Here is a 57,671-nt window from a genome sequence, read left to right on the forward strand (position 1 = left end):
GCCGGTCTGTCCCTAGGCCTTCTCCCCGCTTTCTCCCGGCCTTTCCCCGGTAAATCAATGGCCTACGGCGCCGGTCGTGGCCGCGTGCCGCGCCGCGCCGAAAATTTCCGTCGCCGGGTGTTGACAACGTTGTCGCGCGCTCGTAGGGTAGTCTGCGACAACGTTGTCATAGGTTTGTCACACCAATGCGCTAGGGCGTGCCCGGATGGCCGGGACACCGTCGATTGAATAAGCAGAACATAGCGAGGGGGGAAATCCCGTGAACACGATCCAAACAGCAATTCGTCGCCTTGCCGGGGGCAATGCCCGGTATCTGCACAGCTCGCTGTCGGTATTGGCCCTGTGCGGCGCAGTCGGTTCCGCCCAGGCCCAGGAGGCCGACGGCGCCGCGCCGGCACTTGAGGAAGTGGTGGTCACCGGTATCCGCGGCAGTCTCCAGGAGTCGCTCGACACCCGCCGCTACGCCAATGCCATTGTCGACGCCATCAATGCCGAGGACCTCGGCAAGTTTCCCGACAAGAACGTGGCGGACTCCCTGTCCCGGATCACCGGCGTGTCGGTGACCCGCGGCTTCGGCGAGGGCGAAAAGATTGCCGTGCGCGGCACCTCGCCCGACCAGAACCGCACCCTGCTCAACGGCGCCGCGGTATCCTCCGCCGACTGGTTCGTGCTGGACAATCCCTCCCGCGCCTTTAACTACACCCTGCTGCCGTCCAACATTGTGTCCTCGCTGGAAGTGTACAAAACGCCGCAGGCGGATATGCAGGAAGGCTCCCTGGGCGGCACCGTGGTGCTGCGCACCCGCCGGCCCCTGGACATGGAGGCCAACGAGGGGGCGCTGCAGCTGCAGGGCATGTATTCCGAGACCTCCGAGGAAGTCGACCCCCTGTTGTCGGGCCTGTACTCGTGGAAGAACGACGCCGAGACCCTGGGTTTCAACGTCTCCCTGACCAAGCAGGATCGCACCCTGCTGCGCGAGGGCACGGAGATCCTCGGTTTCGAATATCAGGATTTCGGTCGCGGCAGCACCTGGACACCACGAGCGCTGGGCGACGCCTACTTTACCCAGGATCGCGAGCGCGAGACGGCGCTGGTCACCGGGCAGTGGCGCCCCACCAAGCAGGGCCAGTTCACCCTGACCTACCTGAACTCCGACCTGGAGGCCGCCAACACCAACCACAACAACTACCAGTGGCTGAACGGCCAGGCCGGGGGCGGCACCATCGACCCGCAGACCGCGCAGTTGCAGGGCGGTGGCGTGGTGGCGGGCCAGGTCAGCGACAACTACGCCGAGTATTACGTGATTGAGCGCGACTCCTACAGCGAGACCGAGTCCATCGATCTCGAGTACCTGCACGACTTCGACGGCGCGCGCATTACCGCGCGAATTGGTCATACCGAGGCGGAAGGGGGGACCTCCTCCGACAAGCAATACGGTTTTGACGCTGTCCCGCGACAGCCCGGCTCGTTGTCCGGCACCTCCTTTAACGGCCTCGATTCCACAGCCTTCGTCGACGGCAGCTCCCAAACCGAGGAGCAGCTGCTCTCCCGCGGCCTGGGCTGGATGATGGAAAACCAGCGCATCATGAGCGACGAGGAAGACTACGCCACCGTCGACTTCGAGTTCGACACCGATCTGGGCGTATTCCACAGCTTCAAGACCGGCCTGATGTACCGGGATCACGACAAGGGGCAGTTCCAGAACGGTGTGCGTTTCCACTGGCTGACCGACGCCATGCACTCCGACGACGCCGAGTCCTACGGCGGTGGGGACGACAGGTCCGGCTGGGATCGCTGGCTGTACGGCAACCTGGATGCCGGCACCCTGGGTGACTACGCCTACAACGAGTCCGGGGCCCCCTATCCCCTGCTGAATGTGGGGCGTGCGGAATCGGTCATCTTCTCCCGGGATGCCTACGCCAACGCGGCCACCATCCTGTTCCTGCCCGAGACCTGGGACGTGAACGAAAAGATCTACGCCGGCTACTTCAAGGGCGATTTCGAGGGCGAGGGTTTCCGCGGCAACATCGGCCTGCGGGTGGTGCAAACCGAGGTCGCGTCCCGGGGCTACAACTGGGACGGCGACTGGCTGGCCGCCAGTATCGACATGATCGGCGGCTACCAGCTGCTGGTTGACTCGATCGACTCCCGCGGCGATTTCAATGTGCGCCAGGAGACCGTTGACCACGAGTACACCGAGGTGCTGCCCAACCTGAACGTGGCCTTCGACCTGAGCGAGGACCAGATCCTGCGCCTGTCGGCGGCCAAGGTGATGGCGCGCCCCGATTATCTGCGCATCGCCAACCAGGAATCGGCCAACACCGAGACCCGCACCGGTACCCGGGGCAACCCGGAGCTGGACCCGGAAACCGCCAACCAGTTCGACGTGGCCTGGGAGTGGTACTTCGCCGACCAGTCGCTGCTGGCGCTGACCTACTTCACCAAGGACATCGCCGACACGGTGATCTCCAGCACCTCGACCGGCGTGCGTTTTGACGAAAAGACCGGCCAGGACGTGGAGGTACAGTTCATCCAGCCGGTCAACGGCAAGGGCGTCGACGTTCAGGGCCTGGAAGTCAGCTACCAGCAAACCTTCGGCAACTTCGGCGTGGTGGCCAACTACACCTACACCGACGCCGAGAGCCGCGACGATCGCGACCCGGTGAACCGCCCGGGGTCGGGCCTGGTGGAGGGCAACTCCGAGCACATGGCCAACCTCACCGGCTACTTCGAGAACGACTGGGTCAGTGCCCGGCTGTCCTACAACTACCGCACCGAGTGGTACGACGGCATCTCCGACTTCGGCTCGGAAATGTACATCGACGACTATGGCCAGCTGGACGCCAACCTCACCTTCACGGTCTGGCAGAACCTGGACCTGGTGCTCGAGGGTATCAATATCACCGGCGAGGAGCTGGAGCACTTCCACATCGACACCGGGCGCAAGGCGCGGCTGTACGACAACGGCGCCCGCTATGTGGTGGGGCTGAACTACCGATTCTAGCGTTGTGTGTCGGGCGTCGCGGTGGCGCCCTGCTTGATAGCCGGGCCAGTAGACCCTGCTTGACCTTGGCTGGTGTGCCAAACCGGGACGCCAGCTTTTTTTTACCTGGACACTTTGCAAGCGCGGCGCGCCGCGGTGGCGGGGAGTCCCCTGGACGAGTGACCATGAGCATGAACTGTGCACAGGCGGGCGCCGGCGCGCTGTTCCTCGGGATCGACGGCGGCGGCAGCAAGTGCCGGGCGCTGCTGGCGAACGAAGTCGGGCGTGAACTCGGCTCGGGAACCGCCGGGCCGGCGAACCCCTTCCAGAACTTCGAACAGGCCTGCGCCTCGATCCGGCAAGCCGCCGACCAGGCGCTCACCGACGCCGGCCTGGCGTCGGCGGATCTGGCGCGGGTGATCGCCGGGGTCGGCCTGGCGGGGGTCAACATCCCCAGGATTCACCAGCGGATGAGCCAGTGGCGCCACCCATTCGCGGCCATGTACCTGACCACCGACATTCATGTCGCCTGCCTTGGCGCGCACGGCGGCGAGGATGGCGCGGTAATCGTTGCCGGCACCGGGTCGGTGGGTTACGTGTGCCGGCATGGACGCAGCCACAGCTATGGCGCCCACGGTTTTCCCTTCGGCGACAAGGGCAGCGGCGCCTGGATCGGATTGGAGGCGCTGAAGGCGGCGCTGTTGGCGCTGGACGGGCTCGGCCCCGGGACCGCGCTGTTGCCGGCGATTGAGGGCCGGCTCGAAGTCGACGGCTTGGATATCGTGGCACACATGGCCGGCGCGCGCTCCCGGGATTACGCGGCGCTGGCGCCCCTGGTGCTGGAGTGCGCGGAGCGCGGCGATGCGGTGGCGCTGGACATCGTGCGTGCGGCGGCGGCCTATTTCGACCACCTGGCCGCTAAACTGCTGGGACACGGGGCCGACCGCTTTGCCCTGCTCGGCGGGCTGGCGCGGCGCATCGCACCCTGGTTGTCGCCCACCTCGCGCGCCGCGCTGGTGCCCGCTCGCGGGCAGCCGGACCGGGGCGCGCTGGCCTTCGCCATGGCGCGGGCGGCGACAGCCGTGGCGGAGCCGGGCTAAACTCGCCCTATGTCCTGTCCCGTCATTCCGCTCCCCGCCCGTGCGACGCCGGCTTCCGGCGGGTTTGTCCTGACCGCGGCGACCCCGGTGCGGGTCGCCAGCGGAGACCTGGAGCCGGTGGCGGCCTACCTGCGAGGCCAGCTGCGTTGCGCATCCCACGCGGCGCGCGCCGACGCGGCGTCGGCTGCCAGTCCGCCCGGCATTGACCTGCGTCTCGACCCGGCCCTGTCTGGGGCGGAAGCCTACGCGCTGCACATCGACGAGGCGGGGATTACCCTGGCGGGCGGCGCCGCCGCCGGTTGCTTTTACGCGGCGCAGACCCTGCTGCAGTTATTGCCGGTGGAGGTCGCGGCCGGAGGGCTCGTGGCCGGGCGCGACTACCACCTGTCCTGTGGCGAGTACCGGGATGCCCCGGCCCTGGGCTGGCGGGGCATGCATCTGGACTGCTCGCGGCATTTTTTCCCGCCGGACTTCATCCGCCGGTACATCGACCTGCTGGCCATGCACAAGATGAACCGCTTCCACTGGCACCTCACCGACGACCAGGGCTGGCGCCTGGAGATTGCGCGCTACCCGGCGCTGACCCGGATCGGGGCCTGGCGCGATCGCACGGTGGCGGGCCACACCTCCGATCATCCGCGGCGCTACCGCGAGGAGCGTCACGGCGGCTTCTACAGCCGGCGCGAGGTGCGGGACATTGTCGCCTATGCCCGCGAGCGGCATGTCGAGGTGGTGCCGGAAATCGATATTCCGGGCCACGCGGCCGCGCTGCTGGCCGCGCACCCGGAACTCGCCTGCCGGCGCCGGGAATTCCAGGTGGAATCCCATTTCGGCATTTTTCCCGATGTCCTGTGCCCGAGGGAGGAGACCTTTGCCTTTCTCGAGCAGGTGTTTACCGAGGTGGCGGAATTGTTCCCCGGCGACTACGTACACATCGGCGGCGACGAGGTGGTAAAAACCGCCTGGAGGGAATGCGCGCACTGCCAGCAGCTGATCCGCGACCGGGGTCTCGGCGACGAGGACGGCCTGCACGGCTACTTTGTCGCCCGCGTGGCGGAGATACTGCGGGGCCTGGGCAAGCGAGTGGTGGCCTGGGACGAGGTGCTCGCTGGCGCCGTGTCCCGCGACACCACCGTCATGTGCTGGAATAGCGACGCCGGCCGGCGCGCCCTGGAGGCGGGTTATCCGGCGGTGATGACCCCGGTGGACACCGTGTATTTCGACTTCTACCAGTCCACCTCCCGCGACGAGCCGCGCGCCATCCACGGCCTGTCCACCCTGGGCAGGGTCTATCACTACCGGCCGCAACCGGCGGGCCTCGGCGGCGGGGAGGGCGGCCGTGTGCTCGGCGCCCAGGGCAACGTGTGGACCGAGTACCTGCCCACCGGGGACGCGGTGTGTTACGCCGCGCTGCCGCGGATGTCCGCCCTGGCGGAAGCCCTGTGGTGTGGTGAGCGCCGCGACTGGGCCGACTTCTGCGGTCGCCTGCCGGGCCTGCTGGCGCGCTTCGACGGCCTGGGCGTCCCCGCCGCGCGCAGTGTCTACAAACCCATGGCCGGGGTGGCGGAATTCTCCATCGACAGGCTGCGCGCGACCCTGGATTGCGAGATGCCCGGGGTCGCGCTGCACTACACCACCGACGGCAGCGCGCCCCACGCGGGCAGCTCGCGCTATACGGAGCCCGTCGAGGTGAGCGGCTATACCATACTGCGCGCCGTGGGGATCGACGCGAACGGCGAGCTTCACGGCGACGAACGCCTGCACCTGGTGGCGCACCGGGCGCTGCGCAAGCCGGTGTACCGTTTTCGCGACGAGGGCCTGCAGCGGGCGCCGGAACTCGCCCTGCTCACCAACGGTTGCCGTGGCAACGAGCGCATTTTCCATTATCACGAGTGGGCGGCCTTCGACGGCGCTGAGGTGGACATCGTGCTCGACCTCGAACAGGCCCTGCCGGTGACCTCCCTGGCCTTCAATACCCAGGCCGGCGCCCACCGGCATTTGCCGCGCCCCGCGGGTGTGCGCCTGTGCGGCTCCGAGGACGGCGTGCACTGGCGCGCGCTGGCGCGCCTGGAGGGCGACGCGATACCCGCCGACGGCGGCGTCACCCTGTGTTGTGACGGCGAGCCCCAGCGCTACCTGCGCCTGCGGCTGGACAACAGCCAGGGGCACTACAGCCCGGAAACCCGCCGCGAGCAGCGCGCGACGCTCTACCTCGACGAGCTCGTGGTCTACTGAGCAAGTCATAACAAAGGGACATCATGAAGCTCGCCACCATCGACATCCTGATCATCGCCCTGTTCCTGGTCGGCACCATCGGCCTGGGGCTGTGGCTGTCGCGCCTGGCCAGCCGCAACCTGCAGACCTATTTCCTGGCCGGCAACGACATCCCCTGGTACATGCTGGGGTTGTCGAACGCCTCGGGAATGTTCGATGTCTCCGGCACCATGATCGCGGTGGCCTGGATGTTCGTCTACGGCGTGAAAAGCGCGTGGATTCCCTGGTTGTGGCCGGTGTGGAACCAGATCATCATGATGATCTTCCTCGCCCTGTGGATGCGCCGCTCGAAGGTGCTGACCGGCGCCGAGTGGATCAGTTTCCGTTTCGGCGACCGCGGCGGCGCGCGCCTGGCCCACCTCGTCACCGTGTTGTTCGCGGTGATCATCGTGATCGCCTTCATGGCCTACTTCGTGGAGGGGATCGGCAAGTTCTCGGCCCAGTTCCTGCCCTGGGACCTGGCTTTCAGCCTCGGCGGCGTGCGGTTCAGCAGCGAGGACAGCTACGCCCTGGTCATCATTGGTCTCACCACGCTCTACACCCTCAAGGGCGGCTTCTACAGCGTGGTTGGCACCGAGGTCATGCAGTTCCTGGTGATGACCGTGGCCTGCCTGATCGTGGGGGTGATCGCCTTCAACGCCACCACCGCGGAGCAGATACGGGCGGCGGTGCCGGAGGGCTGGGACAGCCTGTGGTTCGGCTGGGAACTGGGACTGGACTGGTCCTCGCTGCTGCCCGCGGCCGATGGCCGTATCGCCGAGGACGGCTACGGGGCCTTTGGTTTCCTGTTCATGCTGATGGTGTTCAAGGGCATCTTCGCCAGTTTGGCGGGTCCGGTGCCCAGCTATGACATGCAGCGGGTACTGGGCACGCGCTCGCCCTCGGAAGCGGCCAAGATGTTCGGCCTGACGCCGCTGGTGTTGTCCTTCCCGCGCTATTTCATGATCGCCGGCATTACCGTACTGGCCCTGGTGTACATGGACAGCAGCGCCCTGGTCGACGCCAGAGGCCGCCTGGACTTTGAACAGGTGCTGCCCTACGCCATCTCGGAATACGTGGACGCCGGTTTTCGCGGCCTGCTGCTGGCGGGCCTGCTGGCGGCCTTCATGTCCACCTTCGCCGCCTTTATCAACGCCGGTTCGGCCTACGTGGTCAACGATATCTACCGCAAGTACATCGACGAGAACGCCAGCGACCGGACCTATGTGCGTTTGGGCTACCTGGTTACCGCCGCGCTGGTGGTGACGGGCCTGTACTTCGGCTTTGCCGGTGGCAATATCCAGGCTCGCACCGACTGGATCGTGGGCCTGCTCTACGGCAGCTACGTGGCCTCCAACGTACTCAAGTGGCTGTGGTGGCGCTTCAACGGCTTTGGCTATTTCAGCGGCATGCTGGCGGGCATGCTGGGGGTGGCGCTGATTCCCCCGGCGCTGGAGGCGGCGGGCTACCAGCTACTGGCCATCCAGCAGTTTCCGCTGCTGCTGGCGGTGGCCCTGCTCGGCAGCGTGGCCGGCTGCCTGCTGACGGCGCCGGTGGAGTGGGAGCAGCTCAAGCTGTTTTACCGCCAGACCCGGCCCTGGGGTTGGTGGGGGCCGGTGGCGGCGGCGGTGGTGGCCGAGGCCCCGGCTTTTCGACCCAACCGGGACTTCGCCCGTGACATGGGCAACGTGCTGGTGGGTATCGTGTGGCAGATGACCCTGGTGGTGATCCCCATGTTCGCCATGATCCGCGCCACCGACAGCCTGCTGTGGAGCGTCGGGGTGTTCGCCCTGACCACCTGGCTGTTGAAGAAATACTGGTGGGATCGCCTGGAGGATTAAAAAGCGGCGCAATGAATTGCGCCCTACAGGAAGCGCACGCCACCCCTGTAGGGTCGAATTCATTCGACCAACAATCGGCGGAATGAATGGCCCGAAAAGAGGGGCCGGCCCTCCGCCCTACGCGTTCATCCCCGCCCCAAACGTGCCAGCAGCGCCTGGTTCTCGCGTTCGATATGCTTGAAAAAATCCGGCTGGCTCAGGTGGCTGGCGGCGTCCTCGTCCACCAGCACCACGGTTGCCGGGTGCATCTGCAGGATGGAGGCGGGGCACCAGGCGGACACGGGGCCCTCCACCATTGCCTTGACCGCCGCCGCCTTGCTCTCCCCGGTGGCCAGCAACACCACCAGGCGCGACTCCATGATGGTGCCAATGCCCATGGTGATGGCCATGTGCGGCTGGGGTTCGCCGGCGCGGAAAAAGCGCGCGTTGTCGTCGATGGTCTCCCGGGTCAGGGTTTTTACCCGGGTGCGGGAGGCGAGGCAGGAGGTGGGCTCGTTGAAGCCGATATGGCCGTTGCGGCCAATGCCGAGCAGCTGGATGTCGATGCCGCCAGCGTCGACGATGGCGCGCTCGTAGTCCTCGCAGGCGGCGATCGGGTCCGCCGCGTCGCCGGCGGGCACGCGGGTATTGCCCGGCGCGATATCGATGTGGTCGAAGAACTCCCGCTGCATGAACTGGCGATAGCTCTGGGGGTGCGTGGCGGGCAGGTCCAGGTACTCGTCCAGGTTGAAGCTGCGCACCTCGCCAAAGCCCAGCAGCCCGGCGCGGTGGCGGGCGATCAGCTCGCGGTACAGGCTCACCGGCGTGGAGCCGGTGGCGAGCCCAAGCACCGAGGCCGGCTTGCGCGCCAGTTGCTGCTGGAAGAGGTCGGCGCCGTAGTGGGCGACTGCCGCGGGATTGTCGAGAATCACGACTTTCATGCTTGTTGGTCCTGTTGTCCCCCTGCCTGGAGGTGTGACTGGTGTTGTCCCGCCGCCCAGGTGTCCAGCACCCGCAGGTCGTTGTCGAGATGCAGCAGGTCGGCGCGATATCCCGGGGCAATGCGCCCCAGGCGATGTTCTTCTCCCAGGAAGGTGGCCGGATAGCGGGACGCCATGCGCAGGCACTCGACCAGCGGCAGGCCGACCTCCCGGTGGCAGTAGCGCACCGCGTCGATCATGCCGATGGCGCTGCCCGCCAGGGCGCCCTCGGCATTGACCAGGCGGCCGCCGCGGACCTCGATGCGCTCGCCGTAGAGCTCGAACCAGTCGCGGCTGTCGCCCACGGTGGCCATGGCGTCGGTCACCAGGCACAGTTTGCCGGCGGGCAGCGCGCGCTGGGCGACGCGAATACTCGCCGGATGGACGTGGTGGCCGTCGGCGATGATTCCCGCCCAGCAGTCGCCACCGTCGAGGGCCGCGCCCACCGCGCCGGGTTCCCGGCTCGCCAGGGGGCTCATGGCGTTGAACAGGTGGGTGAAACCGCGCAGGCCCTCCGCGCGCGCCGCCGCGATCTGTTGGTAGCTGGCGTCGGTGTGGCCGGCGCAGACCCGCACGCCGGCGGCGGTGAGTGTGGCGATGGCGCCAGCTGGCAGGTGCTCCGGGGCCAGGGTCACCACGGTGGGCACCTCGCTCGCCAGCGCCGCCAGCCAGCGCAGGTCCTCGCTGGAGGGCTCGCGAATCATGTCCGCGCGGTGGGTGCCGCGGCGCGCGGCGGCGAAGAACGGGCCCTCGATGTGAATGCCCAGTACACCGGAGTTGCCCGCGGCCATCGCCGCCCGTACCGCCATCGCGGCGGCGCGCTGCACCGCGGGGGTGTCGCTGATGACCGTGGGCAGCATGGCGGTGGTTCCGGTGGCGCGGTGGGCGGCCACCATGCGCTCGATCCCCGCCCGGTCGGGGCTGTTGTTCAGCAGTACGCCGCCGCCGCCGTTGACCTGGATGTCGATAAAGCCCGGGGCCAGAAAGCCCCCGGCCAGCTCAAGGCATGGTGTGCCGGGGGGGATATCGTCCCGGCCGACGATAGCCCGCACCATGTGCCCGTCCAGCAGAACCGCGCAGCACCCGCGCCACCTGTCGCCGTCGAACAATCGCGGGGTGAGCAGCGCCCGGATCATTGCGCGGGGGGGCAGGTCGAGTCCCGCACCACGAGTGTGGGCAGGAAGCCGTTGTCGGGCAGTGCGTCCGTCGCTGTGTCGGTGCCCTGGCGCGCGGCGCGAATGCTCGCGATCAGGTGGCTGGCGGCGCTGCCGGCGATCGCGGTATTGGGCTGGTGCGCGGTGGTGAGTTTGGGCCAGGTCTGGCGCGAAAAGGGGCTGTCCTCGAAACCGACGATGGACAGCTCCTGCGGCACCGCCACCTCGCTGATGCGGGCCGAGAACAGCGCCCCCGCGGCGATCTCGTCGTTGGCCGCGAAAATCGCGGTGGGACGCGGGTCCCCGGTCAGCAGCTGCCGGGTGCGCTCGGCGCCGGAGTCAAAGTTGAACTCGCCCGGGACGATCAGGGTGTCGTCGCGCTCGATGCCCCTATCCGCCAGGGCAGCCAGGTAGCCGCGCCGGCGCTCCATGTTGGAGCGGTGGATGTCCTCGCCGCCGAGAAAGGCGATGCGCCGGTGGCCGAGGCCCGCCAGATAATCGGTGATGGCGAAGGCCGCCTGGTAGTCGTTGACGAAGATGCAGGGCTCGTTCTCGGCGGGGTCCGCGGTGCCGGATACAATACGCACAAAACTGAGCTTGCGACGGCGCAGCGCCGCCACCAGCTCCGGAGTCTCTGAAAATGGGGGTGTCAACACCAGGCCGGCGATGTGTCCGTGACTGAGCATCTGTTCCAGTTCTTCCTGCACCCCGTCGGATCGGGAGTTTAGCGGGTGGATCAGCAGCTCGTAGCCCTGGGCCCGGCACTCCGCCAGCAGGCCGTGCTGCATTTCGATGACGTAGTGGCTGTTGGGGTTGTCGTAGATAAAGGCGATGAAGCCCGGCGCCCCCCGCAGCTGGCGGGCGGACAGGTTGGGCTGGTAGTTGAGTTCCTCGATGGCCGCCCACACCCGGCGCTGCAAGTCCTCGCCCACCGAGGGCTCCCGATTGATGACCCGGGACACGGTTTTGAAGGAGACGCCGGCGAGCTTGGCGACGTCCTTGATGGTGGCTTTCATTCCGCGCGGTGTCCTCGTGCCTGCGTGGGCGGGCTGGTGAAATGCAGCCTATCGATGCCCGTGGTCCCAAAGGGGCAGTGTAACGGAAAGGTTCCGGTGGTGACAACGTTGTCATGGCTTTGTCACAATCGCGGGGCGAGTGTCGCCCCTGCGCGGTTTGGAGGCCGGATTCCCGTATGGCGCGTGCAGGGCGCCGGGGCTATAATCGCGCCGCCCCGAGCGTCCCGCGATCGCGAACCGGACCCGGTCACACTGGAGTCTCCCATGCAAACGCCCGCACCGCAGTCGCCCGTGTCCGCGACACCGCAGGACGACGGCGCGCTGTTCGACCGTATCGCCGATGCCTTGCGCGAGCGGGGTTACGCGGTGTGCCCCAACGCGCTGCCGCCTGCCCTCTGCGCGGCGCTGCTGGCGCAACTGCAGGCGATGAACAGCGCCGACTTCTCCCGCGCCGGCGTGGGTCGCGAGGAGGACTGGACGTTGAACAACTTCGTGCGTTCGGACGCCATCTGCTGGATCACCGGGGCATCGCCGGCGGGGGGCGACTGGCTGGATTGGGCGAGCCGCTTGCGACAGCACCTCAATCGCCAGTTGTTGCTGGGCCTGTTTTCCTTCGAGTCCCATTTCGCCCACTATCGCCCCGGTGACTTCTACCGCAAGCACCTCGATGCCTTTCGCGGCGACACCAATCGGGTGTTGTCCGTGGTGGCCTATCTCAATCCCGACTGGCAGGCGCCGGACGGTGGCGAGCTGCTGATGTACCTCGACGCCGAAGGCGGAAACACCCTCAAGGTCCTGCCGGGACTGGGCACGGTGGTGGTGTTTCTCAGCGAGGAGTTTCCCCACGAGGTGTTGCCCGCGCGGCGCGACCGCTACTCCATCGCCGGTTGGTACCGGGTCAACACCTCCCGCGGCGACCGCATCGATCCGCCGCAGTAGGCCTCGCCCGCGGGTCAGGCGACGGCGCTGGGCGCCAGGTAGGTGTGTACGAGGTAGGCCGAGTAGGCGCAGAAGCAGACCAGCAGGGCTGCCCCCTCGACGCGGTTGATGCGCCGCGTGCCGCGGCGGAAACTGAAGCCGATCACAAACAGCGACACCGTCAACAGGGCCATGATCGACATATCGCGGTTGACGATCGACTTCTCCACCACGAAGGGCTCAATGCTCCCGGCGATACCGACCACCGCCAGGGTGTTGAACAGGTTGGAGCCGATCACGTTGCCCAGGGCCATGTCGTGCTCGCCCTTGCGCGCCGCCATGATCGACGACACCAGCTCGGGTAGCGAGGTGCCCACCGCGACGATGGTGAGGCCGATGATCAAATCGCTCACCCCAAAGCCCGTGGCCAGTTCGACCGCGCCCCATACCAGCAGGCGCGAGCTGGCCACCAGCACCAACAGGCCCGCCACCAGCCACAGCCAGGCGTTTTTGAGGGGCATGACGCGGTCGGGCATTTCCTGTTCCAGCTCGGCCACCAGCGAATCGCCGTTGCCGCGCATGCCCAGGAAAATGGTCCAGGTCATCAGCGCGGCAAACACCGCCAGCAGCACCAGGGCGTCGGTGCGCGACAGGTGGCCGTCCAGTAACTGCAGGATGGCCAGTGCGGTGATACCGGTGAGGATGGGCAGTTCCTTGCGCAAAACCTGCGATTGCACCGCGATCGGGCTGATGAGCGCGGTCAGGCCCAGCACCAGGGCGATGTTGGTGATGTTGGAACCGTAGGCGTTGCCCAGCGCCAGGCCGGGGTTGCCCTGCAGGGCCGCCAGGGCCGATACCAGCATCTCTGGCGCCGAGGTGCCGAAGCCGAGAATCACCATGCCGATAAGCAGCGCCGGCATGCCGAAGTGGCTGGCGATGGACGCGGCGCTGTCTACGAATTTGTCGGCGCTCCACAGCAGCAGAATGAGGCCGGTAAGTACGGCGATGATGGCGGGTAACATGCGCGGCATTATACGTGGGCCGCCGGTTATGCGGTCAACCAATTTCGATTATCAGCGGAACGGACTTTTTCGAACCGCCTTTGACCGGTATGCTTTCGCCGCCAAATAAACGACGTAGAACAGGAATGCGTGTATGAATGCACAGCAGGTGGAAGACCTGACAAGCTTTATGGAGGCGGTAGTGCGCCGCAACCCCGGTGAACCCGAGTTCCACCAGGCGGTGCACGAGGTGGCGATGGATATTATTCCCTATCTCGCCGACAAGCCGCTGTACAGGGACATGATGGTGCTGGAGCGGATGACCGAGCCCGATCGCATCATCAGTTTCCGGGTAGTTTGGCAGGACGATCACGGGGGTGTCCAGGTCAATCGCGGCTATCGCGTTCAGCAGAACAACGCCATCGGCCCCTACAAGGGCGGGCTGCGTTTTCACCCCACCGTGACCCAGTCGGTATTGAAGTTCCTGGCTTTCGAGCAAGTGTTCAAGAACAGCTTGACCGGCCTGCCGCTGGGCGGGGGCAAGGGCGGCTCCGATTTCGATCCCAAGGGCAAGTCCGACCTCGAGGTGATGCGTTTTTGCCAGGCTTTCATGACCGAGTTGAGCAAACATGTCGGGCCCGACACGGACGTGCCCGCCGGGGATACCGGCGTGGGCGCGCGGGAAGTGGGTTACCTGTTTGGGCAGTACAAACGTTTGGTGAATCGCTTCGAGGGCGTGCTGACTGGCAAGGCCCTGGAGTTCGGCGGTAGCCGCATTCGTGCCGAGGCCACCGGGTATGGGGTGGTGTACATGATGCAGGACATGCTGGCCCACCACCACGAGAGTATTGACGGCCGTACCTGCGTGGTTTCGGGCTCGGGCAACGTGGCCACCTACTGTGCCGAAAAACTTATTCAACTTGGCGGCAAAGTGGTTACCCTGTCGGATTCCTCCGGATATATCCACGACCCCGAGGGCCTGACCCTGGAAAAACTGCAGTGGGTCATGGAGCTCAAGAACAAGCGCCGCGGTCGCATCGAGGAGTACGCCCGTGAGTATGGCGTGGAGTATCACGCGGGGGAGCACCCCTGGGGCGTACCCTGCGATCTCGCCTTCCCCTGCGCCACACAGAACGAGATCGATGGCGCCGAGGCCCGGACCCTGATCGAGAACGGCTGCCGCGCAGTCGCCGAGGGCGCCAATATGCCCACCACGCCGGACGCTATCAAAGTGCTGCGCGCCAGTCCCGGCCTGCTACACGCGCCGTCCAAGGCCGCCAATGCGGGCGGCGTGGCGGTCTCCGGTTTGGAGATGAGCCAGAACAGCCTGCGCATGCAGTGGAGTCGCGAGGAAGTGGACAAACACCTGCGGGAAATCATCGCCAGCATCCACGCGCAATGCGTGGAGTTTGGCACCGCCAGCGATGGTCATGTGGACTATTTCAAGGGCGCCAACATTGCCGGTTTCAACAAGGTGGCCTCGGCCATGCTGGCCTACGGGGTGATGTAGGCCCGCCCGCGGGGCGATAAAAAAACGGCGCCACCGCAATGGGTGGCGCCGCTCGCCCGACGGACAGCCGGCTTACTTCAGTTTACGACTCCACGTCGAAGCGATCCGCGGTCATGACCTTGGTCCAGGCCGCAACGAAGTCCTCGACGAACTTGCCCCCGCTGTCGCGCTCGGCGTAGAACTCGGCCACGGCGCGCAGCTCGGAGTTGGAGCCGAAGATCAGGTCCACCGGGGTGGCGGTCCATTTCTGCTTGCCGCTGGCGCGGTCCCTGCCGACGTAGACGCCCTGGCTGTCGCCGGATTTGCTCCAGTCCGTCGACATGTCGATCAGATTGACGAAGAAGTCATTGCTCAGGGTGCCGGGGCGGTCGGTGAAGACGCCGTGCTGGCTGCCGTCGGCATTGGCGCCGAGTACCCGCATGCCCCCGACCAGGGCGGTCATCTCTGGCACGCTCAGGTCCAGCAGCGCGGCGCGTTCGACCAGTGCCTCCGCCGGCGGGCGCGGGAAGTCGGGCGCCACGAAATTGCGGAAGCCGTCGGCCCTGGGCTCGAGTACCGCGAAGGCCTCGACATCGGTCATCTCCTGGGAAGCGTCGGTGCGGCCCGGCACGAAGGGCACCTCGATCTTGTGGCCACCCTTGCGGGCCGCCTCCTCAATCGCCGCGGCGCCGCCCAGCACGATGACATCCGCCAGTGACACCTGGGTCCTGCCGGCTTTCTTGTTGAAGTCGCGCTGGACCCCTTCCAGTTTGCCCAGAACACGCGCCAGCTCCGCGGGCTGGTTCACGGCCCAGTCCTTTTGCGGCGCCAGGCGAATGCGCGCGCCGTTGGCGCCACCGCGCATGTCGGTGTCGCGGTAGGACGCGGCCGAGGCCCAGGCGGTTTTCACCAGGTCCGAGGTGCTGAGGCCGGTGTCCAGGATCGCCGCTTTCAGTTTCTTGATATCGCGGTCGCTGACCTGTTTGTAGTCGGCGGCGGGCACGGGGTCCTGCCAAATGAAGGTCTCCTTCGGCGCCCAGTCACCCAGGTAGCGAGAGGTCGGCCCCATGTCGCGGTGGATCAATTTGAACCACGCCCGGGCGTAGGCCTTTTCGAACTCCTCGGGGTTGTTCAGCCAGCGCTGGGTGATCTTGCGGTAGCTGGGGTCTTCCTTCAGCGCCAGGTCGGTGGTGAACATCATCGGCGCGTGGCGTTTGTCGGGGTCGTGGGCGTCCGGGACCATGTTGGCGCCGGCGCCGCCCTTGGGTTTCCACTGCTGGGCGCCGCCCGGGCTGGTGGTCAGTTCCCACTCGAAGCTGTACAGGTTCTGCAGGTAGTTGTGGGTCCACTCGGCCGGGCTCACGGTCCAGGCGCCCTCCAGGCCGCTGGTGACGGTGTCGGCGCCCTTGCCGGTGCCGCACTTGTTTTTCCAGCCCAGGCCCTGTTCCTCCAGCGGCGCCGCCTCGGGTTCGGGGCCCACGCAGTCGGCGGCCTTGTGCGCGCCGTGGGCCTTGCCGAAGGTGTGGCCGCCGGCGATCAGCGCCGCGGTTTCCTCGTCGTTCATCGCCATGCGGCCAAAGGTGTCGCGAATGGCCCGCGCGGCCTCCAGCGGGTCGGGGTTCTTGTGCGGGCCTTCCGGGTTGACGTAGATCAGGCCCATCTCGGTGGCGCCGAAGGGGCCCTCGATCCTGCCCTGTTCATTGCGTCGCTGGTCGGTCAGCCATTCGCCCTCGGCGCCCCAGTTCACATCCTCGGGCTCCCACTCGTCGGCGCGACCGAAGGCGAAACCGAGGGTTTTGAAGCCCATGTCGTCCATCGCCAGGTTGCCGGCGAGCACGATCAGATCGGCCCAGGACACGGCGTTGCCGTATTTTTCCTTGATCGGCCACAGCAGGCGGCGGGCCTTGTCCAGGCTGGCATTGTCGGGCCAGCTGTTGAGCGGCGCAAAACGCTGCATGCCGCCGTCGGCGCCGCCGCGACCGTCAATGGTGCGATAGGTGCCGGCGGCGTGCCAGGACATGCGGATGAAAAACGGGCCGTAGTGGCCGAAGTCGGCGGGCCACCAGTCTTGCGAAGTCGTCATCAGTTTGCGCAAGTCCTTTTCGAGCTCGTCCAGGTCGAGTTCCTCAAAGGCCTGCGCATAGTCAAAGCCGGGACCCATGGGGTTGGCGGAGGCGGAGGAGTCACGCAGTGGCTCCAGGCTCAGCCGGTTGGGCCACCAGTAGTCGTTGTCGGGCATGTCCGCGGCGGCGGCGAGATAGGGGGTCGATCCAATCGCGCACAGCGTGGCGACCGTCAGTACCTTTCTTAACGTTCTGGGTTTGCTCATTGTGGACCTCTCATCAAAGTGCCTGCGTGGGTATCGCAACCTCGATGAGCAGGATTCAGCAGTGCCTCGATGCCGGCGTGGCCGTGAACCGATTGCCGCTTCCCTGCTATCGACCCGTTAAGTGTAGGCGGGCATTGGCGATCGATCTAATTCCCAAATTTGAATTTATAGTTCTATTTTTTGGAACGACTGTGCGTGGCTCGCCCGCGAGGGAGCGGCGGCGGAGGGGGTTGGTCGGCGGCCGCGAGGCGGGCGGCTGCCGACCGGGCAGGGGTCAGTGATTGTTGCCGATCCGGCGGTTGATGCGCAGCGCCAGCAGGGTGCAGGCGACGCCGGAGAGCAGGTAGCCGCTCACCGCCCACAGGCCGAATTCGATGGACAGGCCCAGCGCCACCAGCGGCGCGAAGGCCGCGCCGATCAGCCAGGCGAAGTCGGAGGTGAGGGCGGCGCCGGTGTAGCGGAAGCGGCGCTCGAAGTTGGCGGTCACGGTGCCCGAGGCCTGGCCGTAGGACAGGCCCAGCAGGAGGAAGCCGGCGACAATGCACAGGTCCTGCTGCAGGGCCGAGCCGCCCATCAGCAGGGGGGCGAACAGGCTGAGTACGCCGATTACCACCGCCATCAGGCCCAGGGTGGTGCGCTTGCCGATGCGGTCGGCGACCAGGCCCGAGGCGATTGTGCCCAGAATGCCCGCCACCGCGCCGAACATCTGTACCGTCAGCACCTGGTCGATGCCCTGTGAACCCTGGGCAACGATCCAGGACAGGGGGTAGATGGTCACAATGTGGAACAGGGCGTAGCTGGCCAGCGCCGCGAAGCCGCCGAGCAGGATATTGCGCCCCTGCTTGCGGATCATCTCCCGGGTACTGATCGGCTCCAGATCGCTCTCTTCCAGGGCCAGGGTGTACTCGTGGGTGAGCACCAGGCGCAGGCGGGCGAACAGGGCGACCACGTTGATGGCGAAGGCCACGAAGAAGGGGTAGCGCCAGGCCCAGCTGAGGAAGTCCTCGCTGTCCACGCTGAGTGTCAGGTACAGGAACAGGGCGTTGGCCAGCAGGAAGCCGATCGGGGCCCCGAGCTGGCCCAGCATGGCGAACCAGTTGCGCCGGCGGGGCGGCGCGTTGAGCGACAGCAGTGAGGGCAGGCCGTCCCAGGAGCCGCCCAGCGCCAGGCCCTGCAGCACGCGGAAGAAGGCCAGCAGCGCGATCGACCAGCCCCCAAGGGAGGCGTAACTGGGCAGGAAGGCGATGCCGGCGGTGGCGGTGCCGAGCAGGAACAGGGCGGCGGTCAGCTTGGTGCTGCGGCCCCAGTGGCGCTGAATGGTCATGAACAGCGCGGTGCCGAAGGGGCGGGCGATAAAGGCCAGCGGGAAAATGCCGAAGGCGTAGAGCATGCCCTGCAGCTGGTCGACGAAGGGGAAGAACACCGACGGGAACACCAGCACGCAGGCGATCCCGAAGACGAAGAAGTCGAAGTATTCCGAGGCGCGGCCGATGACCACGCCCACGGCGATCTCGCCGGGGGCGAGGGGGGAGTGCCCGGCGGGCGTGTCCATGCCGCCGTGTGGTGCGCCGGCGAATGCGGGGGAGTTGTGTCCGGTAGCGTTGGCCATGGGAATAAGGTCTTCCGGGAAAATTTGGTTCAGTAACCGCCAAGGCTACTCGCTTTGCGATGGGTCCACCATAGGACAAATTGTCCAATTCAATCCTCCGGTTGAATGTCGTAGAGTCCGCGCCACATTCCAAAGCCAGACCTGCGAGTGGCGATGTCTACTTCGAGAAACCTTTGCAAATTGTTACCGACCTCGGCCCTGGCGGCGACGCTCGCCGGTTGCGATATGGTGGTCATGTCGCCCTCCGGGGATATCGCCCGCCAGCAGGCCGATCTCATCATCTGGTCCACCCTGCTGATGCTGATCATCATCGTGCCGGTCATCCTGTTGATTTTCCTGTTCGCCTGGCGCTACCGGGCGTCGAACAGGGAGGCGACCTACAAGCCCGACTGGGATCATTCCACGACCCTGGAACTGGTGATTTGGGCGGCGCCGCTGGCGATCATTATCGCCCTGGGCGCCCTTACCTGGGTGAGCACCCACAAGCTGGACCCCTACCGGCCGCTGGATCGTATCGACGAGGAGCGACTGGTGCCCGAGCATGTGGAGCACATGGTGGTGGAAGTGGTGGCCATGGACTGGAAGTGGCTGTTCTTCTACCCCGAGCTGGGCATCGCCACGGTCAACGAGATGGCGGCCCCGGTGGACCGGCCCCTGCAGTTCAAGATTACCGCCACCACCATGATGAACGCCTTCTACATCCCGGAACTGGCGGGGATGATCTACGCCATGGGCGGCATGGAAACCCAGCTGCACGCGGTGATCAATGAAGAGGGCACTTTCGAGGGCTTCTCCGCCAACTATTCCGGCGAGGGCTTCAGCCAGATGCGCTTCGATTTCCTCGGGCTCTCCGAGGGCGATTTCGCGCAGTGGGTCGAGCGGGTCAAGTCCCAGGGCAGCCCCCTGAGCCACTCCGTGTACAAGGCCCTGGAAAAACCCAGTATCGACGACCCCGTGCGGTATTACAGCGAGGTCATGCCCGGACTCTACGACGCCATTCTCAATCGCTGCGTCGACCCGGGGGAGGTGTGCATGAAGGATCTCATGAAGAGCCATCACCACCACCACGGCGAGGGGGCTGGCGAATAGCCGGTCAGCGGAACTGAATTCGGCCGCAATCCAGCGGCCTCAGCGTTAAACACAAGGGCGCCAGCATGTCGTCAAGCTTTTCATCAACAACGTCTTCGGATCCCACCTCGGCCGTGTTCGGCCGCCTGAGCTGGGACTCCATTCCCTACCACGACCCGATCATTGTCGGCACCTTCGCGGTGGTGGCCATCGGCGGCGTCGCGCTGCTGGCCGCGCTCACCAAGTACAAGGTGTGGGGTTATCTGTGGAAGGAGTGGTTCACCAGTATTGACCACAAGAAAATTGGTGTGATGTACATGGTGCTGGGCATCATCATGCTGCTGCGCGGCTTTGCCGACGCCATCATGATGCGCCTGCACCAGGCCATGGCCTTCGGCGAGAACATGGGTTACCTGCCCCCGGATCACTACGACCAGATCTTCACCGCCCACGGCGTGATCATGATCTTCTTCGTGGCCATGCCCTTCGTGGTGGGCCTGATGAACTACATCGTGCCCCTGCAAATCGGCGCACGCGATGTGGCCTTTCCCTTCCTCAACAACTTCAGCTTCTGGATGACCGCCTCCGGCGCGGTCCTCATCATGCTGTCGCTGTTCGTGGGGGAGTTCGCCAAGTCCGGCTGGCTGGCCTATCCACCATTGACGGGGATACTACAGAGTCCGGGGGTCGGGGTGGACTACTACATCTGGGCGCTGCAGATCGCCGGGGTGGGCACGCTGCTGTCGGGGGTTAACTTCGTGGTGACCATCGTCAAGATGCGCGCTCCCGGCATGACCATGATGAAAATGCCGGTGTTCACCTGGACCGCCCTGTGCACCAACATCCTGATCGTGGCCTCATTCCCCATCCTGACCGCGGTGCTGGCGATGCTGTCCCTGGATCGCTACCTGGACATGCACTTCTTCACCAATGACATGGGCGGCAACGCCATGATGTACATCAACCTGATCTGGATCTGGGGTCACCCGGAAGTGTACATCCTGATTCTGCCGATTTTCGGGGTGTTCTCTGAAATCGTGTCGACCTACAGCGGCAAGCGCCTGTTTGGTTACTCCTCCATGGTCTACGCCACGGTGGTGATTACCATCCTGTCCTACCTGGTGTGGCTGCATCACTTCTTCACCATGGGCTCGGGCCCCACGGTCAACAGCTTCTTCGGCATCACCACGATGATTATCTCGATCCCCACCGGGGCCAAGATATTCAACTGGCTGTTCACCATGTACCGCGGGCGCATCCAGTTCGACGTGCCCATGCTGTGGACCATCGGCTTTATGGTCACCTTCGTGATCGGCGGCATGACCGGGGTCATGCTGGCGGTGCCCCCGGCGGACTTCGTGCTGCACAACAGCCTGTTCCTGATCGCCCACTTCCACAACGTGATTATCGGCGGCGTGGTCTTCGGGGTGTTCGCGGCCATCGCCTACTGGTACCCGAAAGTCACCGGCTACAAGCTCGACCCCTTCTGGGGCAAGGCCTCCTTCTGGTGTTGGCTGATTGGCTTCTACCTGGCCTTCATGCCGCTGTACGTGCTCGGCCTGATGGGCGTGACCCGCCGCGTGAGCCATTTCGAGGACGCCTCCCTGCAGATCTGGTTCCAGATCGCGGCGGTGGGCGCGGTGCTGATCGGCATCGGTATTGCCTGCTTCCTGATCCAGCTCTACGTGAGCTACAAGAAGCGCGATCAGCTGCGCGATGAAACCGGCGACCCCTGGAACGGCCGCACCCTGGAGTGGTCAACCAGCTCGCCGCCGCCCCAGTACAACTTCGCCTTCACACCGCGCGTGCACGACAACGACGCCTGGTGGCAGATGAAGCAGCACGGCTACAAGGCGCCCCGTGAAGGATTCACCCCCATTCACATGCCCAAGAACACTGCCGCCGGTCTCGTATTGTCCGGGCTCAGCACGGTCTTTGGCTTCGCCATGATCTGGTACATCTGGTGGTTGGCGGGCCTGTCCTTCGCGGCCCTGGTCATCTGTACGATCATTCACACCTTCAACTACAAGCGTGACTACTACATTCCCGTGGAAGAGGTGGAGAAGGTGGAGCGGCAACGTGCGGAGGTACTGGCCTGATGAGCAATACAGCGACAATCCCCGCCGGCAACGGCGACAAGCTGGACTTCCTGGTACGCGGCGAACACCACGTGCCCCAGGGTACCCTGCTGGGCTTCTGGATCTACCTGATGAGCGACTGCCTCATCTTCGCCGCGCTGTTCGCCACCTACGGCGTGTTGAGCTTGAACTTCGCCGGCGGCCCGACCGGCGGCGACCTGTTCGATCTCAAGCTGGTGGCCCTGAACACGGCGTTCCTGTTGATCTCGTCGATCACCTACGGTTTCGCGGTGCTGAAGATGCAGATGAACAGCCTGCGCGGCACCATTGGCTGGCTGGCGGTGACCGGCGTGTTTGGCCTGGCCTTCCTGGCGGTGGAGCTGTACGAGTTCTACCACATGATCCACCTCGGCGCCGGCCCCCAGCGCAGTGGTTTCCTGACCGCCTTCTTTGCCCTGGTCGGCACCCACGGCCTGCACGTGACCTTCGGCTGCATCTGGCTGGTCACTCTGCTGCTGCAATTGCGCAAGCACGGTCTGATCCAGGCCAACCGCCGGCGGGTGTTCTGCCTGTCGATGTTCTGGCACTTCCTGGATGTGATCTGGATCGGTGTCTTTACCTATGTCTACCTGATGGGATCGATGATATGAGCGAGCACGACCATCACGCCGAAGAGGCGCCCCACAGCACTTTCAAGGGCTATATGATCGGCTTTGTGGCCTCGGTCATCCTCACCGCCATTCCGTTCTGGCTGGTGATGAGTGATGTGCTCGATTCCCGCAATGCCACCGTGCTGGTCATCCTCGGTTTTGCCGTGGTGCAGATCGTGGTGCACATGATCTACTTCCTGCACATGGACTTCCAGGCCCAGGGCGGATGGACCATGTTGTCGTTGATCTTCACCGTGGTCCTGGTATTTATCACCCTGTTCGGTTCCCTGTGGGTGATGTACCACATGAACGTGAACATGATGCCCTCCATGATGGGGGGCTGACGGCGCGCCGTGAACGCCCTTGCGGAAAACGCCCGCCGGCCCGGCAGAGTGCTCCGGCGGGGCGTGCTGGCGGTGGCCGGCCTGCTGGCCTTTGCCGGCTTTCTGGCGCTGGGCAACTGGCAGCTTGAGCGGCGGGTGTGGAAACTGGACCTCATCGAGCGGGTCAACGCGCGGGTCGATGCGCCGGCGGTGACGGCTCCGGACCGGGCCCGCTTCACCCCCGAACACGATGAATACCGGCATGTATCGGTCCGCGGCCGGTTCCTGGCCGGGCGCGATACGCGGGTGGCGAGCGCCACCGAGCTGGGTACCGGCTACTGGGTGCTAACGCCGCTGAGTCGGATCGACGGTAGCCTGGTGCTCATCAACCGGGGCTTCGTCGGCCAGGGCGTCGAGCCGGCGCCGGTTCCCGCCGGCGAGGTGCGCGTCGAAGGGCTGTTGCGCCTGTCCGAGCCCGGCGGCGGCGTGCTGCGCGAGAACGAACCCGGCGCCGATCGATGGTATTCGCGCGACGTCGATGCCCTCGCCGCCCATCTGCGACTCGATGATGTCGCGCCGTATTTTATCGACGCCCACGCGGGAGCCCCGGGCAGTCCCGGCGGCGACGGGCCGGTGGGTGGCTTGACCGTGATCAGTTTCCACAATAGCCACCTGGTATACGCCCTCACCTGGTACGGTCTGGCGGCGATGGTGATCGGCGCCGCGGTGGTGGTGATCCGCGAGGAGCGCCGGCGTGGAGCGGGCGCCTCCTAGCTCTTCGAGCCATTTACCATAGCCCTTCGCCATAGCTCTTCACCATAGCTCTTCACCTTAGCCCGGCAAACGGCTGCGACCTTCCCGCTCCGTGCGTATACTGGGCTCCCCGATAAAAACAGCGGAAGACTGAAGAGGCCGCGCCCATGATCGCTTCTCCCGCGCCGGTCGGCGTCGGCCGGCAGTCCGCCGCCCCGTCGCTGGCTGGCGACAACGACGACATCGTCGGCAAGAACATGCGCCAGCTGATCCAGTTGCGTTGGATGGCCGTGCTCGGTCAGCTGCTCACCATTTTGGTGACTCACTACGGCTTCAAGGTCGCACTGCCCCTGCAGCTGATGCTGGGTGTCCTGGGCGCGCTGGTGGCGTTTAACTTTATCAGTCTGTTGCGCCTGCGTATCGGTTTCAGGGTCTATCCGGTCGAGCTGTTCGTGGCCCTGTTGGTGGACATGGGCACGTTGACGCTCCAGCTGTACTTGAGCGGCGGTGCCACCAACCCCTTTGTTTTCCTCTACCTGCTGCAAGTCGGCCTGGCGGCGGTGCTGCTGCCGACACCCTATGCCTGGACGCTGCTGGGGGTGGCGACGGCCTGCTTCCTGTGGCTGGCGGTGGCGGGGCAGCCGCTGGCCCTGCCCCAGGACTTTCACCGTGGCCTGGGCAGCGTTTACGTCGAAGGCATGCTGATCTGCTTCATGCTCAACGCGGTATTGCTGCTGGTGTTTATCACCCGCATTATCAAGACGCAGCGCGAGCGCGACGCGCGCCTGGCGGAGCTGCGACAGCGGGCGACGGAAAAAGAGCACATCGTGCGCATGGGCCTGCTGGCCTCCGGCGCGGCCCACGAGCTGGGCACGCCCTTGTCCACCATCGCGGTCATCCTCGGCGACTGGCGCTATATGCCGGCTTTTACCTCGGACCCCGATCTCTATCAGGAAATCCAGGAGATGCAGGCCCAGGTGCAGCGCTGCAAGAGCATTGTCAGCGACATTCTGCTAAGCGCGGGGGAAACCCGCGGCGAGTCGTCGGAGGAAACCACGGTCTGTGAATTCCTGGATGAACTGGTGGATGAGTGGAAGGCCAGCCGGCCGGTGACACACCTGAGTTACGACAATCACTTCGGTGAAGACCTGGATATCGCCTCCGACTCCGTGCTGAAACAAACCCTGACCAACCTGTTGGACAACGCGCTGGAGGCCTCGCCCGAATGGGTGGGGCTTGAGGCGGCGCGCAGGGACGATACACTGCAGGTGATTGTGCGCGACCGCGGGCCGGGCTTTTCCCCGGAGATGCTCGAGCGCTTGGGGCGTCCCTACCAATCCACCAAGGGGCGCGCCGGGGGCGGCGTGGGCTTGTTCCTGGTGGTCAATGTCACCCACACCCTGGGCGGCGAGGTGCGGGCGCGCAACAACCCCCAGGGCGGTGCCGAGGTCACCTTGAGCCTGCCGCTGGCGGCGCTGGAACTGGATGAAGACTGAGACGGCGCCGGTCATTGGCAACGACAAGGAGTGAGATGTGGCCGAGGTAGAGGCAGACAACAGTGGTCGCACGCTGATCCTGATCGAGGACGATGCCGCCTTCGCCCGTACCCTGGGGCGCTCCTTCGAGCGCCGCGGCTACCGCGTGCTGAACGCCAACAGCCTGGAGACGGCGCTTCCGCTACTGGAGGATCACCAGCCGGGGTACGCGGTGGTGGACCTGAAGCTGGAGGGAGAAGCCTCGGGCCTCGCCTGCGTGCAGGCCCTGCACAAACACGACCCGGAAATGTTGATCGTGGTGCTTACCGGCTATGCCAGTATCGCCACCGCGGTGGAGGCGGTGAAGCTCGGCGCCTGTCACTACCTCGCCAAACCCTCCAACACCGACGATATCGAAGCGGCCTTCAATGGCGCCGAGGGCAACGTCGATGTCGAAATCAGCGGGCGCGCCACCTCGATCAAAACCCTGGAGTGGGAGCGTATCCACGAGACCCTGGCCGAAACCGGCTTCAATATTTCCGAAACCGCCCGCCGCCTGGGCATGCACCGGCGCACCCTGGCGCGCAAGCTGGCCAAGCAGCAGGTGAAGTAGGGCTCTGGCCGGCCGCCGTCAGGCGCTGTAGCGCCGCGACCATAGCATGCACGCAAAACTGATCACCGCGCAGGCGGCAATGCAGGCGGTGACGCTGACCAACGTTTCCGGCAGCAGGTTGCTAAGGGCGCTGGCGACGCCCCCCAGGCCGAACTGCGCCGCGCCCATCACCGCCGTGGCGGAGGCCGCGCTGCGCGGAAAGTTGTCCAGGTAGGAGGCCTGGATATTGGGGCTGATCGCCCCCAGGGTGCCGGCGTAGAGCATCATTACCGGCAGGAAGGCCTCCACCGGCCAGGCGAGGAGGGCGGCGCACAGCAACAGCAGGCCGCTGCACGATTGCAGGCAGGTGGCGCCCAGCATGATCCGGGCTGGGGGTAGCCAGTTCAGGAGGATGCGATTGAGCAGGTTGCAGGCAAATATCGCGACAATATTGCAGGCGAACAGCAGGGTAAACGCTCCCCGCGACTGCTCAAAGTGGCCCTGGTAGATAAACGAGGCGTAGGTGACGAAGATGATGAGTCCGCCGAAGGACGCCGTTTGCCAGAAGATATAGGGTCGCGCGTCGGCGGTGCGCAGCACGCCCAGGTAGCGGCCCAGCACGCCCACGCCGTCCGCGCCCTGCCGCGGCTTGTGGGGGCCGCGAAACACCGTGGCCGCCAGCAGCGGCAGCAGGCAGAGCGCGTAGCTGCCGAGGCAGACAAACACCAGTCCCCAGGTGCCCAGCTCCAGCAGTGCGGCGCCGATGGCCGGGGCGATGGCCGGAGCGACGATGGCCACCATGCCGATCATCGAAAACAGCTTTGCCGCCTGCACGCCGTGCACCCGGTCGCGTACCAGTGCCGGAATCGAGACCCCGGTCCAGCCGCCACCCAGCGATTGCAGGAAGCGCCCCAGCAGGAGCATGTTCATGCTCTCCACGCTGGCCAGGAAAAAACTGGCCGCGGCGAAAATGCACAGTCCGGTCGCCAGTACGCGACGTCGGCCGTAGCGGTCCGATAGCGCCCCCCCCGTAAGCTGCCCCAGGGCGAAACCCACCATATAGATGGAAATACTGAGGGACACCTCGTGGATGGTGACGCCCAGGGACGCGGCGATCAGCGGAAACGCCGGGAGGTAGGTGTCGATGGCGAAGGGGCCCAGCATCATGGTGAGGCCGAGCGCAAACACCACCGACAGGGGTATGCTGGATGACTGGGTCATGATCCCGCCGGGGTCTGTGGTGAACGGTGGAGGGCCGGAGTTGCCGTGGCTGCGCCGGGCGACTGCCCTGTGCCCGCGTATTCTACTAGACGGGGGTGTCACTTCCGACCACTGGGAATGTGAAAGTTGCAGTCTCGGCTGCGGATCGTGGCCGCGGTGGCCGAATCGGGAGGCTTGTTCAATGAAGTGAACTATGGTTCACTTCTTGGCTCGAGATATGGAATCGGAACCTCATCATGGCCTATCGGGCAACCGCCAGGACCGAGGCGCGCCGCGCCGAAGTGCGCGAGCGCATTCTGCGCTCCGCCCGCGCCCTGGTGGGGGAGCGGGGCTTTGCCGGCGTGTCGATGCTCGCCCTGGCGCGTGGCGCGGGTATCGCCACCGGCACGCTGTACCGCTACTTCCCGTCCAAGACCGATCTCTGCGTGGAATTGTTCCGGCTGGCGACCCGCCGCGAGGTGGAGGCCGTGCGCGCGGCGATGGCGGCTCCCGGGGTGGCCACCGCGAAACTGGCCCGGGGGGTCGAAATGTACGGGGAGCGGGCGCTGCGCAGTGGGCGCCTGGCCTACGCCCTGATCGCCGAGCCACTGGCGCCCGAGCTGGAAACCGAGCGCCTGCGCTACCGGGCCACCTGGCGTGAGATATGGGCGGCGGTCATCGCCGCCGGCGTCGACGCCGGCGAGTTGCCGCCGCAGCCGGTGGCGTTCACTGCCGCGGCCATTGTCGGCGCGTTGGCGGAGGCGGTGGTGCCGTCGCCGGAAGTGCCGCACTCGGATGTGACGCTGTCGTCCCGGGCCCGTATCGAGGCCAGTGTCAATTTTATTCTCAATGCCGTGAACGGCAATTATGGAGTTGAGCATGGACAGAGTTGAATCCGCGACCCTGGCGGAAACCCACGAGGTGACCAACCAGGTCCACACCTTGCAAGATTACAACCTGTACCGCGCCGACCGGGCGCTGGTGGACGCGGTACAGCGGGAGGGCGCCGCGGCCGCCGACGCCGAGCTGACGCGGTTTGGCGAGCTGTGTGGCCGCCCCGATATCATCGAGTGGGGTTTCCAGGCCAACGAGCAGCCGCCGACCTTTCGCAGCCACAACCGGCAGGGACAGCGCACCGACGAGGTGAGCTTTCACCCGGCCTATCACCAGCTGATGGCGCAGGCTATCGGCCACCAGTTGCACTGCCTGCCCTGGACCTCCGGGCGCGGCGATGGTCACGTGACGCGCGCGGCGCTGTTCTACCTGCAAACCCAGGTGGAGGCCGGGCACGGCTGCCCGATTTCGATGACCCTGGCGGCCCGGCCCACGCTGGAAAAGCAGCCGGATATCGCGGCCGAGTGGCTGCCGCGTGTCTACAGCCGCGACTACGACCCCCGCAACATACCCGCCGCGGACAAGCGCGGCGTGACCATCGGCATGGCAATGACCGAGAAGCAGGGCGGCTCCGACGTGCGGGTGAATACCACGCGCGCCTTCCCGGTCGGGCAGCCCGGGGGCGGCCAGCCCTACGAGCTGGTGGGGCACAAGTATTTTGTCTCGGCGCCGATGTCGGACGCCTTTCTGGTCCTGGCCCAGGCCAAGGGCGGCATGTCCTGCTTCCTGGTGCCGCGCTGGCGCCCGGACGGCAGCAAGAACCCGATCCAGCTGCAGCAGCTCAAGCGCAAGATGGGCAATGTTTCCAACGCCTCCAGCGAAACCGAGCTGCGCGGCGCCCTGGGCTGGCTGGTGGGCGACGAGGGGCGCGGGGTGGCCAATATCATCGAGATGGTGGCCCTGACGCGCTACGACTGCATGATCGGTTCCTCCGCCGGCATGCGCCAGGCGGTGGCCCAGGCCACCCACCACTGCGCCGAGCGCAGCGCCTTTGGCAGGAAATTGGTGGACCAGCCCTTGATGCAGAACGTGCTGGCGGACATGGCGCTGGAGGCCGAGGCGGCCATCGCCCTGACCCTGCGCCTGGGCCGCGCGCTGGACAACGGTGCCGATGAGCACGAGACGAAGCTGACCCGTATCGCCACCGGCATCGGCAAGTACTGGATCTGCAAGCGCGCGCCGCAGCTGGCCTACGAATCCATGGAGTGCCTGGGCGGCATGGGCGTGATGGACGACACCATCATGCCGCGCCTCTACCGCGAGGCGCCGATCAACGCCATCTGGGAGGGCAGCGGCAACGTGCAGTGCCTGGATTTGCTGCGGGTGATGCAGCGCAACCCCGAGTGCCTCGAGGCCCTGTTTGCGGAACTGGGCGCGGCGCGCGGCGAGAACCGTCTCTACGACCGCCACCTGGAGCGCCTGCAAGGCGATTTGGCGGCGATGGACCAGGTGGAGTATCGGGCCCGCAACCTGGTGGAGCGGGCGGCGGTTGCCCTGCAGGCCAGCGTGCTGCTGCGCGGTGGCAACGATCGGGTGGCCCAGGCCTTTTGCGACGCCCGGCTCGCCGCCGACCGTGGCCAGCTCTACGGCAACCTGCCCACCGGTATCGATGCGGCGGCGCTGGTGGCGCGGGCGCGGCCCGGGGCCTAGAGGAGCCGGCTGCCTCCGCTGACCCGCGCCCCCGGCGCAGGTTTCAGGCGGGGGTGATATTACTGTTCAGGCGGAACAGGTTGCGTGGGTCGTATTGCGCCTTGACCCGGCGCAGTCGCGGGTAGGCGGGGCCGTAGTTCCCGGCGCTGTCGGCCCCCTCGAACTCGATGTTGTCGTAGTACCCGCCGGTAAAGGGTTCGAGCGCGGCAAACCAGCGGCGGGTTCCGGCGATGGCCGCATCGTCATCGCCCGGGTCGACCCACGCGCCGGCGGTGATGAGCATGGTTTCGGCATTGCGGTGTGGGAAGGCGGTATCGAGCTCTCCGACGCGCCTGACCGCGCCGCCGGCGGTGTGGGTGAAAAAGGCCAGCCGCGGGTCGGGAATGTAGGCCTCGATCATGGCGTCCACCAGCTCCTGGGTGATCGCCTTTGCCATGCCGCTCTTGGCGTAGGAGCGAATGCCGTGGTGGAACGTGGCGTCCTCGTGGGTCTGCAGGACCATGTAGTCCTGTGCCTTGACCCCGTCTTCCATGAGCGTGCCGATCTGGCGCATGGGCGCGAGCTCCCGTTCCCCGCTGGCGGGATTGCCGGCATAGACCACTTCCATGCCCACAATGCCCTGGCCCTCCGGCGTGGTGACCATCATCGGGCCCACGTAGAGGTCGTCCGACAGATCCTGGCTCCACTCGCCGTAGAATTCGAGGACGTCCCTCGCCTGTTCGATGGGCCACATCAGCAGCCCGCTCAGCACCTGACGCTCAAAGGGATGCAGCCGGTAATCGAAGCGTGTCACCACGCCAAAGTTGCCGCCGCCCCCGCGCAGGCCCCAGAACAGCTCTGGTTCGTCGTCGGCGCTCACCTGGCGAACCTCGCCGTCGGCGGTAACCACCTCCGCGCCCACCAGGTTGTCGATCGCGAGGCCGTACTTGCGGTTCAAGCGGCCAAAGCCACCGCCGAGGGTGAACCCGCCGACTCCGGTGTGGGAAACGACCCCCGCGGTGGTCACCAGGCCCCTGGCCAGGCAGGCGCTGTCGAGGTCGTGTAGCAGGGCGCCGCCGCCGGCCGAGGCCGTCCCGCGCTGCGTGTCCACGCCGACCGCGCGCATGTCGGCGAGGTCGATCATCAGCCCGCCGTCGCAAACCGACTTGCCGGGCCAGCTGTGGCCGCCGCCCCGGACCGCCACCAACAGCCCGCGCTCCGCCGCGAAGGTCACCGCGTGGCTCACGTCTTGCGGGTTGGCGCAGCGGGCAATCAGCGCGGGGCGTTTGTCGTGCATGCCGTTCCAGATACGGCGCATGTCGTTGTACTGAGGGTGGCCCGACATGACCACCGGGCCCTGGAGTTGCTCCCCCAGCTCCCTGAGCGCGGCCGCTTCCAGTTCGATTTCCGCGCCCGTCAGCGACACCGCCGGGATCGCGGTGTCGGCCCGGGCCGCGTGGAAGAATTGAAGGGAAAAACCGGTGGCGATACCGGCGCCGAGGGTGGCGCGGCAAAAGGTACGACGATCCATGGCTGTTCCTCCCGCAGAGGCATCGATCGAGCACTCACAAGGGTAGTACAGGCTGTTGGAAACGCCAGTGCGGGGCCGGTTGCAGCGCGACTGGCGAGAGGGCCGGGGGGGGCGGCCGGTCAGTCGCTTAGCCGGCCTGGCGCGCCTCGAAAAAGAACTGTTCTTCCCCGAGGGCGGGCTCCAGGTGATTCAGCCAGGTGGCCTCCTCGTCGTAGCGGGCGAAGAAAGGCCGCTGTACCCAGTTGGGGTCGCGGCCCTGGATCATGCGCAGCGCCAGTACTTTCTCGCCGCGCACCTCGGTGACGCCCTGGATTTCCACCTTGCCCGGGTGCGCGCTCATGCTCGGTCCGCGGGCCGTGCGCGCGATACCGGACACCTGCTGCATGGCCTCGCGGTAGATCTCCCAGGCCCGTACCAGTGGCACCTCGAAGTAGCGGCGCGCGCCGGTGTCGCGCTCCACGAACATGTAGTAGGGCACGATGCCCAGTTCCACCTGGGTCTGCCACAGTCGCGCCCACACCGCGGGGTCGTCGTTGATATGCGCCAGCAGCGGGCCCTGGGCGCGGATCTGGGCACCGGTGTCGCGAATGCGCCGGACCGCCTCACGGGCGATGGCCGGCTCCAGTTCGCGCCAGTGATTGTAGTGGGCCATCAGCGCCAGGTGCTTGCCGGCGGCCTGGATTTCGCGGAACAAATCAAGCAGGTCCTGAGCGTCGGCATCACTGACGAAGCGCTGGGGCCAGAACGTCAGCGCCTTGGTGCCGATGCGAATGGTGCGGATATGGTCGAACTCCTCGCCGAGCAGCGGCTCGAGGTAGGCCCGCAGGTTGCGTGTTTTCATCACCATGGGGTCGCCGCCGGTCACCAGGACATCGGTGACCTCGCGGTGCTCGCGCAGGTAGTCCTGCAACTGCCCCGATTCCTTGGCGGCGATCTGCAGGTCCTTGTCGCCCACGAACTGCGCCCAGCGGAAGCAGAATGTGCAGTAGGTGTGACAGACCTGTCCGGAGCTGGGGAAGAACAGTACCGTCTCGCGGTACTTGTGCTGCAGGCCGTCGATCGGTTCGCCGTTGACATGCGGGATATTGTGCTCCAGCTGGCCGGCCGGGTGCGGGTTCAGCTCGGCGCGGATATCGGCGACGATGGCGTTGAAATCCTCCCGCGGCAATTCGTCCCGCAGGGCCTGCGCCACGCGCTCGAAATACTCCGGCGCCAGCATCTCCCGCTGGGGGAAGGTCAGTTGGAAAATCGGGTCGTCGGGCACCGCGTCCCAGTCGATCAATTCGTCAATCACGTGTTCATTCACGCGGAAGGGCAGCACGCTGGCTACGACCTTCATCTCAAAACGCTGCTCTTCACAGAGCCGCTGCAACTGGGGGATCTTGTCCAGTTGTTTGGCGGTGTAGACCTTGAAGCGCTGGGGCGGGAAGGCCTCGCGCTCCGCCATTTCGGGCTGGTGGTCACCAATTGCAACAATAGTTTGTGTCGTCGGCATCGTGCTCCGTTCCGGTCAGGGGTTGATCGTCGGGTTCACGCGAATGGCGCAAAGGGCGGTAGCCGGGGGCTCCGCTAAGCCGGCCTGCGATGTTGCCGCCAAGCCGAAAGGGTCCGGGGCCCGTGAGCCTCGGGGGCACCTCTGGGGATGCCGTAGGGGCGCGCATTCTAGCCCAAAAAGGGTGCGAGGGTCCAATTGTGCACCCTAGTTGTGCAATCGCGCCGCCGTGAATCCAGGGGTTTTCACACTGGTGCCGCGGAAAGTCTTTATTGCGAGGAGGGTTGAAGAGAGTCGTGGTCCAGCTGGAAAGTGCGCTGCACAGGTTCCGCGGGTGCTTCGGCCATGGATTGTGCGGCGGTTCGGGTTTTGATGGATAGCGTGACGCTGTAGGGCGGGTCGAAGGGCGTTTTTACATCGATAGCCTCGATGTGGACCCGGTCGCCGAGAAACTCGCTGGCCAAATGACGTGTGTGTCCACTTTGTAGATCAATGTTGAACATGCCCAGGTACCAAAACGCCCCAGAGCCCTGTGTGGTGACGGCAAAAGGCGCCACGAACTGCATGGATCCGGAAATGCCGGGCAAATTCAGTGGCGTGATTAGCTGATAATCCAGCAGGACTTGCCCGCGAACCGGGCCATCCTGGTAGTCGCCAACGGCGAGTCGTTGCGGTGCATTAACGCCGCTGAGCGTCACGGGCTTGTCGCTGTCCGGCAGGCGAATGCGAAATGGCTCGCGGGTGTCCAGACTGAACAGGCACCTCATCACGCCGGCGGCCCCGGCTTCGCACGGCGCCGGGCGCGAGCCCCTGGCGCTTTCCTTGAGATGAAGGTCATCCGTTGTGAAATGAAATCTGTGGACTCCAAGAGCCACCACCGCCAACCCCGCCGCCAAGCTTGCCCGTATCAACAGCTTCATAGGTGATCCCTTCAGCGATTTCTTCCAATACAGCGTCCTGACCTGGCTTTCCGGGGGGCGGGAGCCCGGCGGCGCGGCACGCCAGCGCGCGGCTATACTGGTCGGAAGGGTATCACGCGGAGCACAGCATGAGCATTCGGCAGCGAGCCCGGGGGGCTCTTCGCGGCCCTCGGCGCGCGCAGGGAGCGATTTGTCTCGGGCGATGGCTGCTATGTACCGCGGCGCTGGTTGCGATGCCTGTTGCTCAGGCGCGTGACGCGCTGCACTGGCGCGCCGGGGACGGCGGCTTGCTGTCGGCGAGCTATCGATGGTTGTCTTCAACCCGTCTCGATGCCGGCGTCGGTGAAGTGCGGGGCAGGCGCACCGACCTGGTGGCGCAATGGGACAGTGAAGGCGGCCTGGTGGCGGGGCTGGGCCACGAGTACAGCGCGCTGGATGTTCGCGTGACTCCCGAGCGTGCAGCTCCGGTCACCAACGGCGACCTGCATACCCTGTACGCAGTTGTTTCCTGGGATCGCGCGCTGGAAAACGCGGCGTTGAGTCTGGCGTTCGCACCGGCGTTGTCAGCGTCCTCCAATGCATTCAGCGAGCCCGGCGAGTTGAACGGGGACAGCGTACAGGTCTGGGCGTCGGCGATGGCCCTGTTCCCGGCATCACGGGGTGAGTGGGTGCTGGGCGCCGCCCGCGATCATCGCTTTGGGGAAGCGACGATCTATCCGGTAGTGGGCTGGCGGTTGCGCACGGAGTCCTGGCGCGTGCGCCTGGTCTATCCGGACCTGTTGCTGCAACGGGAGCTGGGCCGGCACTGGGCTCTGGGTCTTACCCTGGCGCCGGACGGCAACGAATGGCAGGCCTTCGACGCCAACCTGGCGTGGGAGGGAGCCTTTGCTCGAGAGGCCTGGCAGGCGGAGCTGCAATTTTCCAGGCGCTGGGGTCAACGCCTGGAGACGGCGTTGACGGCGGCATCGGTCTGGGATCAGCATTGGCGGTATGTCGCGCGTGGTGGCCAGCGTCTTGATGTGGGTAGCGACGATAGCTACACCGTCGGTGTGCAAGTGCGCTGGCGACTCGGTGGCACAACCATGAAATAGCGGTATGCCGCTCCCGGGCTGGCGGTGGTCCGCGGTGTCAAGTGAATAGGGCCTGAAGTTGACAGCAAAGCCGGCAGTCGAAATACTTTCGCCGCCGGGGGGCGGAATCTGAGTGCTGGCCGATGGAGCTTTGGCCAGTTAATCGAGACCACAGGAGATGCATATGAATGCAAGCAGACTCGCCCTGCTGGCCGCCGCGGTATTCGCGGTTTCCGGCTGTGCCACCAAAAGTTATGTCGACGAGCGCGTGGCCGCCATGGAATCCAGGGTAAACGGCAGGATCGACGAGTGGAGCGCCACCAGTCGCGAGGCGCTGGAGCGGGCGGAAATGGCCGGCAAGCTTGCCGAGGGTAAATTCCTCTACACCGTTGTGCTGGCCGAGGACGACCTGAATTTCGCAACCGACCGGGCGACCCTGTCCGAGCTCGTGCAGTCGCGACTGACCGACCTCGCCGGCCGGCTCAAGGCCGACAACGCCAATGTGTATCTGGAAATCCAGGGCCATACGGACGCCACCGGACCGGCGGACTACAATCGGCAACTGGGCCTGCGGCGCGCGGAAGCCGTGCAGCGCTATTTGCATACCAAGGGCGTGGCTCTGGATCGGATGGCAACGATTTCCTACGGCGAGGACGCGCCCGCCGCCGACAACAGTACCGCCGAGGGGCGCCGCGCCAACCGGCGCGTGGAGGTTGTTGTACTGAAGTAGCCGGGGGCCAGGCGTAGCCGCCCCCTGGGCACGGGAAAGCGGGCCGCCTTTGCGCGGCCCGCTTTTTGGTCGAATGAATTCGACCCTACAGGGGTGTGCTGTGGGGTGTGTAGGGCGGAATTCATTCCGCCGCTTTTTGGTCGGGGCGTACGCTATATCGCCAGAGGCAAGGAAGCCCGCAGCGGCGAACGCCGGACGTGCTGGCGGTTGCTTACAGAAGCCGGCTTCTGGCGCCCGCGATCAACAGCGCGAGGACCGTCAGCGCCAGCCCCGCGGGACCCGTGACCGGGATGGCCCGCGCGGATGTTCCGGGGCCCGGAGTGGGTGGCGGTGGTGGCGCCGGCGCCGGTAGCACGGCGACGACGGTGGCATCGATCGCCGCGGCGGTATCGGGGTCGTCGGTGAGCAGGTTGGTCAGCCCGTCGGCGGATACCAGGCCCTGGTTGACGATCTGGGTCACGCTGGCCGGAGTCGAGGCGTCGATTGCCGCATCAAAGTTCACCGTGGCGGTGGTGCCGCCCGGCAGCGCGCCAAAGTCGATCTCCACGACCGTGTCGCCCGGATTGTTGCCGGACAGGACGGCGCCTTGGGTGGTGGTGACCGAGCCCGCGACCAGGTTGGTATTGCTGTCCAGGGTGTCGCGGAACACCACATTGTTCACCTGCCCGCTGCCCATGGTATTGGCGACTTGCACCGTGTAGCGCAAGACATCTCCCGGGTTAGCCACGCTGTTGCCATGGGTGTCCACCAGCAGGTTGCCCCGTTTGCTCGCGCTGAGCGTGGAGGTGGTCTCTACACGGCCGATGGCCAGGTTCTGGGACGGCGGTGAGTAGATTTGCAATTGCAGCGCGCCAATGCTGTTGAAGGTGGCGGGACCGTTGAACCCCAGTACGGAAAAGGCCGAAAACGGCACGATGAAGGTCTGGGGGGACGAAATACCGCCGGGGAGATTGAGCGCCGCCCGAGAAGAGTAGCCGAAGCTGGAATCGGCCACGATATACACGGTTGCCGGGTTGTCGCTGGCGTTGACGCTGATCGCGATGGCGTCGTGGCGGCCGCCTTCGGTCAGGTCGACACCGCCCAGGCCGCTGGTGTCCACGGTCCCGGTACCGTCGGCACCGTCCCAGACGACGAAGGCGTATGAGAAGGTGCCCGCCGTGGAGTCCTTGTTGTAGTTGTAGGCGCCTCCGGAGACATCCGCGCTGGAGGTAGTGCCGTCGGCTATGGTGGGGTGCAGGGTGAGCGTGAGCTCGCGTTCGCCGCCAAGGATACCGCTGCCCGATATCCAGTGGTCGACACGGGTGCCGGTATCGGCCGGTGCGGTCCGGCTTATCGCGGGTTGATCGGTTTCGAAAGTGTCGATAACAACGGCGTTGGCGGTGCCCGCCAGACAGCCCAGCGCAAGGCTGGTGGTTAGATAGCGTAAGGTGCGTCGCAAGTCCTGTTCCTCTTTTTTGTACGAAGACTCGGTATCCGCGCCCAGGCGATGCATGGGGTTGCCACCGGGGAGCGGGGCTTTTGTCAGAGATTGCCGAAACCCGGCGGGCTTCGGCCGGGGTATTCTAGTGGTAGAGAGGCTGACCGTACTACAAAAAACTGACCAACGGATTAAAAATAGACCGTCGAGCAGTTAAGCTGTGACACAGGCCTCGTTCGCAAGCCGGTTTGTCTTTGTTATCGACCCGGGCGGCGGGGCAACAGCCACCCATGGAGCCCGTCATCAATGCCCAGTATTTTCCGCGTGTTAACCGTATTCATGTGCCTCGCCAGCCTTGCCGCGTGCGATCGCGTGCCGCGGCAGCAGGCCGGCGCCGCGCCGCCGGGCGCGCCGGTCTATCTGGCCGACGAGCACGAGGCGCCGCGGGGCAAACTGCCGTCGCTGGCACGGCCGCTGGCCTACCGTCTCGATCTGAGGGTCGACCCGCGCGCGGAGGGTCTCTCCGGCAGCGCGCGCATCGACCTGGAGTTGCTCCGTCCGAGCGACGTGATCTGGCTGCACGGCAAAGATTTGGCCGTAAGCCGGATACGGGCGGTATTGGCGGGAGGCGAGGCCGTTGCCGCCACGTATGAACAGGTGCTGGACACCGGCGTGGCGGCAGTCAGGCTTGCAGCGGTGGTGCCGGCGGGTGAACTGTCACTGGAGATCGACTACGCCGCGCACTACAGCCGCACGCTGGTGGGCCTGTTCAAGGTGGAGGAGCAGGGTGACGCCTATGTCCTGGCCAAGTCCGAATCCATCCAGGCGCGCCGTTTCCTGCCGGGCTTTGACGAGCCGGGCCTGAAGGCGACCTTTGACTGGCGCCTGACCGTGCCGGCGGGATACCCGGTGATCGGCAACACCGCGGAACTGGATCGCGCACCCGCTGGCGAGGGCATGGAAACGGTGACCTTCGCCACCTCGCCGCCGATGCCGACCTACCTGCTGTCGCTGGCGGTAGGGCCCTTCGACGTGGTGGAACGCCCGGCGCTGCCCGCCAACGCCTACCGCGACGCGCCGGTGCCGCTGCGCGGTTTCGCGCGCCGCGGACGGGGGGCCGGGCTCGACTACATTCTCGATATTACGCCGCGCATGGTGGAAATTTTCGAGACCCAGCTGGAACGGCCCTATCCCTTCGGCAAACTGGATATCGTGGCCGCGCCCCAGTGGCCGAGCGGCGCCACCGAGTTGTCCGCCGCGCCCACCTACCACGAGCAGCTGATCCTGGTGGGTGGCGACCCCTCGCCGGGTGAGCGGCTGACACTGCTGAGCGAGCACGCTCACGAGATTGCCCATATGTGGTTTGGCAACCTGGTGACGCCGCCCTGGTGGGACGATTTGTGGCTGAAGGAGGGCTTTGCCACCTGGGGCACCCCGCTGGCGCTCGCCGCGATGGAGCCCGAAGCCGGCCATGAGTTGGCCGCCGCGGCCCGCGCCATCGACGCCATGCGCCTGGATTCACTGGCCAGCACCCGGGCCATTCGCGAGCCCATCGACGACAACGAGAATGTCCGCAACGCCTACGACGCCATTACCTACCAGAAGAGCCTGGGGGTGATCCGCATGGTGGATCGCTATTTCGGCCCGGAAACCTTCCGCCCGGCCCTGGGCCGCTATGTCGGACGCTATGCCGGGGGCAGCGCGGACGCCGCCCAGTTCTATGCGGCCATCGCGGAAGCGACCCGAACGCCGGCTTTGACCGCCGTGTTCCGCGATTTTGTCGAGCAAAAGGGCGTGCCCGTGGTCGATGTGGCCTTGCGCTGCGGCGAGGGCGCGCCCGCAGTTACCCTGCGGGAAAGCCGCTACAAGCCCCTGGGCTCGACAATCGATGCGCACGCGCGCTGGAGTATTCCCCTGTGCCTGCGCACCGATGACGGCGCCAGGCACTGCGAGATGCTGGTCGCGGCGGAACAGACCGTGACACTGCCTCGGAAGACATGCCCCGACTGGGTGCTGCCCAATGCCGGTGGCGACGGTTACTACCGATGGAACCTGCCACCGGCGCAGTGGCGCGCCCTGCTGGCGGATTTCGACCAGCTCGGTCCGGCGGAGGCGCTGTCGCTGGTCGACAGCGCGCTGGCGGCCTTCGAGGCAGGTCAGTTGCCCCCGGCACTGGTGTGGGAGGTGGTCGCGGCATCGGCGGTATCCTCGGCGCCGCGGGTGGTGAGCGCTCCCTTGCATCAGTTGCAGCGCTATAGCCGCCACTACCTCGATGCCGTGCAACGCACGACCCTGGCCGGGAATCTCCGGCGTTGGTACGGCCCGGCGATAGATCGCGCGAAAGCCAGCGAATCACCGGAGGCGCAGCTGCTCCACACGGAACTGCTGGGCTTGATGGCGCTGGAGGCTCAGGATACAGGCGCGAGGCGGGAATTGCGGACCAGGGCCGTGGACTTTACGGGCTTCGGTGGCCCACGCGATCCCGGGGCCCTAGCCTCGGAGCTCTACGAAGCCGCCCTGACCGTCGCGGTCCAGGACCTGGGACAGGACTTTGTCGAGCACCTGATCGAATTGCGTCGGGATCTGGACGACCCGCGCTTCGCTGCGGCCGCCGCCAGTGCCCTGGGGCGGGTCAGTGACCCCGAGCTGCTGCCGACGGTGTGGGCATTGGCGCTCAGCGGCGAGCTGAACCCGCGGGAGGTCTCCAGCCTGCTACACAGCGCCACCGCGCCAGGCGAGACGCAAGAAGCGAATTGGCAGTGGATACGGGACAATTTCCCGCAAATCGTCGCGCTGATCCCCACCCAGTGGCGCCGCCGCCTGCCCGAGCTGGCCGCGGATTTCTGCTCCGAAGCGGCATTGCAGCAATTGCGTGCGCTGTTTAACGAATACGCCGAACTGGCGCCGGGCCACCGGCGTGCGTTGACGCAAACCCAGGAGCGTATTCAGTTGTGCCTGGCGCAGGCAGGGCGGGGTGAGGTACTTGCCGAAACCCTGTAGGCGCAGCCTCGGTGCTGGACCGGGTGCCGGCTTCCCGCCCACGAGTTGCCCGCTTCTTTGCGCTTCGGGCTACTGCCGTCGTGACAGCTTGCGGGCACCGGACAAGAGCAGCAGTCCGGACAGTCCCAGCAGGAGGCTCTGTGGCAGCACGGGTATCGCTTGCGGAGCTGGCGGTGGTGCCGGCCGCGAACCATCGTCTGTGTTGATGCCCGCTACCGCAGTGATGGCAAGGTTGTTCCAGTTGCCATCCGCCGATGCGCTATTGCCAAACAGGATCTGAAAATTCGCGTCTCCATCCGCCACGCCGTCGTCCACGCCAGTCACGTTCAAGGTTTGCGGTATGTTCCAGTTGGCTGGTGTAAAGGTGATGGTCGAGGCGCTGGTCATCGCTTCCCCGGGCGCACTAACGGTAACACTGAAACTGACATCGCTTGCGGGTGCCGCGCTGAGTACCATATCGATGCTGTCGCCGCCCCCCGATTCGGAAGTTTGCAGCGGGTTGTTGGCGGGTGACAGGAGGACTTCGCGCACCGGAGCATCGACATTGATGGCCAGGCCTTGAATGTCATTCAGGTCGATACCGTTGTAATTGCCGTCGAGGCTAGACGCGGGGTCGGTGACCACAGTGAATGCCTGGTCCGCGTCAAATGCCGCGTCGGCGACCGCGGTGACGTCAAACGTGGCTGAGTAGCCGTTGCCCGCCTGCAGTGTGACAGTGCTGGTGGACACGGTTGCCTCCCCGCCGGCGATACTGACATCGATGGAGATGTCGCTGGTTGGTGCGCCGGTCACCGTCAGGGTGACAGTTTGGGAACTGCCCTCGTCCAGATAAAACGCCGTGCCACTGGCTGGGCTCATCAGCACGGTGTTTATCCCCTCGATATTCCGGTTGGTGACATCCACATCGAGCGCGAAGGCGCCGTTAAAGGACGCGGTGCCCCCTGTAGCGGTTGTGAATTGGGAAATGGTATACATGACATCGCCATCGTTACCGTCACCCGAGGCGCCAGGGGTGACGGTGACGCTCTGCGGGGTATCCCAGTTTGCGTCGGTAAATGTAAGGGGGCCGCCGCTCACGGTGCCTTCGGTGACATCACCGGAGGACGGGGTGACCGTGACAGTCTCGCCGGCACTGGGTGCCTGGTCGAGATACACCCAATAGGTCACGCTGCTGCCGTCTTCGTGGGTTATCAGCGTGGTGGGTTCTGTGTTTACCAGAACGGCGGCCTGGACCGGTACCGACAGGCATGCGGTGAAAAATAGCAGGTGAGCTGGACGCACGAGTATTCCTTTATGGTATTTGACTTGCACGGCAGTATACGAAAAAGACACAGCCTGCTGAAGAAGTAACGGTTTATTGCCCGGCGGCACTCAAGCGTGGTATTTATGACATCGGGCCTTTCCGTGTTGCGCTTGCTGGTTCCATCAGGAGCTGCATCACTTCCGCGCCGAATCGCAGCTCGGGCACCAGGCCAAATACTTGCCGGCGCAGTCTCCCCTGCCGGTCGATGAGCAGGAAGGTCGGCGTGCCCTGCATCCGGTACGCGGCCATGGTCTGGGGGATTGGGCGTCCATCCCGCGCCGGTGCGTCGATGCCCACGGGGCAGCGGATGCCATACTCGTGCAAAAACGCTTCCAGCACGCTGGCTGTTACCGCCTCGTGGTGCTCGAACACCGTGTGCAGGCCCACCACGCAAACCCCCTGCGGCGCGAATAGCTCGTGCAAGGCCTTGAGCTGGGGAATGGCATGACTGACGCAGCCGGGGCAAAGCATCTGGAAAGCGCAGGCGACAACAACCTTGCCGCGCTGCGCTTCCAGTGAGATGGGCGCCGGCGTATTGAACCACTGGGCGATGTGCCAGGCCGGCGCGCGTTCAGGCTCATTCATGGGCGGATCAATCCCTCAGTGCGCTGAATACGTAGTCGCGATCTTTTTGCGGCTGGTGGCAGGCGAAACAGGCGGTGGCGGCATTCCCGGCCACGACACGACGGGAGGGATCGCCGCCGGCAAAGCCTTCAAAACCCCACCCACCCGTAGCCGAGAACTTGTCTTCGTCTTTGTGCATGACCCCCAGGACTTTTCGGGAGCCTTCACCAATCGTGTTGCCCTCGTGGACGGCTTCCAGCAGGTCGAAAATAATCACCGCGCCGTTGGGGAAGCGTCCATCGCGATAGCCTTTTAGTGCTTCGTTATTGGCGTAGAGGTGATGAATCCCGCCAAAAGCGGTGTACAGCGGGTGCCCTTGTTCGATGACCATGCTTTTTACGTGCTGCCAGTCACGGTAACCGGTCGGGTAGGGGACTTCGGGGTCGGCTTGCAGTGACAGGGCGGTGGCGGCGATGCCGCATGTAACCAGGATCTTGCTTTTCATGATAGGACTCCTAACTATATGTGAGAAGCGAATACCCGTTCGTGTTGCAACGGGGTGGTGCAGGCCGCCCTCAGGCGGCGGGTTCGTGCTCCGCGCAATCCACCCGCAGGTGCCGCTCGGCCATTGCCGCGCCGACGAAGGCGCAGTAATGCGGCGTGTCGGTGCCCGGCGCGACATTCTCGCGAAAATACCGGCAGGTGACGCAGGTACGCTGCGGCGCGATCAGTTGGCGCTGCTGTAATTGCCGGATCATTTTAACCGTCAAGCCCAGTAGTGTTTGCTGTTCCGCGGGCGACAGGCCGTCGACAATCCTGGCGTAGTTACTGGGCCATTCCCGGGCGACGCGGTGGCCCTTTGCGGTGGCTTTCAGGGCGATGGCCCGGCCATCGGACATGTCGGCGCATTTTTTCAGCAGCGCCTTGCGCTCAAGCGCGGCGACCGCGTCGCTGGCCGTGGCCTTGCGTACCCCGACATGGGCGGCGGTGGCGGTGAGCCGGGCGCCCCGCGGACGCCCGGCGACAAAGCGCAGGATGTCGGCCTGGGTCGGGGACAGGCCGGCGCTTTCCGCCGCCTGCCAGTCGAGCTGGCGCGCTACGGCCGCCAGCCGGGTCAGGCCATCGGCCAGGCGGCGATCGAGCGGCTCTGTGATGTCGTCGAAATTCATAGGTAGGAATCCTAACCAAAAAGCCAGGGCTGTCAAGTTTTGCGATCGGCCGGGATTCCTGGGCGTGACTCGCTACCCTGAAATGCCTCGACACCCGTGTCCCGCTTTTGAATAATGCCCGGATGAATAACGAACAGCAGCCGTTCACTGTCGAGGTGCGCGACGTACTGGACCTGATGCACGAGTCCATCGAGCAGGGTATGTCCGTTGCCTGCCTGCTGCGGGAGCTGGGCCTGCCCGGGGATCACCTGGCCGATCCGTCGGCGCTGATCGACATGGATGACTGCTGGCGTATCATCGCCGCCAACCAGAACCAGATTCACGAAGAGTCCCATTTAAAGGCTGCCCGCTCCCTGCGGCGGGGCACTACCCGGATGATTTTTTCCAACCTCGGTCAGTGCCGGCAACTGCAGGAGGGGCTGCAGGCGCTGGCGGAAACCTACAACATTGTGCACGGCGGCGATTACAATTTCGTGCGCCGCCGCGGGGGCGTCCTCAGCTACATTGTGGACGACCGCGATTTCCACTACCGCGCCGCGCCCAGTCCCTTTGCCATTGAATTTGCCCTGCTCAAGATCCACTGCGCCCTGTCCTACCTCAGCGGGCGGCCGCTGAAGTTGTTGCGCGTGGCGACCCGGCGACCGCAACTGCCCGGCCACCACCATCACCTTCACCTGTTCGAGGCGCCGCTACAGGCCGGGCACGAGGTGTATGAGCTGGCCTACCGCGCCGACCAGGCGGAGCTGCCGCTGAATCCCGCTGGGGACATCGATATCGCGGGGAATATCTATGCGCACTATCTGGCCCTGCTGCAGCGCCGCGGGCCGCGGTGCTACGACGATGATTTTATCCATCAGGTACTGCAGGTGATTCGCCGGGGCTCGGCGCCGCGAGGTACGCGGCAGCAGGAGGCGGTGGCCTCTACCCTCGGCATGAGCGTGGCGACCTTGCGCCGGCGGCTGGCCCGGCAGGACACCAGTTTTCGGCGCTTGCTGGACCAAGTCAACAGCGAGCAGGCGGTCGACGCGCTGCATCAGCGGGTCGCGCCCGCCGATGTGGCCCAGATGCTGGGTTACAGCGAAGTGCGCGCTTTCAAGCGCGCCTTCCGGCGATGGTACGGGATGTCGCCGACGGTGTATCTCAAGCACCACGAACTGCTCCGCTAGCTGCGCGCCCGCGCGGCGACGGAATCCGGGGTGAGCGAAAATGACCCCCGTGATCGAGCCAATCGGTCATTATGCCGTGCCGCAAGACTCACTATAGTCAGGCCCATATCAATAACCAAAGAACGGTGGAGCAAGCGCCTGTGCAATGGCGGCCTGCCCCCGTAGAGAGGGCCGAACCATGCACAATTTCGCACCTATTCCCGTTATTCGCCGTTCGCCGCTGGCGCAACAGATTCGCCGCCTGGCCTGGCTGTCTGCCGTCGCCGCGATGAATCCGGCCGCAGCCGATACCCCGAATCGCGACGTGGCCGGGGTCATCGAGGAGGTGTTGGTGACGGCGGAGCGGCGCGAGGCCAATCTGCAGGACGTGCCGGTGGCGGTCAGCGCGTTTTCCCGCAACGATCTGGATGTGAGGCAGGTGGTGGATATCGGCGACCTGCAATCCCTCGTGCCCAACCTCAGCATCCACGTGGGGGACGCCAACAACGCGGTGGTCTATATCCGCGGCATCGGTCAGATCGACTCCATCGCATTCTTCGAGCCGGGCGTGGGCATCTACCTGGACGACGTGTATCTGGGGCGTGCGCAGGGGGCCTTCCTGGATGTGGTGGACGTGGAGCGTATCGAGGTACTGCGCGGCCCGCAGGGTAGCTTGTACGGACGCAACACGGTGGGCGGGGCCATCAAGTACGTGTCGGCGGCGCCCACTGACGAATTCTCGACATCCCTGTCGGCCACCGTGGGTAACTACGATCGACTGGATCTGCGCGGCACCCTGAGCGGCCCTATCATCGCCGATACACTGAGCGGCCGATTGACCGTCGCCAAGATGGATCGCGAGGGCTACAGCAAGAACCGCTACGATGGCGAGCGTGACGGTGACCGCGATATGGGCTTCGCGCGCGGCGTCTTGCAGTTTGATCCCACGGACAATCTCTCCCTGCAGCTGGCGGCCGACTACACCGACAGCGACCCCGACCGCTCCCGCACGCCGGCGAAGGAAACGCCGATCGATGTGTTGGTGATCGACCCCTACACCTTTACCCCCCGGGTCGAGCATTTTCCCGCCGACCGGGATCCCTTTACCGTGAACGCGGATTTCAACCGCACCGAGTACACCGAGACCCAGGGCTACAGCCTCAATGCGAGCTGGGATGTCAGTGACCGCTGGAGCCTGAAATCCATCACCTCCTATCGGACGCTGGACTATGGTACCGAACTGGATCTCGATGCCACTCCGCTCAATCCCTTTGGAATTTTCTATTTCAACGAGCAGGACCAGTTCAGCCAGGAATTCCAGTTCGCCTACCGCGGTGACCGCCTGTCCCTGGTATCGGGCCTCTACTACTACAACGAGGAGGGGGACACCTTCGATGGCGGGGTATTCGGCAACTTCCAGATTGCCGCCTCCGGTGAGGCCGCCTTCGAGACGGACTCCTATGCGGTGTTCGGCCAGCTGGATTATGATTTCAGCGAGCGACTCACCGGGATACTCGGATTCCGCTACACCGAGGAGGAGAAAAACTATCGGCGCCAGACCGAGGATTTCGACCTCACCGCCCTGGCGGGGATTGGTTTTGACCCGGACAGCGGGGCGGTGTTGTATGCCAATCCGGATCTGTTGAACCCGACCAGCGCCGATCTTCGGCTCGGCGGGGGCATCGGCGTGGCGCGCCCGCTGGCCGATCCCGACGCGGCCGACTTCGACAACTTCTTGCCGAAGATCGGGCTCAAGTACCAGTGGAATGACGATACCAACGTCTACGGCACCGTCTCCACGGGCTTTAAAAGCGGTGGCTTCAATGGCCGCCTGGCGGACGGCCAGCTGGAACCCTATGACGAGGAAACCCTGCTCAGCTACGAAGTGGGCCTGAAGAGCCAGTCCTTCGGCAACCGCCTGCGCACCAACCTGGCGCTGTTCTACAACGCCTACGACGACCTGCAGGTGAGTAGCTTCGAGGCCACCGCCGACGGCTCCACCTTCGTCCCGGTGTTCTCCAACGCGGGCGAGGCGGTGATACAGGGCGTGGAGCTGGAGCTCACCGCGCTAGTCAGCGAGCGCCTGACGGTCAATGCCAACATTGGCTACCTGGACGCCGAGTACAAGGAGTTTCTGGCGGGAATCGACCCGGTGAGCGGCGCGGTGATCGATGTCAGCGACCAGCGGGAAATGGTCAACGCGCCGCGCTGGGACACCTACCTGGGGTTCAGCTACGAGCTGCCGGTCGGCAGTCTGGGCTCGCTGAGCTTCACCGCGGACATGAGCTACCGCGGCAAGACCTATCTCGAGGTCAACAGCAGTGAAAACCTCGCCCAGGGAAGCTATACCCTGTACAACGCGGCCCTCGTTTTCGAGACGCTGGATCAGCGCTGGCAGGTTATTCTGGGCGGCAAGAACCTCACGGACGAGGAGTATCGCACCCACGCCTTCGACCTGTCGGCCTTTCCGGGGGTGGAGCTGGGCTATTACAATCCGCCGCGCACCTACAGCCTGGGCTTCACCTACAGCTATTGAGCGTGGCGTGACTTCCGCTTTTGCGCAACACCTGCCGGGCATCCGCCCGGCGCAAGTGGCCACGGCGAGACTGCGCATGCACCTGCTGGGCAGTGGAGCGGCCGACGGCGAGCCGGTGCTGTTCGTGCACGGCAATTTTTCCTCCTCGACCTATTTCGAGGAGTTGATGCTGGCGATGCCTGCGAGCTACCGCTGCCTGGCGGTGGACCTGCGCGGCTACGGCGATACCGAGGACCGGCCGATCGACGCCACCCGGGGCGCCCGGGACTGGGCCGACGACCTGGATGCCCTGCTGCGGGCCCTGGCGCTGCCGGCCGTCCACCTGGTGGGCTGGTCGGCGGGCGTGGCGGCGATCATGCAGTTCGCTATCGACCACCCCCGCGCCGCGAAATCCCTCACCCTGATCGCGCCGGTCAGCCCCTATGGTTTCGGCGGCACCCGGGACCCACAGGGCGCCCCCTGCAACAGCGATTACGCAGGCTCGGGCGGCGGCGTGGTGGCCGCGGAATTTGTCGAGCGGCTGCAGGCCGGGGATCTGGGGGAGGCGAGCGAGTTTTCGCCACGGAACGTGATCCGCAATTCCTTCTTCAGCCAACCGCTGGCGCTGGATCGGGAGGAACAGTTGCTGCGCGGCTCCCTGCGGCAGCGGCTGGGCGAGCGCCACTACCCCGGGGATTGCGAGGCCTCGCCCCACTGGCCCTTCGTCGCGCCGGGACGCTTTGGCCCCCTGAACGCCATCAGCCCCAAGTACTTCGATCTCAGTGCCTTTGCGGATATCTCCCCGCAACCGCCGGTGCTGTGGGTGCGCGGCGATCGGGACAGCATCATCGGCGACCAGTCCCGCTCGGACCCCGCGGTGCTGGGGCGGGAGGGGCTGATACCGGGGTGGCCGGGCGCGGAGCGCTACCCGCCGCAGCCGATGCTGGCGCAGACCCGGGAATTGCTGCGGCGCTACGCGGCCAATGGCGGCGACTTCCTGGAAGTGGTGATGCCGGGGGTGGGGCACAGTCCCTTTCTCGAAGATCAGGCGAATTTTTTGCGTGCTTTTCGGGGCTTTCTGGAGGATGCACGGTAATCTAAGTGGCCCTTGCCATCGGCGAGACTTGTTAAGTAAAAAGGGGGCTCACTCCTTTCTGACTGGATCTGGGTAGGAGGGGAATGCTGAGTTTGTTTGACCTGAAATCCCGATTCCATTGGGTTTAGATATGAGTGGCTGGCTTGATGGCCAGTAAACTGGTTTCGAACCGCTCCCTGGCGGCTTTCACACTGGGGCTGTACTTGCCATTGCGCGGAGTGAGCTTTATGTATTCACTCAGAATTAGCGCACAGCGCGCGGATTTATAGGAAAGCAGGTAAGGACCAATTTGCCGGATCAGCTGTAGGGCTTGCCGGTTGTAGACCGCATAGGCAAAGCTGTCCTGATGATGGGCCTTGGAGCGGCGCTTATTGGTGATTTTGCCCACACCGGTGCGAGCCAGTACAAAGTCCAGCATGCCGCGTTCCGTACTGCTGATGGTCAGGGCCAGTTGGCGATTCTCGTTGCGGTGTTTACGGGTCAGGGTAATGGTGCCCTCGCCATCGACGAGGCCGGCGATGTAGGCAGCTTCGGTATCACTGAGCGTTTGCGCGCGTTTATAGGTCGTCATCCTTGACTCCCTGGAGTCCGCTCCCGGCAGGCGCCGGGAGCGGGGGATTGGTGGAGGCGGCGGGACAGCTGATCCATGCCTTTCGACATGGGCTGGACTATTCCTTCACCTGCGATGCTGCTGCAGGGGAGAGCGTATTGTGGGCGTTTGCCCACCCTAGTACTCCGTAGGGCTTGCCCTTAGGAGCCTATGAGTCTCTAGCCGGCTTACTGGTTTCCCATTCACCGGACGGCGTTGGCATAGGGCGGTGCCCCTTAGCGTTCACCGTATGAGCTCTCTTTTTCCGACAGGGATCACTCCCTGTGGCGACCATGGTGTTAATCGAACCCGCGTCCGCCAGTACTCTGCCATCGGCTCTACATGCTTAGTTTCCGTCTATTGTTTTAGCCGCACACAGCCCGACGGGCAGGACGTGGTTGGCGATCCCTGTTAGTGTTTAGCAGCGCGGCCCAGGGCGTGCGTTACTGCGATCCAGTTCTGTATGACAGTCAATAGCGCGATACTGGCACCTTGCTAAAGACCGCTAGGGCCGAAGCCACTAGATGGTGCTTTCATCGCTGCTTACGCAGCCAGTTGGGCACCGTAGTTGTCGTCATTGGCAACTATTTAGGTTACAGCTTTGGATTAACGTGATTCGCTGTCATCACGGCATGCACCTCAGGTTTCGTTACCGTCGTCGAATCCTAATCGCCCCCGTAGGTGGACTGCGCAGTATACCCTACTGCGCAAATACTTCGACCGTGAATTTTGCGAAAGTTCCATTCCCCTGGCACCCGCTCTCCGGCCAGCCTTGCGGGTCGGGAGGGCTATGCTTTACGGTGAAATGCCACCCAAGCCAATGAGAGAGGAGATTGCCATGGGAGCGCGCTATGCCGCCGCCGACCTGACCGACTTTGCCAGCGAGCTGTTCCAGCGGGCCGGCCTGCCCGCCGAGCGCGCGGCGGTGATGGCGGAGGTGTTCCTGGAGGCGGATCTGATGGGTTTCAGCACCCACGGCATGAACCGGGTGCCGCACAACCTGCAATGGCTGGTGGACGGCGACAGCCGGGCCGCTGGCGAGCCCGAGGTGCTGGTCGACCGCGGCAATCTGTTCAACTGGGACGCGGCCTTCCTGCCCGGTCCCTGGGTGGTGCGCCAGGCCCTCGACACCGCCATGGCGCGGGTGCCGGAGCACGGGGTGGTGATGGCCACGATTCGCCGCAGCCAGCATATCGCCTGCCTGGGGGCCTACCTGCCGCGGGTGGTGGAGGCGGGCTACGCGGTGCTGATGACCTGTTCCACGCCCTCGGAAAACACGGTGAGCGCCCACGGCGGTATCGACCCGATCTTCTCCGCCAATCCGATCGCCATGGCGGCGCCGGGCGAGGACTATCCCCTGCTGTTCGATATCAGCATGTCCATCACCGCCGGGGGTTATGTGGCCCGCGCCGCGCGGGAGGGCAAGGCGATGCCCGAGCCCTGCCTGAAGGATGCCCGGGGGGAGGTCACCGCGGACCCCAAGGCGCTGGCGGAGGGCGGCAGCATCATGCCGATCGGCGGCGCCGGGCACGGCTACAAGGGCGCGGCCCTGGCCATTCTCACCGAGGTGTTGAGCATGGCGCTGGGGGGCTACGGCCGGGCGGACGCCGCCGCGGCGGGGGACGGTGAGGCGAACTCGGTGTTCCTGCAGGTGATCGATCCGGCGGCCTTTACCTCGCTGGAGAACTTCAAGTGGCAACTGGGCGCCCTACAGCGCCTGTGCGAAGACAGCGCGGTGGCGAAGGACGCGCCGGGGGTGCGCTTCCCCGGGCACCGGGCCTGGCTGGCCCGGGACCAGCAGCGCCGGGACGGGGTGGAACTGTACCCCAGCATCATGGGCGACCTGGAGCCCTGGGGCGAGCGCCTCGGGGTCGCGTTGCCCCGGGCCCTGTAGGGCATCCATCGCCAGGCGCCGGACCGGCGCCTGGCCCCCGTCGCGGCGTGTCTGGGCGCCGGCGGCCGGTAATCACCCGACTTGGCCTGATTTGACCCTGTGCGGCCCCAACCGCCTTGTCTAGACTTTCCCCACCTTCCAATAACAGGCGGTGAACACGCCGAGCCACCCGGAGAGCATCCATGGACTACGACTTGAAAATCATCAACGGCAGTGTCTTCGATGGCCAGGGCAATGAGCCGATCCGCGCCAACGTGGGCGTAAAGGACGGGGTCATCGTGGAAGTCGGGCCCTGCGTGGGGGAGGCGGCCCAGGTGATCGACGCCGCGGACCACATCGTGACCCCCGGCTTTATCGACCTGCACACCCACTACGACGGCCAGGTGTCCTGGGACGCGGATATGCAGCCGAGCATCAATCACGGCGTCAGCACCGTGGTGATGGGCAGCTGTGGCGTCGGCTTCGCCCCGGTGCGCCCGGGGGACCGGGACAAGCTGATCCGGCTGATGGAGGGTGTGGAGGACATCCCCGGCACCGCCCTGGCCGAGGGCATTACCTGGGATTGGGAAACCCTGCCGGAATACATGGACGCGCTGGACGCCAAACCCCACAGCATCGACTACGCGGTGCAGGTGACCCACGACCCGCTGCGGGTCTATGTGATGGGTGACCGCGCGGTGTTCAACGAGCCCGCCACCAGTGCCGATATCGAAGCGATGCGGCGCCTGACCCGGGAGGCCCTGGAGGCCGGCGCCATCGGCTTTTCCACCGGCCGCTCCGACGTGCACCGCAGCGCCGACGGCGAGTGGACCCCGGCTTCCGAGGCCTCCGCCGCGGAGCTGGAGGGCATCGCCAGCGCCTTTGACGGCCTGTCGCATGGTGTTTTGCAGGCGGTGAACGACTTCAATCTCGAGCGGGTGGCGCAGGACGGCGACCGCTTTGACGAGGAATTCGACCTGCTCGAGGGCTTCGCCAGCGCGGCGGGCGGGCGGCCGTTCTCGCTGTCGCTGATGCAGCGGGATTTCGCTCCCGACCAGTGGCTGCGCATCATCGACCGCGCCGAGAAGGCCGTGGACAAGGGCCTCGACATGCGCCTGCAAACCGCGCCCCGGGGTATCGGCGTGACCGTGGGCCTGCAGTGCACCTTCCACCCCTTTATCGGCTTTCCCAGCTACAAGCGTATCTGCCACCTGCCCCTGGCGGAGCGCGTGCAACACATGCGCGACCCGGCCTTCAAGGCGCAACTGCTCGGCGAGAAATCCGAGCCGGTGGCGGGGGATGGCACGCCGGTGCCGCCCATCGCCGACGCCCTGCTGGCGGCGGTGGACTTTGTGGCCAGCAAGACCTTCCGCCTGGGCGAAAACCCCGACTACGAGCAGACCGAGGAAACCTCGGTGCTGCAGATGGCGAAGGACAGGGGGGTACCGACCCTGGAAATGATCTACGACCTGATGCTGGAAAATGACGGCCGGGAACTGCTGTATTTCCCCATCTACAACTACACCGAGATGAGCTACGACAACGTCTACACTATGATGCGGCACCCGCTGTCGATCATGGGGCTCTCCGATGGCGGCGCCCATGTGGGCACGGTCTGCGACTCCAGTTTCCCCACCTACCTGCTCAGCTACTGGACCCGGGACCGCGAGCGCGGCGGCCGCCTGGAGCTGCGGGACGCGGTGCGGCGCCTGACCAGCGATATCGCCGACTACTGCGGCATGCGCGATCGCGGCCGCATCAAGGTGGGGCTCAAGGCCAACATCAATGTGATCGACATGGGTCGCCTGCGCCTGCACGCGCCGCACATGGAACAGGACCTGCCCGCCGGGGGCCAGCGCCTGCTGCAAGAGGCCTCCGGGTACCGTGCGGTGATCGTCGATGGCGAGGTGGTGTTGGCAAATGATCGTCTCACCGGCCGCTATCCGGGCCGCCTGGTGCGGGTCAACCAGCTCGCCCTGCAAAGCGCCGCCTAAGCGGTCGCGGGGTGACGGGGCCGTAGCGCCGCGAGCGTGAGTATCCTGGCGGACCTGCTGTCGGGTATCCCGCTCTCCCAGCTTGCCCTGGTGTGGGCGGTGGTGGTGTTCGCCGCGGTGATGCGCGCGTTCACCGGTTTTGGGTTCGCGCTGACCGCGGTGCCGGCGTTCTCGCTGATCATGGCGCCCACCGACGCGGTGGTGCTGAGCGCCAGTCTTACCCTGGCGGTCAGCCTGTTAACACTGAATACCTATTGGGGCCGCTTTCCCCTGCGTCCCATGCTGCCGATGCTGGCCGCGGCCCTGTTGGGGAGTTTTGCTGGCGCCGCCCTGTTGAGCGCTATTTCACCGCGCCAGTTCCAGCTGTGGATCGGTCTGGCGGTGATTGCCGCGTCCCTGGCGTTGAGCGTATACCGCCCCGGGCGGCAGCCGCCCGGGTCCTGGCTGGGCGGTGCCACCGGCGCCGTCTCGGGCCTGCTGAACGGCGCCTTCGCCATCCCCGGGCCGCCGGTGATCATCTACGCCATGGCCACCGAGCCCGAGCCGGCACGCAGCCGCGCCCTGCTGATGACCTTTTTCCTGTTCGCCGCGGTGATGGCGCTGCTGTCCTACGCCGCCGCGGGCTTCGTCTCCGCGCGCTCGCCCTTGCAATTCCTGCTGGCGTTTCCGGCGATGTACCTGGGGGACAAACTGGGCTACCACCTGTTCCACCGTTTTGGCGGCGCCCTGTACCGCCGCGTGGCGGTGAGCGTGCTGTTCGCGGTGGGGCTTGTCATGACCGGGCGGGCCCTGATGCTGGGCTGAGCAATCGCTGCCGGAGTCGGTGGCCGCTAGCGGGCGCGGGAATGATATCGGGGCAAATTAAATGGCCGCAGCCGGCTGGCGGATGCCACCCGAATGCGGCCGGGACGGTTTGTCAGCCTATGGCGAGGGGTTTGCATCGCGCTAGTGCCCCTCGCCCGGCGCCCTCCTCCATGGGAGAGTATTGCGGTACTTCAACCGTATTACCTGTGCCCGATTGTGTTTGCCGGTACCTGATGGACGGTATCGACGGTGGTGCCGGGCACACTTTAAATATGGGTGCGGGGCGGCCTTTTTGCAAGTCGGGGTTTAGATCGATCCCGAATAAGCAGTATTGTCGCGGCCTATTGCTTGACGTTGTCGCGGATGATGCGTTGTTTCTGCCGGCCCCAGTCGCGCTCTTTCTGGGTGTCGCGTTTGTCGTGCGTCTTCTTGCCGTGGGCGAGGGCGATGCGCGCCTTGACCAGGTGACCTTTCCAGTAGAGCTGGGTGCACACGCAGGTCTGGCCCTTCTGCGTGGTGGCCGCCAGGATTTTGGCCAGCTCCTTTTTGTGCAGCAGCAGTTTGCGCGTGCGCGTGGGGTCCGCCACGAAATGGGTCGAGGCGGTTTCCAGCGGGGTGATCTGCGAACCCAGTAGCCAGGCCTCGCCGTTTTTCATCAGCACGTAGGAATCGGTCAGCTGTGCCTTGCCGGCGCGCAGGCTCTTCACCTCCCAGCCAGCCAGGGCCACGCCGGCCTCGAAGGTCTCGAGCAGCTGGAAGTCGAAGCTCGCGCGTTTGTTGCGCGCGATCACGTTGTCGGGGTTTTTGGGTTTCTTGCTTGCCATGGCGCGCATTATACGGACCGGGAGCGCCGCGGGAAGGTGAATCTTTCCCTTTTCAAGCGCCGGTGGCTGGGGCAATCTGGTGGCCATGACAACCAGCTGTATCCTTTCGTGTTTGTGAGCGCTGCCGGGGCACCGGGGCAATGGCGTTCGCGTATGACCTTCGTTCTGGCACTGGCCGCCGCTGTCGTGGGGCTGGGAAACCTGTGGCGGTTTTCCTACCTCACCGGCGAGCATGGCGGCGGCGCCTTCGTGCTCCTGTACGTGCTGTGCCTGTTCCTGCTCGGGGTGCCGGTGTTGATCGCCGAGGTGGCCCTGGGCAGTTACGGGCGGGCCAGTCCGCTGATCGCGGTGCGCGAGGCCGCCGACCGCTCCCTGCGCAGCCGGGCCTGGATGTGCCTGGTGGCGCTGGCCAGCGGCGCGGCGCTGGCGGTACTGAGCTTGTATGCGGTGGTGGCGGGGTGGTCACTGGCCTTCGCCAACAATCTGCGTCGCGGTGAATTCGCCTCCGCCAGCGTGGTCGACGTGGCGGACTTTTTCGATGCCCTGCTGCTCGATTTGCCCGTGCAGGTGTACTGGCTGAGCGTGTTCCTGCTGGTCGCCATGGCGGTGGTGTGGGCCGGGGCGAGGCGCGGCCTGGGCACCCTGGCCTGGTTGGCGGTGCCGGTGTTGATCGCCTTGCTGGGGGTGCTGGTGCGTTTCGCGCTGGAGCACGGCGATCTGGCGGCGACGCGCGATTTCCTGTTTTCGGTACAGCTGCTGGATTTCAACTGGCAATCCCTGGGCGCGGCCATGGGGCACGCCTTCTACACCGTCGGCGCCGGCGCCGCGGTGGGCATTTGCTACGGGGCCTACGCCCCGGAGCGGATACCCATCGGCCGCGCGGTGATTGCGGTGGCCCTGTTCGACACCCTGGTGAGCATCGCCGTCGGGCTGGCGATATTTCCGGTGCTGTTTGCCCAGCACGTGGCGCCGGCGTCCGGGCCGGGGCTGATGTTTATCGCGGTGCCCTATGCCTTCGGCAACAGCGCCGCGGGGGAGTTGTTCGGGGCGCTGTTCTTCCTGATGGTGGTGGTGGCCGCCCTGGGTACGGCGGTGGCGCTACTGGAGGCGGTGGTGTCCTCGCTGGTGCAGTGGCTGGGCCTGCGCCGCTTCACCGCGGTGTTGCTGGCCGGGGCTGGCTGCTGGCTGCTGGCGTTGCTGGCGGTGGAGTCCCTGGGCACCACGTCGCCGGGGGCGGCCAATCTGCTGGTGCGGCTGGATCACTGGGCGGCGGGTGTGCTGCTGCCGCTGGCCGCGCTGCTGGGCTGTGTGTTCGTGGGTTGGCGGATGCGCAGCCCCCTGCTGCGCGCGCGACTGTACCGCGAGTCGGACGGATTTTTTTCGCTTTGGTATGCCCTGATACGGTATATTGCCCCGCCGGCAATTGTGCTGGTGCTGGCCGCGGCCCTGTGGTCGGACTGGAGCCGGCTGAACTAGGGCTCGGGCGAAACAGGAACTATGACGAGCATCAACCGCAGTGCGCTGCTGCCCTACCAGGTGCGGCAGATATACGATCTGGTGAATGACATCGAGTCCTATCCCGCATTCATGGACGGCTGTGTCGGCGCCGAGATCCTGCGGCGGGAGGCGGATATCGTCGAGGCCCGCCTGGACCTGTCCAAGGGGGGCATCAAGCAGAGTTTCAGCACCCGCAACTTCCTCGAGGAAAATCGCGCCATTCGCCTGGAGCTGCTGGACGGCCCCTTTGACCGCTTCCACGGCACCTGGCTGTTCAAGCCCCTGGGCGAGGCCGCCTGCAAGGTGAGCCTGCAGCTCGAATTCAGTGCATCCAACGCGGTATTGGGCATGGCGGCTTCGCGTCTGTTCGACAAGGTGAGCAGTGACATGGTGGACGCGCTGGCGCGACGAGCACAACACATCTATGGCTGATCGAGCCCGGTAGGACTATGAGCGAAGCGCAGACAATTCACGTGGAGGTGGCCTACGCGCTACCCGACAAGCAGGCCATCATACCGCTGCAATTGCCCGAGGGTGTTACCGCGATCGAGGCGGTCAGGCAGTCGGGTATCGAGCGGCAATTCGAGGGCCTCGAGACGGAGCACGCCCGGCTCGGCATTTTCGGCAAGGTGGTGGGGCCGCAGACCGCGCTGCGCGACGGGGACCGGGTGGAGATCTACCGCCCGCTGGTCGCCGATCCCAAAGAGGTGCGCAAGGCCCGGGCGGCCAGGGTCAAGGAGCGCCGCGAAGGCAAGTCCTGAGCGGGTGTCAGTCGCTGCTGTCGCCAGCCGCGGGTTCCGCGTCGTCCCGGGCCCATTCGGGCAGGTAATCGCCGCTGATTTCACTCAGCGAGTCGCCGTCGAATCGCACGGTAACCTGGGCCTTGCGGATGACCTCTTCGCCGTTGCGAATCACATAGGGGTAGTCCCAGCGCGCAGCGTTGAAGGGGTCCTCCACCAGCGGCGTGCCGAGGATAAAGCGCACCTGGCGCCGGCTCATGCCCGGCTGTAGCTGGTCCACCATCTCCTGGTCGACAAGATTGCCCTGTTCGACATCGATGCGGTACACGCCCGGAAAGCCGAGGGCGCCGCAACCGCTCAGAAAACAGGCAACTATCAACAGGCAAAGGGCGCGCATGGGGATTAAACTTCCACTTACGAAACAGGGGTGGCATCATACCCCTACTGAATCGCAACGAGAACCCCTGCCACCATGGCCGCTGAAAACCAGGAACTGCGTAAAGCGGGTCTGAAAGTTACCCTGCCGCGCGTAAAAATCCTGCAAATACTGGAGTCGACGGGAGAGAGTGCCCAGCACCTGAGTGCCGAGGACGTCTACCGGGCCCTGCTGGAGGCCGGCGAGGACGTGGGGCTGGCCACGGTGTACCGCGTATTGACCCAGTTCGAAACCGCGGGTTTGGTGACTCGCCACAACTTCGAAACCGGCCACTCGGTCTTTGAACTCGCCCGCGGCGAACACCACGACCATATGGTGTGCGTGGACAGCGGCGAGGTGGTGGAATTCAACGACCCGGTGATCGAGCAGCGCCAGCGCGAGATTGCCGAGGAACACGGTTTCGAGATCGTCGATCACTCCCTGGTTCTCTACGTGCGCAAGCGCGGCGGCGAGAGCGACTGAGGTTCCGTTTCGCGGCCGGCTGTTGGCTGGCCGCGCATGGCTCCCAGCTGTTCCACCCTGCCTGATCCCAACAATCCCCCCGTAACAGCTTCGCTACCCAAACCGCCCGGCGGCGCCTCTTCGCCAACAGGGCGCGCCCGCGGCTTTTCCGTGCCGGCCCGCGCCGCGCTGCAACACACCCGCTGATACCGCTGACGGCCCGTTCGGGACCGGGACCTTCCAGTGCGTGCGATTCTTGCCGTTTTGTCATAAAAGTATACTTGTGTGTAATTATTGGCGGGTGTATCTTGAGGCCTGTTGTCCGCAATCCAGTGATAAGAGGTGAAGGCAATGCAGGCCGATGCCGTGACGCAGGCGCCCGTCGAGGCGGTGTTCAACCCGGCTTCCCCGGAATACCTGGCGGACCCGTTTAGCCAGTGGCGGGCTCTGTCGGCCCGGGGGCGACTGGTGTGGTACGAGCCCTGGCAGGCCTGGATCATGACCCGCATGCCCGACATCATGGACTGCTGGCGGCGGGAATACCTGTCGTCGGACTTCTACGACTGGGAGTTTGCCCCGCCGCGGCCGCCGCAGGACCAGTGGAGCAACTACGAGCGCGCCATGATTGGCCACAGCCTGCTGGCCGATCACGGGCACCACCGCCTGGTGCGGCGCATCGTGTCGCCCGCCTTCTCGCGCAATGTGGTGGACGAGATCCAGCGCCGCATCCGTCCCGACGTGGTGCAGCTGATCGCCGATCTCGAGGGGCTGGACAGCTTCGACTATATCGAGCGGGTCGCCAACCACATTCCCTTTATCTCCATCAGCCGCATGGTCGGCCTGCCGGAGAAATACTGGCCCGATATCAAGCAAGTGGTGCTGACCTTCACCGAGTCGTGGAATCCGACCATCTCCGACGAGCGGCGCGAGGCCGCGCGCCAGGACAGCAATCGCGCCATCGAAATCCTGCAGCGGGTGATCGCCGAGCGGCGGGCCAATCCCGGGGAGGACGACTTCCTGTCGGAGCTGCTGAAAGTGGAGGCGGAAAACGAGGCCTTCTCCGACTGGGACATTATCACCCTGATCCTCGCCCTGATCGGTGCCGGCGCCGACACCACGCTGGTGGCGCAGCAGTGGACGCTCTATGCCCTGCTCAAGCACCCGGAGCAGATCGAGACCGCGCTGTCGTCGCCAGAGGCCTTCGCCA

47 protein-coding genes and 1 other RNA gene (1 of these 48 running past the window's edge) are annotated in these 57,671 nt (G+C 65.4%); 29 read left to right on the forward strand and 19 right to left on the reverse strand.

What is annotated here, in order from left to right; translation table 11 throughout:
- Positions 1-259: 259 nt before the first annotated feature.
- The 4 genes from JYP50_RS00525 to JYP50_RS00540 all read left to right on the forward strand — a co-directional run bounded on the left by JYP50_RS00525 (position 260) and on the right by JYP50_RS00540 (position 8,177).
- Entirely contained in the window at positions 260-3,004 is a 2,745-nt protein-coding gene (locus JYP50_RS00525) for a TonB-dependent receptor (protein ID WP_206558500.1), read from the forward strand.
- Between the two features lie 164 nt (positions 3,005-3,168).
- A complete protein-coding gene (gene nagK / locus JYP50_RS00530; RefSeq protein ID WP_241262676.1) occupies positions 3,169-4,083 on the forward strand; it encodes an N-acetylglucosamine kinase in 915 nt (304 codons plus the stop codon).
- Positions 4,084-4,092: 9 nt separating this feature from the next.
- Positions 4,093-6,318, forward strand: a complete 2,226-nt coding sequence (locus JYP50_RS00535) for a beta-N-acetylhexosaminidase (RefSeq protein WP_206558501.1) — start codon at positions 4,093-4,095, stop codon at positions 6,316-6,318.
- 23 nt (positions 6,319-6,341) lie between these two features.
- On the forward strand, positions 6,342-8,177 hold the full coding sequence (locus tag JYP50_RS00540) for a sodium:solute symporter family protein (RefSeq protein WP_206558502.1): 1,836 nt from the start codon (positions 6,342-6,344) through the stop codon (positions 8,175-8,177).
- A gap of 125 nt (positions 8,178-8,302) precedes the next feature.
- Here JYP50_RS00540 and nagB read toward each other — a convergent pair whose 3' ends face one another.
- Genes nagB through JYP50_RS00555 form a run of 3 tightly spaced genes read right to left on the reverse strand, consistent with a single transcriptional unit; the run spans position 8,303 to position 11,306 of the window.
- Entirely contained in the window at positions 8,303-9,097 is a 795-nt protein-coding gene (gene nagB / locus JYP50_RS00545; protein ID WP_206558503.1) for a glucosamine-6-phosphate deaminase, read from the reverse strand.
- A complete protein-coding gene (nagA, locus tag JYP50_RS00550; protein ID WP_206558504.1) occupies positions 9,094-10,272 on the reverse strand; it encodes an N-acetylglucosamine-6-phosphate deacetylase in 1,179 nt (392 codons plus the stop codon). Before nagA ends, nagB begins: the two co-directional genes overlap by 4 nt.
- Positions 10,269-11,306 (reverse strand): LacI family DNA-binding transcriptional regulator, encoded by a 1,038-nt coding sequence (locus tag JYP50_RS00555; protein WP_206558505.1) that lies wholly within the window; start codon positions 11,304-11,306, stop codon positions 10,269-10,271. Before JYP50_RS00555 ends, nagA begins: the two co-directional genes overlap by 4 nt.
- Positions 11,307-11,570: 264 nt before the next feature.
- Here JYP50_RS00555 and JYP50_RS00560 point away from each other — a divergent pair, with 264 nt between their 5' ends.
- On the forward strand, positions 11,571-12,245 hold the full coding sequence (locus JYP50_RS00560) for a 2OG-Fe(II) oxygenase (RefSeq protein WP_206558506.1): 675 nt from the start codon (positions 11,571-11,573) through the stop codon (positions 12,243-12,245).
- Between the two features lie 14 nt (positions 12,246-12,259).
- Here the strand turns inward: JYP50_RS00560 and JYP50_RS00565 are convergent, their stop codons facing one another.
- Positions 12,260-13,255, reverse strand: a complete 996-nt coding sequence (locus JYP50_RS00565; RefSeq protein ID WP_241262678.1) for a calcium/sodium antiporter — start codon at positions 13,253-13,255, stop codon at positions 12,260-12,262.
- Between the two features lie 124 nt (positions 13,256-13,379).
- On the opposite strand from JYP50_RS00565, the gene gdhA reads away from it, so the two are divergent.
- Positions 13,380-14,735 (forward strand): NADP-specific glutamate dehydrogenase, encoded by a 1,356-nt coding sequence (gdhA, locus tag JYP50_RS00570; RefSeq protein ID WP_206558507.1) that lies wholly within the window; start codon positions 13,380-13,382, stop codon positions 14,733-14,735.
- A gap of 82 nt (positions 14,736-14,817) precedes the next feature.
- Here the strand turns inward: gdhA and katG are convergent, their stop codons facing one another.
- On the reverse strand, positions 14,818-17,043 hold the full coding sequence (gene katG / locus JYP50_RS00575) for a catalase/peroxidase HPI (protein ID WP_206558508.1): 2,226 nt from the start codon (positions 17,041-17,043) through the stop codon (positions 14,818-14,820).
- A gap of 274 nt (positions 17,044-17,317) precedes the next feature.
- Positions 17,318-18,652: an MFS transporter gene (locus JYP50_RS00580; protein WP_241262679.1), complete on the reverse strand. Its 1,335-nt coding sequence runs from the start codon at positions 18,650-18,652 to the stop codon at positions 17,318-17,320.
- 180 nt (positions 18,653-18,832) lie between these two features.
- On the opposite strand from JYP50_RS00580, the gene cyoA reads away from it, so the two are divergent.
- The 7 genes from cyoA to JYP50_RS00615 all read left to right on the forward strand — a co-directional run bounded on the left by cyoA (position 18,833) and on the right by JYP50_RS00615 (position 25,612).
- Positions 18,833-19,741, forward strand: a complete 909-nt coding sequence (cyoA, locus tag JYP50_RS00585; protein WP_241262680.1) for a ubiquinol oxidase subunit II — start codon at positions 18,833-18,835, stop codon at positions 19,739-19,741.
- A gap of 65 nt (positions 19,742-19,806) precedes the next feature.
- Positions 19,807-21,819 carry a cytochrome o ubiquinol oxidase subunit I gene (gene cyoB / locus JYP50_RS00590; RefSeq protein WP_241262681.1) on the forward strand — a complete coding sequence of 671 codons (2,013 nt, stop codon included), beginning with the start codon at positions 19,807-19,809 and terminating at the stop codon, positions 21,817-21,819.
- Complete coding sequence (cyoC, locus tag JYP50_RS00595) at positions 21,819-22,448, forward strand: cytochrome o ubiquinol oxidase subunit III (RefSeq protein WP_206558510.1); 630 nt, start codon at positions 21,819-21,821, stop codon at positions 22,446-22,448. Before cyoB ends, cyoC begins: the two co-directional genes overlap by 1 nt.
- On the forward strand, positions 22,445-22,792 hold the full coding sequence (cyoD, locus tag JYP50_RS00600) for a cytochrome o ubiquinol oxidase subunit IV (RefSeq protein ID WP_206558511.1): 348 nt from the start codon (positions 22,445-22,447) through the stop codon (positions 22,790-22,792). The genes cyoC and cyoD overlap by 4 nt, the downstream gene beginning before the upstream one ends.
- A 9-nt stretch (positions 22,793-22,801) precedes the next feature.
- Complete coding sequence (locus JYP50_RS00605) at positions 22,802-23,545, forward strand: SURF1 family cytochrome oxidase biogenesis protein (RefSeq protein WP_206558512.1); 744 nt, start codon at positions 22,802-22,804, stop codon at positions 23,543-23,545.
- A 146-nt stretch (positions 23,546-23,691) separates the two neighbouring features.
- Positions 23,692-25,020 (forward strand): ATP-binding protein, encoded by a 1,329-nt coding sequence (locus JYP50_RS00610; protein WP_206558513.1) that lies wholly within the window; start codon positions 23,692-23,694, stop codon positions 25,018-25,020.
- 37 nt (positions 25,021-25,057) lie between these two features.
- Positions 25,058-25,612, forward strand: coding sequence for a response regulator transcription factor (locus JYP50_RS00615; RefSeq protein WP_206558514.1), 555 nt, complete (start codon positions 25,058-25,060; stop codon positions 25,610-25,612).
- Between the two features lie 18 nt (positions 25,613-25,630).
- On the opposite strand, the gene JYP50_RS00620 is transcribed toward JYP50_RS00615, so the two are convergent.
- Positions 25,631-26,812 (reverse strand): Bcr/CflA family efflux MFS transporter, encoded by a 1,182-nt coding sequence (locus JYP50_RS00620; RefSeq protein WP_206558515.1) that lies wholly within the window; start codon positions 26,810-26,812, stop codon positions 25,631-25,633.
- A 236-nt stretch (positions 26,813-27,048) separates the two neighbouring features.
- On the opposite strand from JYP50_RS00620, the gene JYP50_RS00625 reads away from it, so the two are divergent.
- On the forward strand, positions 27,049-27,684 hold the full coding sequence (locus tag JYP50_RS00625; protein WP_206558516.1) for a TetR/AcrR family transcriptional regulator: 636 nt from the start codon (positions 27,049-27,051) through the stop codon (positions 27,682-27,684).
- Positions 27,671-29,335 (forward strand): acyl-CoA dehydrogenase family protein, encoded by a 1,665-nt coding sequence (locus tag JYP50_RS00630; RefSeq protein ID WP_241262682.1) that lies wholly within the window; start codon positions 27,671-27,673, stop codon positions 29,333-29,335. The genes JYP50_RS00625 and JYP50_RS00630 overlap by 14 nt, the downstream gene beginning before the upstream one ends.
- A gap of 43 nt (positions 29,336-29,378) precedes the next feature.
- Here JYP50_RS00630 and JYP50_RS00635 read toward each other — a convergent pair whose 3' ends face one another.
- From JYP50_RS00635 to JYP50_RS00645, 3 genes are all read right to left on the reverse strand, one after another.
- Complete coding sequence (locus tag JYP50_RS00635; protein ID WP_206558518.1) at positions 29,379-30,845, reverse strand: FAD-binding oxidoreductase; 1,467 nt, start codon at positions 30,843-30,845, stop codon at positions 29,379-29,381.
- A gap of 127 nt (positions 30,846-30,972) precedes the next feature.
- Positions 30,973-32,340: a KamA family radical SAM protein gene (locus JYP50_RS00640; protein ID WP_206558519.1), complete on the reverse strand. Its 1,368-nt coding sequence runs from the start codon at positions 32,338-32,340 to the stop codon at positions 30,973-30,975.
- A gap of 266 nt (positions 32,341-32,606) precedes the next feature.
- Positions 32,607-33,257, reverse strand: a complete 651-nt coding sequence (locus JYP50_RS00645; RefSeq protein WP_206558520.1) for a hypothetical protein — start codon at positions 33,255-33,257, stop codon at positions 32,607-32,609.
- A 233-nt stretch (positions 33,258-33,490) separates the two neighbouring features.
- Between JYP50_RS00645 and JYP50_RS00650 the strand changes: the two genes are divergently transcribed.
- Both JYP50_RS00650 and JYP50_RS00655 read left to right on the forward strand, forming a co-directional pair.
- Entirely contained in the window at positions 33,491-34,348 is an 858-nt protein-coding gene (locus JYP50_RS00650) for a hypothetical protein (protein ID WP_206558521.1), read from the forward strand.
- A gap of 163 nt (positions 34,349-34,511) precedes the next feature.
- On the forward strand, positions 34,512-35,057 hold the full coding sequence (locus JYP50_RS00655) for an OmpA family protein (protein WP_206558522.1): 546 nt from the start codon (positions 34,512-34,514) through the stop codon (positions 35,055-35,057).
- A 211-nt stretch (positions 35,058-35,268) separates the two neighbouring features.
- Here JYP50_RS00655 and JYP50_RS00660 read toward each other — a convergent pair whose 3' ends face one another.
- Positions 35,269-36,495, reverse strand: coding sequence for a DUF11 domain-containing protein (locus tag JYP50_RS00660; RefSeq protein WP_206558523.1), 1,227 nt, complete (start codon positions 36,493-36,495; stop codon positions 35,269-35,271).
- Positions 36,496-36,780: 285 nt separating this feature from the next.
- Between JYP50_RS00660 and JYP50_RS00665 the strand changes: the two genes are divergently transcribed.
- Entirely contained in the window at positions 36,781-39,474 is a 2,694-nt protein-coding gene (locus JYP50_RS00665) for a M1 family metallopeptidase (RefSeq protein WP_206558524.1), read from the forward strand.
- A gap of 69 nt (positions 39,475-39,543) precedes the next feature.
- Here the strand turns inward: JYP50_RS00665 and JYP50_RS00670 are convergent, their stop codons facing one another.
- The 4 genes from JYP50_RS00670 to JYP50_RS00685 form a co-directional block, all read right to left on the reverse strand.
- Entirely contained in the window at positions 39,544-40,755 is a 1,212-nt protein-coding gene (locus tag JYP50_RS00670; protein WP_206558525.1) for a hypothetical protein, read from the reverse strand.
- A 103-nt stretch (positions 40,756-40,858) separates the two neighbouring features.
- Positions 40,859-41,362: a redoxin family protein gene (locus JYP50_RS00675; protein WP_206558526.1), complete on the reverse strand. Its 504-nt coding sequence runs from the start codon at positions 41,360-41,362 to the stop codon at positions 40,859-40,861.
- 7 nt (positions 41,363-41,369) lie between these two features.
- The gene (locus JYP50_RS00680; protein WP_206558527.1) at positions 41,370-41,846 is read right to left on the reverse strand and encodes a cytochrome P460 family protein; all 477 of its coding nucleotides are present in this window, start codon (positions 41,844-41,846) and stop codon (positions 41,370-41,372) included.
- Between the two features lie 70 nt (positions 41,847-41,916).
- Positions 41,917-42,510, reverse strand: a complete 594-nt coding sequence (locus JYP50_RS00685; RefSeq protein ID WP_206558528.1) for a MarR family winged helix-turn-helix transcriptional regulator — start codon at positions 42,508-42,510, stop codon at positions 41,917-41,919.
- A 122-nt stretch (positions 42,511-42,632) separates the two neighbouring features.
- Here JYP50_RS00685 and JYP50_RS00690 point away from each other — a divergent pair, with 122 nt between their 5' ends.
- The 3 genes from JYP50_RS00690 (at position 42,633) to JYP50_RS00700 (ending at position 47,266) form a co-directional block, all read left to right on the forward strand.
- Positions 42,633-43,676 carry a helix-turn-helix transcriptional regulator gene (locus JYP50_RS00690; protein WP_206558529.1) on the forward strand — a complete coding sequence of 348 codons (1,044 nt, stop codon included), beginning with the start codon at positions 42,633-42,635 and terminating at the stop codon, positions 43,674-43,676.
- Between the two features lie 178 nt (positions 43,677-43,854).
- On the forward strand, positions 43,855-46,191 hold the full coding sequence (locus tag JYP50_RS00695; protein ID WP_206558530.1) for a TonB-dependent receptor: 2,337 nt from the start codon (positions 43,855-43,857) through the stop codon (positions 46,189-46,191).
- Between the two features lie 7 nt (positions 46,192-46,198).
- The gene (locus JYP50_RS00700; RefSeq protein WP_206558531.1) at positions 46,199-47,266 is read left to right on the forward strand and encodes an alpha/beta fold hydrolase; all 1,068 of its coding nucleotides are present in this window, start codon (positions 46,199-46,201) and stop codon (positions 47,264-47,266) included.
- A 124-nt stretch (positions 47,267-47,390) separates the two neighbouring features.
- On the opposite strand, the gene JYP50_RS00705 is transcribed toward JYP50_RS00700, so the two are convergent.
- Both JYP50_RS00705 and ssrA read right to left on the reverse strand, forming a co-directional pair.
- On the reverse strand, positions 47,391-47,837 hold the full coding sequence (locus JYP50_RS00705) for an LAGLIDADG family homing endonuclease (protein WP_206558532.1): 447 nt from the start codon (positions 47,835-47,837) through the stop codon (positions 47,391-47,393).
- 318 nt (positions 47,838-48,155) lie between these two features.
- Positions 48,156-48,524, reverse strand: a transfer-messenger RNA (tmRNA) gene (ssrA, locus tag JYP50_RS00710).
- Positions 48,525-48,693: 169 nt separating this feature from the next.
- Here ssrA and JYP50_RS00715 point away from each other — a divergent pair.
- The 3 genes from JYP50_RS00715 (at position 48,694) to JYP50_RS00725 (ending at position 52,526) form a co-directional block, all read left to right on the forward strand.
- Positions 48,694-49,749 carry an Ldh family oxidoreductase gene (locus tag JYP50_RS00715; protein WP_206558533.1) on the forward strand — a complete coding sequence of 352 codons (1,056 nt, stop codon included), beginning with the start codon at positions 48,694-48,696 and terminating at the stop codon, positions 49,747-49,749.
- Positions 49,750-49,931: 182 nt separating this feature from the next.
- Entirely contained in the window at positions 49,932-51,722 is a 1,791-nt protein-coding gene (locus JYP50_RS00720; RefSeq protein ID WP_206558534.1) for an N-acyl-D-amino-acid deacylase family protein, read from the forward strand.
- Between the two features lie 36 nt (positions 51,723-51,758).
- Positions 51,759-52,526: a TSUP family transporter gene (locus JYP50_RS00725; RefSeq protein ID WP_206558535.1), complete on the forward strand. Its 768-nt coding sequence runs from the start codon at positions 51,759-51,761 to the stop codon at positions 52,524-52,526.
- A 341-nt stretch (positions 52,527-52,867) separates the two neighbouring features.
- On the opposite strand, the gene smpB is transcribed toward JYP50_RS00725, so the two are convergent.
- The gene (gene smpB, locus JYP50_RS00730) at positions 52,868-53,350 is read right to left on the reverse strand and encodes an SsrA-binding protein SmpB (protein WP_206558536.1); all 483 of its coding nucleotides are present in this window, start codon (positions 53,348-53,350) and stop codon (positions 52,868-52,870) included.
- A 114-nt stretch (positions 53,351-53,464) separates the two neighbouring features.
- Here smpB and JYP50_RS00735 point away from each other — a divergent pair, with 114 nt between their 5' ends.
- From JYP50_RS00735 to JYP50_RS00745, 3 genes are read left to right on the forward strand one after another with little or no spacing between them, the layout of a single operon-like run.
- Positions 53,465-54,826, forward strand: coding sequence for a sodium-dependent transporter (locus JYP50_RS00735; protein WP_347136705.1), 1,362 nt, complete (start codon positions 53,465-53,467; stop codon positions 54,824-54,826).
- 21 nt (positions 54,827-54,847) lie between these two features.
- Positions 54,848-55,279 (forward strand): type II toxin-antitoxin system RatA family toxin, encoded by a 432-nt coding sequence (locus tag JYP50_RS00740; RefSeq protein ID WP_206558538.1) that lies wholly within the window; start codon positions 54,848-54,850, stop codon positions 55,277-55,279.
- A gap of 17 nt (positions 55,280-55,296) precedes the next feature.
- Positions 55,297-55,608 carry an RnfH family protein gene (locus tag JYP50_RS00745; RefSeq protein ID WP_206558539.1) on the forward strand — a complete coding sequence of 104 codons (312 nt, stop codon included), beginning with the start codon at positions 55,297-55,299 and terminating at the stop codon, positions 55,606-55,608.
- A 7-nt stretch (positions 55,609-55,615) separates the two neighbouring features.
- Here the strand turns inward: JYP50_RS00745 and JYP50_RS00750 are convergent, their stop codons facing one another.
- Positions 55,616-55,984, reverse strand: a complete 369-nt coding sequence (locus tag JYP50_RS00750; RefSeq protein WP_206558540.1) for an outer membrane protein assembly factor BamE — start codon at positions 55,982-55,984, stop codon at positions 55,616-55,618.
- A gap of 75 nt (positions 55,985-56,059) precedes the next feature.
- On the opposite strand from JYP50_RS00750, the gene fur reads away from it, so the two are divergent.
- Entirely contained in the window at positions 56,060-56,485 is a 426-nt protein-coding gene (gene fur, locus JYP50_RS00755) for a ferric iron uptake transcriptional regulator (RefSeq protein ID WP_206558541.1), read from the forward strand.
- A gap of 330 nt (positions 56,486-56,815) precedes the next feature.
- Positions 56,816-57,671, forward strand: the 5' portion of a protein-coding gene (locus tag JYP50_RS00760; RefSeq protein ID WP_206558542.1) for a cytochrome P450. Its footprint extends 392 nt past the window's final position; the window shows 856 of its 1,248 coding nt (coding positions 1-856); the start codon lies at positions 56,816-56,818; the stop codon falls past the right edge of the window.

Source organism: Parahaliea mediterranea, assembly GCF_017255185.1.
Classification (GTDB): domain Bacteria; phylum Pseudomonadota; class Gammaproteobacteria; order Pseudomonadales; family Halieaceae; genus JAFKCZ01.

Bases quoted from the DNA above. Each gene is read 5' to 3' on its own strand.
- nagK (WP_241262676.1), top strand. From the start codon at position 3,169: ATGAGCATGAACTGTGCACAGGCGGGCGCCGGCGCGCTGTTCCTCGGG.
- JYP50_RS00535 (WP_206558501.1), top strand. From the start codon at position 4,093: ATGTCCTGTCCCGTCATTCCGCTCCCCGCCCGTGCGACGCCGGCTTCC.
- JYP50_RS00540 (WP_206558502.1), top strand. From the start codon at position 6,342: ATGAAGCTCGCCACCATCGACATCCTGATCATCGCCCTGTTCCTGGTC.
- nagB (WP_206558503.1), bottom strand. From the start codon at position 9,097: ATGAAAGTCGTGATTCTCGACAATCCCGCGGCAGTCGCCCACTACGGC.
- nagA (WP_206558504.1), bottom strand. From the start codon at position 10,272: ATGATCCGGGCGCTGCTCACCCCGCGATTGTTCGACGGCGACAGGTGG.
- JYP50_RS00555 (WP_206558505.1), bottom strand. From the start codon at position 11,306: ATGAAAGCCACCATCAAGGACGTCGCCAAGCTCGCCGGCGTCTCCTTC.
- JYP50_RS00560 (WP_206558506.1), top strand. From the start codon at position 11,571: ATGCAAACGCCCGCACCGCAGTCGCCCGTGTCCGCGACACCGCAGGAC.
- JYP50_RS00565 (WP_241262678.1), bottom strand. From the start codon at position 13,255: ATGCCGCGCATGTTACCCGCCATCATCGCCGTACTTACCGGCCTCATT.
- gdhA (WP_206558507.1), top strand. From the start codon at position 13,380: ATGAATGCACAGCAGGTGGAAGACCTGACAAGCTTTATGGAGGCGGTA.
- katG (WP_206558508.1), bottom strand. From the start codon at position 17,043: ATGAGCAAACCCAGAACGTTAAGAAAGGTACTGACGGTCGCCACGCTG.
- JYP50_RS00580 (WP_241262679.1), bottom strand. From the start codon at position 18,652: ATGGCCAACGCTACCGGACACAACTCCCCCGCATTCGCCGGCGCACCA.
- cyoB (WP_241262681.1), top strand. From the start codon at position 19,807: ATGTCGTCAAGCTTTTCATCAACAACGTCTTCGGATCCCACCTCGGCC.
- cyoC (WP_206558510.1), top strand. From the start codon at position 21,819: ATGAGCAATACAGCGACAATCCCCGCCGGCAACGGCGACAAGCTGGAC.
- cyoD (WP_206558511.1), top strand. From the start codon at position 22,445: ATGAGCGAGCACGACCATCACGCCGAAGAGGCGCCCCACAGCACTTTC.
- JYP50_RS00610 (WP_206558513.1), top strand. From the start codon at position 23,692: ATGATCGCTTCTCCCGCGCCGGTCGGCGTCGGCCGGCAGTCCGCCGCC.
- JYP50_RS00620 (WP_206558515.1), bottom strand. From the start codon at position 26,812: ATGACCCAGTCATCCAGCATACCCCTGTCGGTGGTGTTTGCGCTCGGC.
- JYP50_RS00625 (WP_206558516.1), top strand. From the start codon at position 27,049: ATGGCCTATCGGGCAACCGCCAGGACCGAGGCGCGCCGCGCCGAAGTG.
- JYP50_RS00630 (WP_241262682.1), top strand. From the start codon at position 27,671: ATGGACAGAGTTGAATCCGCGACCCTGGCGGAAACCCACGAGGTGACC.
- JYP50_RS00635 (WP_206558518.1), bottom strand. From the start codon at position 30,845: ATGGATCGTCGTACCTTTTGCCGCGCCACCCTCGGCGCCGGTATCGCC.
- JYP50_RS00640 (WP_206558519.1), bottom strand. From the start codon at position 32,340: ATGCCGACGACACAAACTATTGTTGCAATTGGTGACCACCAGCCCGAA.
- JYP50_RS00645 (WP_206558520.1), bottom strand. From the start codon at position 33,257: ATGAAGCTGTTGATACGGGCAAGCTTGGCGGCGGGGTTGGCGGTGGTG.
- JYP50_RS00650 (WP_206558521.1), top strand. From the start codon at position 33,491: ATGCCTGTTGCTCAGGCGCGTGACGCGCTGCACTGGCGCGCCGGGGAC.
- JYP50_RS00655 (WP_206558522.1), top strand. From the start codon at position 34,512: ATGAATGCAAGCAGACTCGCCCTGCTGGCCGCCGCGGTATTCGCGGTT.
- JYP50_RS00665 (WP_206558524.1), top strand. From the start codon at position 36,781: ATGCCCAGTATTTTCCGCGTGTTAACCGTATTCATGTGCCTCGCCAGC.
- JYP50_RS00675 (WP_206558526.1), bottom strand. From the start codon at position 41,362: ATGAATGAGCCTGAACGCGCGCCGGCCTGGCACATCGCCCAGTGGTTC.
- JYP50_RS00680 (WP_206558527.1), bottom strand. From the start codon at position 41,846: ATGAAAAGCAAGATCCTGGTTACATGCGGCATCGCCGCCACCGCCCTG.
- JYP50_RS00685 (WP_206558528.1), bottom strand. From the start codon at position 42,510: ATGAATTTCGACGACATCACAGAGCCGCTCGATCGCCGCCTGGCCGAT.
- JYP50_RS00690 (WP_206558529.1), top strand. From the start codon at position 42,633: ATGAATAACGAACAGCAGCCGTTCACTGTCGAGGTGCGCGACGTACTG.
- JYP50_RS00695 (WP_206558530.1), top strand. From the start codon at position 43,855: ATGCACAATTTCGCACCTATTCCCGTTATTCGCCGTTCGCCGCTGGCG.
- JYP50_RS00705 (WP_206558532.1), bottom strand. From the start codon at position 47,837: ATGACGACCTATAAACGCGCGCAAACGCTCAGTGATACCGAAGCTGCC.
- JYP50_RS00715 (WP_206558533.1), top strand. From the start codon at position 48,694: ATGGGAGCGCGCTATGCCGCCGCCGACCTGACCGACTTTGCCAGCGAG.
- JYP50_RS00720 (WP_206558534.1), top strand. From the start codon at position 49,932: ATGGACTACGACTTGAAAATCATCAACGGCAGTGTCTTCGATGGCCAG.
- smpB (WP_206558536.1), bottom strand. From the start codon at position 53,350: ATGGCAAGCAAGAAACCCAAAAACCCCGACAACGTGATCGCGCGCAAC.
- JYP50_RS00740 (WP_206558538.1), top strand. From the start codon at position 54,848: ATGACGAGCATCAACCGCAGTGCGCTGCTGCCCTACCAGGTGCGGCAG.
- JYP50_RS00745 (WP_206558539.1), top strand. From the start codon at position 55,297: ATGAGCGAAGCGCAGACAATTCACGTGGAGGTGGCCTACGCGCTACCC.
- JYP50_RS00750 (WP_206558540.1), bottom strand. From the start codon at position 55,984: ATGCGCGCCCTTTGCCTGTTGATAGTTGCCTGTTTTCTGAGCGGTTGC.
- fur (WP_206558541.1), top strand. From the start codon at position 56,060: ATGGCCGCTGAAAACCAGGAACTGCGTAAAGCGGGTCTGAAAGTTACC.